General features: G+C 65.8%; 39 protein-coding genes (1 of these 39 cut by a window edge). 22 read left to right on the forward strand and 17 right to left on the reverse strand.

Annotated elements, in window-relative coordinates:
• The 3 genes in view from L2I41_RS06765 to L2I41_RS06775 are tightly spaced (at most 22 nt apart) and all read left to right on the forward strand, a layout consistent with a single transcriptional unit that may run on beyond the window.
• Positions 1-1,089 carry the 3' portion of an HlyD family type I secretion periplasmic adaptor subunit gene (locus L2I41_RS06765; RefSeq protein ID WP_237152755.1) on the forward strand. It extends 270 nt beyond the left edge of the window, so only the last 1,089 of its 1,359 coding nucleotides appear in the window; its start codon lies beyond the left edge, outside the window; the stop codon is at positions 1,087-1,089.
• Entirely contained in the window at positions 1,086-2,420 is a 1,335-nt protein-coding gene (locus L2I41_RS06770) for an SEL1-like repeat protein (protein ID WP_237152756.1), read from the forward strand. Before L2I41_RS06765 ends, L2I41_RS06770 begins: the two co-directional genes overlap by 4 nt.
• Positions 2,421-2,442: 22 nt before the next feature.
• Entirely contained in the window at positions 2,443-3,414 is a 972-nt protein-coding gene (locus L2I41_RS06775; protein WP_237152757.1) for a UDP-glucuronic acid decarboxylase family protein, read from the forward strand.
• Positions 3,415-3,427: 13 nt separating this feature from the next.
• Here the strand turns inward: L2I41_RS06775 and L2I41_RS06780 are convergent, their stop codons facing one another.
• Both L2I41_RS06780 and L2I41_RS06785 read right to left on the reverse strand, forming a co-directional pair.
• Entirely contained in the window at positions 3,428-4,330 is a 903-nt protein-coding gene (locus L2I41_RS06780; RefSeq protein WP_237152758.1) for a response regulator, read from the reverse strand.
• The gene (locus L2I41_RS06785) at positions 4,327-7,701 is read right to left on the reverse strand and encodes a hybrid sensor histidine kinase/response regulator (RefSeq protein WP_237152759.1); all 3,375 of its coding nucleotides are present in this window, start codon (positions 7,699-7,701) and stop codon (positions 4,327-4,329) included. The genes L2I41_RS06780 and L2I41_RS06785 overlap by 4 nt, the downstream gene beginning before the upstream one ends.
• A gap of 356 nt (positions 7,702-8,057) precedes the next feature.
• Between L2I41_RS06785 and urtA the strand changes: the two genes are divergently transcribed.
• From urtA to L2I41_RS06820, 7 genes are all read left to right on the forward strand, one after another.
• A complete protein-coding gene (urtA, locus tag L2I41_RS06790) occupies positions 8,058-9,278 on the forward strand; it encodes an urea ABC transporter substrate-binding protein (protein WP_237152807.1) in 1,221 nt (406 codons plus the stop codon).
• Positions 9,279-9,393: 115 nt separating this feature from the next.
• Positions 9,394-11,013, forward strand: a complete 1,620-nt coding sequence (gene urtB, locus L2I41_RS06795) for an urea ABC transporter permease subunit UrtB (RefSeq protein ID WP_237152760.1) — start codon at positions 9,394-9,396, stop codon at positions 11,011-11,013.
• Between the two features lie 103 nt (positions 11,014-11,116).
• Positions 11,117-12,259, forward strand: a complete 1,143-nt coding sequence (gene urtC, locus L2I41_RS06800) for an urea ABC transporter permease subunit UrtC (protein WP_237152761.1) — start codon at positions 11,117-11,119, stop codon at positions 12,257-12,259.
• Positions 12,256-13,008, forward strand: coding sequence for an urea ABC transporter ATP-binding protein UrtD (urtD, locus tag L2I41_RS06805; protein WP_237152762.1), 753 nt, complete (start codon positions 12,256-12,258; stop codon positions 13,006-13,008). Before urtC ends, urtD begins: the two co-directional genes overlap by 4 nt.
• A 25-nt stretch (positions 13,009-13,033) precedes the next feature.
• Positions 13,034-13,729: an urea ABC transporter ATP-binding subunit UrtE gene (urtE, locus tag L2I41_RS06810; protein ID WP_237152763.1), complete on the forward strand. Its 696-nt coding sequence runs from the start codon at positions 13,034-13,036 to the stop codon at positions 13,727-13,729.
• A gap of 499 nt (positions 13,730-14,228) precedes the next feature.
• On the forward strand, positions 14,229-14,567 hold the full coding sequence (locus tag L2I41_RS06815) for a hypothetical protein (RefSeq protein ID WP_237152764.1): 339 nt from the start codon (positions 14,229-14,231) through the stop codon (positions 14,565-14,567).
• A gap of 544 nt (positions 14,568-15,111) precedes the next feature.
• A complete protein-coding gene (locus L2I41_RS06820) occupies positions 15,112-17,505 on the forward strand; it encodes a methyl-accepting chemotaxis protein (protein ID WP_237152765.1) in 2,394 nt (797 codons plus the stop codon).
• 8 nt (positions 17,506-17,513) lie between these two features.
• Here the strand turns inward: L2I41_RS06820 and hrpB are convergent, their stop codons facing one another.
• From hrpB to L2I41_RS06835, 3 genes are all read right to left on the reverse strand, one after another.
• Positions 17,514-20,096 carry an ATP-dependent helicase HrpB gene (gene hrpB, locus L2I41_RS06825; protein ID WP_237152766.1) on the reverse strand — a complete coding sequence of 861 codons (2,583 nt, stop codon included), beginning with the start codon at positions 20,094-20,096 and terminating at the stop codon, positions 17,514-17,516.
• A gap of 12 nt (positions 20,097-20,108) precedes the next feature.
• Complete coding sequence (locus tag L2I41_RS06830) at positions 20,109-21,296, reverse strand: lytic murein transglycosylase (protein ID WP_237152767.1); 1,188 nt, start codon at positions 21,294-21,296, stop codon at positions 20,109-20,111.
• Between the two features lie 73 nt (positions 21,297-21,369).
• Positions 21,370-22,272 (reverse strand): DMT family transporter, encoded by a 903-nt coding sequence (locus tag L2I41_RS06835; RefSeq protein WP_237152769.1) that lies wholly within the window; start codon positions 22,270-22,272, stop codon positions 21,370-21,372.
• A 237-nt stretch (positions 22,273-22,509) separates the two neighbouring features.
• Here L2I41_RS06835 and L2I41_RS06840 point away from each other — a divergent pair, with 237 nt between their 5' ends.
• Positions 22,510-23,574 (forward strand): glycosyltransferase, encoded by a 1,065-nt coding sequence (locus tag L2I41_RS06840; RefSeq protein WP_237152770.1) that lies wholly within the window; start codon positions 22,510-22,512, stop codon positions 23,572-23,574.
• Here L2I41_RS06840 and L2I41_RS06845 read toward each other — a convergent pair.
• The 4 genes from L2I41_RS06845 to L2I41_RS06860 all read right to left on the reverse strand — a co-directional run bounded on the left by L2I41_RS06845 (position 23,564) and on the right by L2I41_RS06860 (position 29,579).
• A complete protein-coding gene (locus tag L2I41_RS06845) occupies positions 23,564-24,793 on the reverse strand; it encodes a glycosyltransferase (RefSeq protein WP_237152771.1) in 1,230 nt (409 codons plus the stop codon). The genes L2I41_RS06840 and L2I41_RS06845 overlap by 11 nt on opposite strands.
• 67 nt (positions 24,794-24,860) lie before the next feature.
• Positions 24,861-25,637, reverse strand: coding sequence for a WecB/TagA/CpsF family glycosyltransferase (locus L2I41_RS06850; RefSeq protein ID WP_237152772.1), 777 nt, complete (start codon positions 25,635-25,637; stop codon positions 24,861-24,863).
• Between the two features lie 639 nt (positions 25,638-26,276).
• Positions 26,277-27,329 (reverse strand): glycosyltransferase, encoded by a 1,053-nt coding sequence (locus tag L2I41_RS06855; RefSeq protein WP_237152773.1) that lies wholly within the window; start codon positions 27,327-27,329, stop codon positions 26,277-26,279.
• Positions 27,330-27,350: 21 nt separating this feature from the next.
• Entirely contained in the window at positions 27,351-29,579 is a 2,229-nt protein-coding gene (locus L2I41_RS06860) for a GumC family protein (RefSeq protein WP_237152774.1), read from the reverse strand.
• Between the two features lie 355 nt (positions 29,580-29,934).
• On the opposite strand from L2I41_RS06860, the gene L2I41_RS06865 reads away from it, so the two are divergent.
• The 3 genes from L2I41_RS06865 (at position 29,935) to L2I41_RS06875 (ending at position 32,926) form a co-directional block, all read left to right on the forward strand.
• Positions 29,935-31,383: a lipopolysaccharide biosynthesis protein gene (locus tag L2I41_RS06865; RefSeq protein ID WP_237152775.1), complete on the forward strand. Its 1,449-nt coding sequence runs from the start codon at positions 29,935-29,937 to the stop codon at positions 31,381-31,383.
• Positions 31,380-31,856, forward strand: coding sequence for a heme-degrading domain-containing protein (locus L2I41_RS06870; RefSeq protein ID WP_237152776.1), 477 nt, complete (start codon positions 31,380-31,382; stop codon positions 31,854-31,856). The genes L2I41_RS06865 and L2I41_RS06870 overlap by 4 nt, the downstream gene beginning before the upstream one ends.
• 155 nt (positions 31,857-32,011) lie before the next feature.
• The gene (locus L2I41_RS06875) at positions 32,012-32,926 is read left to right on the forward strand and encodes a LysR substrate-binding domain-containing protein (RefSeq protein ID WP_237152777.1); all 915 of its coding nucleotides are present in this window, start codon (positions 32,012-32,014) and stop codon (positions 32,924-32,926) included.
• 30 nt (positions 32,927-32,956) lie between these two features.
• On the opposite strand, the gene L2I41_RS06880 is transcribed toward L2I41_RS06875, so the two are convergent.
• A complete protein-coding gene (locus L2I41_RS06880) occupies positions 32,957-34,345 on the reverse strand; it encodes a leucyl aminopeptidase family protein (protein WP_237152778.1) in 1,389 nt (462 codons plus the stop codon).
• Positions 34,346-34,528: 183 nt separating this feature from the next.
• On the opposite strand from L2I41_RS06880, the gene L2I41_RS06885 reads away from it, so the two are divergent.
• Positions 34,529-35,326, forward strand: coding sequence for a tetratricopeptide repeat protein (locus tag L2I41_RS06885; RefSeq protein ID WP_237152779.1), 798 nt, complete (start codon positions 34,529-34,531; stop codon positions 35,324-35,326).
• Positions 35,327-35,452: 126 nt separating this feature from the next.
• Here L2I41_RS06885 and L2I41_RS06890 read toward each other — a convergent pair whose 3' ends face one another.
• From L2I41_RS06890 to L2I41_RS06900, 3 genes are all read right to left on the reverse strand, one after another.
• Entirely contained in the window at positions 35,453-36,154 is a 702-nt protein-coding gene (locus L2I41_RS06890) for a glutathione S-transferase family protein (protein WP_237152780.1), read from the reverse strand.
• A 29-nt stretch (positions 36,155-36,183) separates the two neighbouring features.
• A complete protein-coding gene (locus tag L2I41_RS06895; RefSeq protein WP_237152781.1) occupies positions 36,184-37,476 on the reverse strand; it encodes an amidohydrolase family protein in 1,293 nt (430 codons plus the stop codon).
• 84 nt (positions 37,477-37,560) lie between these two features.
• Positions 37,561-38,199 (reverse strand): TetR/AcrR family transcriptional regulator, encoded by a 639-nt coding sequence (locus L2I41_RS06900; RefSeq protein ID WP_237152782.1) that lies wholly within the window; start codon positions 38,197-38,199, stop codon positions 37,561-37,563.
• Between the two features lie 572 nt (positions 38,200-38,771).
• Between L2I41_RS06900 and L2I41_RS06905 the strand changes: the two genes are divergently transcribed.
• On the forward strand, positions 38,772-39,992 hold the full coding sequence (locus L2I41_RS06905) for an acetate/propionate family kinase (protein ID WP_304610547.1): 1,221 nt from the start codon (positions 38,772-38,774) through the stop codon (positions 39,990-39,992).
• Positions 39,993-40,008: 16 nt separating this feature from the next.
• The gene (pta, locus tag L2I41_RS06910) at positions 40,009-42,144 is read left to right on the forward strand and encodes a phosphate acetyltransferase (RefSeq protein WP_237152783.1); all 2,136 of its coding nucleotides are present in this window, start codon (positions 40,009-40,011) and stop codon (positions 42,142-42,144) included.
• A 206-nt stretch (positions 42,145-42,350) separates the two neighbouring features.
• Here pta and L2I41_RS06915 read toward each other — a convergent pair whose 3' ends face one another.
• The 4 genes from L2I41_RS06915 to L2I41_RS06930 all read right to left on the reverse strand — a co-directional run bounded on the left by L2I41_RS06915 (position 42,351) and on the right by L2I41_RS06930 (position 48,454).
• Positions 42,351-43,583: an aminopeptidase gene (locus L2I41_RS06915; RefSeq protein ID WP_237152784.1), complete on the reverse strand. Its 1,233-nt coding sequence runs from the start codon at positions 43,581-43,583 to the stop codon at positions 42,351-42,353.
• A gap of 156 nt (positions 43,584-43,739) precedes the next feature.
• Positions 43,740-44,645 carry a GGDEF domain-containing protein gene (locus L2I41_RS06920; RefSeq protein WP_237152785.1) on the reverse strand — a complete coding sequence of 302 codons (906 nt, stop codon included), beginning with the start codon at positions 44,643-44,645 and terminating at the stop codon, positions 43,740-43,742.
• Positions 44,646-45,126: 481 nt separating this feature from the next.
• A complete protein-coding gene (ilvD, locus tag L2I41_RS06925; protein ID WP_237152786.1) occupies positions 45,127-46,980 on the reverse strand; it encodes a dihydroxy-acid dehydratase in 1,854 nt (617 codons plus the stop codon).
• 106 nt (positions 46,981-47,086) lie between these two features.
• Positions 47,087-48,454, reverse strand: coding sequence for a globin-coupled sensor protein (locus L2I41_RS06930; protein ID WP_237152787.1), 1,368 nt, complete (start codon positions 48,452-48,454; stop codon positions 47,087-47,089).
• Positions 48,455-49,009: 555 nt separating this feature from the next.
• On the opposite strand from L2I41_RS06930, the gene L2I41_RS06935 reads away from it, so the two are divergent.
• The 5 genes from L2I41_RS06935 to L2I41_RS06955 form a co-directional block, all read left to right on the forward strand.
• Complete coding sequence (locus L2I41_RS06935) at positions 49,010-49,681, forward strand: hypothetical protein (protein WP_237152788.1); 672 nt, start codon at positions 49,010-49,012, stop codon at positions 49,679-49,681.
• A gap of 9 nt (positions 49,682-49,690) precedes the next feature.
• Positions 49,691-51,010: an amidohydrolase gene (locus tag L2I41_RS06940; protein WP_237152789.1), complete on the forward strand. Its 1,320-nt coding sequence runs from the start codon at positions 49,691-49,693 to the stop codon at positions 51,008-51,010.
• A 354-nt stretch (positions 51,011-51,364) separates the two neighbouring features.
• On the forward strand, positions 51,365-51,586 hold the full coding sequence (locus L2I41_RS06945) for a DUF2934 domain-containing protein (RefSeq protein ID WP_237152790.1): 222 nt from the start codon (positions 51,365-51,367) through the stop codon (positions 51,584-51,586).
• Positions 51,587-51,832: 246 nt separating this feature from the next.
• Positions 51,833-54,166: a Tex family protein gene (locus L2I41_RS06950; protein ID WP_237152791.1), complete on the forward strand. Its 2,334-nt coding sequence runs from the start codon at positions 51,833-51,835 to the stop codon at positions 54,164-54,166.
• 178 nt (positions 54,167-54,344) lie between these two features.
• A partial coding sequence (locus L2I41_RS06955; RefSeq protein ID WP_237152792.1) for a methyl-accepting chemotaxis protein occupies positions 54,345-55,853 on the forward strand: 1,509 nt, incomplete at its 3' end.

The raw sequence follows: 55,853 nt of genomic DNA on the forward strand, positions 1-55,853 counted from the left end.
GCGATCAACGTGCGGGCCGGCCAGACGGTCAAGGCCGGTGACGTGCTGGCAACGCTCGATCCGACTTTCTCGACCGCCGACGTCTCCGCCCTGAAGCGCGAAGTGGCGAGCCTGCAGGCGGAGATCGCCCGTCTGACGGCGGAAGTCGCCGGCAAGCCCTATGCGCCCACAAGCAACGACCTGTTCTCGACGCTGCAGCAGAAGATCTACAACTCGCGCGTCTCGCAGTTCCAGTCCGCCATAGCCACCTATAACGGCAAGATCGCCTCGCAACAGTCGACCATCGACAAGACCGAGCAGGAACTGGCGCTCTATCGCCAGCGCCTCGGCATCGTCAGCGAAGTCGAGGGGATGAAGAGTGAACTGGCCGGTCGCAAGATCGTGGCGCGCACCGACCTCCTCTCGGTCACCGACACGCGTGTGGAAGTGCAGCGCGGCATTGCCAGCGCCGAAGGCGTTCTCGACAGCGCACGCCATGAGCTGGAGGCTCTCAATGCCCAGCTCGACAACTTCAAGCAAAAGTGGCAGTCCGATTCCATCAGCCTGCTGGTCGACCGTCAGGGCGCGCTGGACAGCGCCCGCGAGCAACTGACCAAGGCCGACAAGCGGGCCGACCTGATCTCCATGCGCGCGCCGCAGGACGCGGTGGTGCTGCAGGTGGCCGACATCTCCATCGGCTCGGTGGTGGAATCGGCCCAGAAGATGTTCGTGCTCGTGCCCTCAGATTCGCCGCTCGAAGTGGACGCGGAGATCAGCACGCTCGACCAGGGCTTCGTGAAGGTGGGCCAGCAGGTGGAACTCAAGCTGGACGCCTGGCCTTATTCGCAGCATGGCTCGGCCTATGGCACGGTGCGCGGCATCAGCCCGGACAGCTTTGCCGTCGACCAGTCCGGCAGCGCCGGCGCCCGCTCGGTCTACATGGCCAAGATCGACATCACCTCGTCCGACCTCAAGAAAGTCCCGCACGACTTTCATCTGGTGCCCGGCATGACGCTGACCGCCGACATCGTGATCGGCGATCACACATTGTCCGAATATCTGCTCGACCGGGCGCTGCCGACCATGACGGAGGGCTTCCGCGAACCATGACCGGACTCCTGAGCGCCCTGCCTGACGCATTGCGCCGGTCGGCAGCGGACCGGCTCCTGCGGCGCGCGCGCAAGCTCAGGGAGGCCGGCGACATGGTCGCGGCCATGGCGCTCTTCGCGGACGCCGCCGGCAAGGGATCGGCGGAGGCAGCCTTCGAGATCGGTCGTCTCTACGAGACCGGCCAGGGCGTGGTGGCGGAAGTGAGCGACGCCCGACTCTGGTATCGCCGCGCGGCCGACGGCGGGCACGCCGAGGCCATGGCCCGTCTGGCCCCGCTGCTGCTCCTTGAATCCACGCCGCAGATGCGCAGCCGGCAGAAGCTCTCCACCCTGTTTCCCAATGCCGTCGATCTCAAGGCTGAGCCGGAAGCGGCGCGCGCCTATGCCATCGGTGCGGCCGAGGCCGGGGTCGAGGACGGTCTGGCGCTGGCCGGCTATTTCCACGCTGCCGGTATCGGCGGTCCCGTCGATCATGCGGCAGCCGAGCGCTACTATCGCCCCGCCGCCGACCGCGGCCACGTGGAAGCCTGCCTCGGCATGGGCACGCTGCTGGCGGGCGGACACCTCGGGGAGGCCGATTTTGTCGGCGCCCGCCGCTATTACGAGACGGCCGCCAAGGCCGGCAATCTGACGGCGAAATATTACCTCGGCCTGCAGGCCGTCCAAGGCCTGGGCGGTGTGGTGGACGATCGGCGCGCCTTCGACCTTTTCGCCGAAGCCGCCCATGGCGGCAATGTGCTTGCCATGCGGCAGCTGGGCCTGATGTATCTCACCGGCCGCGCGCCGGTGCCCGACACCGTCTCCGGTGCCGACTGGCTGCGCAAGGCCGCGCAAAAGGGCGATCGTCCCTCCTGCCGGGAGCTCGCGCGTCGCTATCGCCTCGGTGACGGCGTGCAGCGGGATCCGACCCGCGCCATGCTCTGGCTCGAAAGGGCCGCAACCGCCGGCGACCGGGACGCCCAGTTCGAACTCGGCGCTGCCTATGCCGCCGGTGGCGACGTGGCGCAGGACTTCGCTCTCGCCGCCCGCTGGTCGGAACTTGCGGCGCGCAACGGCCACAGCATCGCCAAGGTCAATCTCGGCCGCCTGCGCATGCGGGGCCTGGGCAGCAGCCGCGACCCCGGCGACGCCCTGCAATGGCTGAACGCGGCTCTGGCCGACGGCGAGACCGCCGCCCTGGCCGCCCTCGGCGAACTCTACGCCTTCTGGCAGTCGCCGCCCGATCACGCGGCGGCGCGTCAGGTTCTGGGCCGGGGCGCCGCCCTCAACGATGCGCGCTGTCGTGAAATCCTGGCCGAACTCGACCGTGTCGAGGCGGCCAGCAAGCAATAAGACACTTATCGGGAGATCATCCGTGCAGGCCACAACCTCCGTCAGCCACCCCCGTCGCATTCTGGTGACCGGCGGTGCCGGCTTCATCGGCTCCTTCCTGATCGAGCGCCTGCTGGCGCGGGGCGACGAAGTGCTCTGCGTCGACAACTACTTCACCGGCACGCGCAAGAACATCGCCCACCTGCTCGATCATCCCATGCTGGAAGTCATGCGCCATGACGTGACCTTCCCGCTCTATGTGGAAGTCGACCAGATCTTCAATCTGGCCTGCCCGGCCTCGCCGGTGCACTATCAGTTCGACCCGGTGCAGACCACCAAGACCTCGGTGCACGGCGCCATCAACATGCTTGGCCTTGCCAAGCGCACCAAGGCCAAGTTCTTCCAGGCTTCGACCTCGGAAGTCTATGGCGATCCGGTGGTGCATCCGCAGACGGAAAGCTATTGGGGCAATGTGAACCCCATCGGTCTGCGCGCCTGTTATGACGAGGGCAAGCGCTGCGCCGAGACGCTGTGCTTCGACTACCACCGTCAGCACAAGGTGCGCATCAAGGTGGCGCGCATCTTCAACACCTACGGCCCGCGCATGCATCCCAACGACGGACGCGTGGTGTCCAATTTCATCGTGCAGGCGCTGAAGGGCGACCCGATCACCCTGTTCGGCGACGGCAGCCAGACGCGCTCCTTCTGCTATGTGGACGATCTGGTGGACGCCTTCCTGATGTTCATGGAAAACACGCCGGACGAGTTCGTCGGCCCGATGAATCTGGGCAATCCTGGCGAGTTCACCATCCGTCAGCTGGCGGAACTGGTGGTGGAACTGACCGGATCGAAGTCGAAGATCGAATATCGCCCGCTGCCGCAGGACGATCCCAAGCAGCGCAAGCCCGACATTTCGCTCGCCAAGGGCATGATCGGCTGGGAGCCGAAGGTGCCGCTGCGCGACGGGCTGAGCCGCACCATCGACTATTTCCGCCACGTGGTCGCCAAGGGCTGAACCACCTGGACGATCACGGCTCCCGCAGGGCTTCCATCGCCATGACGGCGGCGGAGGCCCGGTTCTCGACGCCGAGCTTCACGTAGATCTGTTCCAGATGCTTGTTCACCGTGCGCGGGCTGAGGTCGAGGATGTCGCCGATATCCTTGTTGGCCTTGCCGTGCCCGATCCAGACCAGCACCTCGGCCTCCCGCTGGGTCAGGCCGAAGCGCAGTTTCAGGATCTCCTCGGGCGTGTCGGAGGCGGCGCGCGTCAGGCGGAACAGCAGTTCCTCCGCTCCGGCCGAGCCGAGATAGGCAAGCTTCAGCCCCTGCAGGCCGGCAGCGGCCAGATCGAGCGAGGCCGGCGTGACGGTAGTGGTGGCGCCGGCGATCAGATGCGACAGCGCCGGCGAGATCTCGACCATCGGTTGGCCGCCGGTCTCCTCGATGAGGCGCGTTGCCTGCGGCGTCAGCCAGCGCAAGGCGCCGTCGCGGCCGAAGGCGATGAGATGCCGGCCGGCGGCATCCAGCGCGATGCGGGCGCTGAGGCTGGCGCGGGCGTTGGCGAGGTGGACGCGGATGCGGGCACGCAACTCGTCGAGATTGATCGGCTTGGTGAGATAATCGACGCCGCCCGATTCCAGCCCCTTCACCACATGTTCGGTGTCCGAAAGGCCGGTCATGAAGATCACCGGCACGTGTGCCGCCGGACCGCCGGCCTTGAGGCGCCGGCAGGTTTCAAAGCCGTCAAGCCCGGGCATGACCGCGTCCATCAGGATCACGTCGGGCACCGCCCGCTCGACGATGGCGAGCGCAGCCGCGCCCGACGTGGCGACCAGCGCGGTGATGCCCGCCGCCTCCAGCGCTTCGGTGAGAAAGCCGAGAGCTTCAGGGCTGTCGTCGACGATCAGGACAACGTCGCGTGGCTGGGTCATGGCTCGCTCATCTCCGTCAGCAGGGCGGCATAGCCGGCGAAATCAAAGGCGCGGACGTGTTCGCGCAGGCGATCGACGAGCGGCTGGTTGTCCGGATCGTCGGCGAGGGCGGCGAGCTTGGCCTCGATGCCGCGCACATGGCCGATGGCGCCGAGCGACAACAGTTCGGCCACGTGAGCGGCGCCGGGACTGCGGACGGGCGCCGCCCCATCGCTCGCCGATGCATCGTCGGCGCTGTCGTCTTCATCGAAGAAGTCGATCTTGAGGTGGCTGCCGATCTTGTCGATGAGATCGACGACGGCGAAGGGCTTGGCGAGGAGATCGTCATGGCCGAGGTCGGACGAGGGCATGGCACCGTCGCCGATATTGGCCGAGAGCATGATGATCGGCTGCGTGAGCCCGCGCGCCCTGAGGGCGCTCACCAGTTCCCAGCCGTTCATGCCGGGCATGGAAATGTCGACAAAGAAGAGGTCGGGGGTGGCTGTGTCCAGGCGGTCGAGGCAGTCGGCGCCATCCGTCGCGGTCAGCACGGTGAAGTCCAGAGGCCGCAAGAGCTCGATCATCAGCTCGCGGTGGTCGGTATTGTCGTCGACGACGAGGATGGTCTTGCGCGCGCCCCGGTAGCCGGCGATGCGACGCTCGGCGGCCAGCGCACTGGCCCCTTCCACCGCACCGAGCATCAGGCGGACGCGGAAGGTGGAACCGGCGCCGGGCGCCGACTGCATGGTGAGTTCGCCGCCCATGGTCTCCGACAGGAGACGCGTGATGGTGAGGCCGAGCCCCAGACCGGGCACCGCCTGCGTCTGCCGGCCGCGTTCGAAGGGCTGGAAGATGGTCTCGTGATCCTCCGCGGCGATGCCGGGGCCGGTGTCGCGCACGGTGAAGGTGGCGACCTGGCTGCGATAGTCGACGGCAAGCGTCACCGAACCCTGACCGGTGAACTTGATGGCGTTGGACAGGAGATTGACCAGGATCTGCCGGAGCCGCTTCTCGTCGGTGCGGACCACCTGCGGCAGGTTGGCGCTGCGGGTGTGATGAAAGTCGAGGCCCTTGGCCTGCGCCTGCAGGCGGAACATGCCGACGATCTGGTCGAGAAAGTCGTGCAGCCGCACGGCGCTCATGCGGACCTGCAGCCGCCCCGCCTCGATCTTGGAAATGTCGAGAAGGCCGTCGATCAGGCCGCTGAGATGTTCGGCGGAGCGGCGGATCACCTGCACGCTGCGCTGCCGTTCCGGCGCGATGGCCTGATCGCGCTCGAGGATCTGCGCATAGCCGAGCACGGCGTTGAGCGGAGTCCTGAGTTCGTGGCTGAGACCCACCACATAACGGCTCTTGGCCAGATTGGCCGCTTCCGCCTTCTCCTTGGCCTTCTGAAGGGCGGCGTCGGTCTTGCGGTGGGCGGAGATCTCCTGCAGCAGCAGCGAGGTTTGCCGCGCGCTCTCCTCTTCAGCGACGCGGCGCGAATCGCGCGCCAGCGTGAAGAACCATACGACGATGCCGATCATCACCATGAAGATGAAGAACAGCACCGCCAATACGCGCGCCAGCGTCACCGCGTCGGTGCCACTGGCAACACTCGCCTGCCGGTAGACGAACAGCATGATCAGGCCGACACATGCCGACCAGAAGGCGAGGTCGAGGCAGTAGCGGCCGACGCGCGAGGTGACGACGGCGAGCAGACGCGACGGCAGCAGCTTCTCGGCGGCAAAGCCGATCTGCCGATCGAGCCGGGCGTGCGGCTTGCAGGTGTCGTGACAGCGGGCGTCGAGCGAGCAGCAAAGCGAGCAGATCGGTGCCGCGTAGGCCGGGCAATAGGACATGTCCTCCGGCTCGAAGTCGTGCTGGCAGACCGAACAGGTCAGCGATGGCTTGAGGCGCCAGGACGCGCGGGCCTTGCGGGCGAGATAGTAGCGCCCCCCCGTGCCCCAGGCGATCAGCGGCGCGAAGACAAAGGCCGCCGCAAGCGCCATGAAGGGCGCAAAGGCCTGGGGAATAGCGCCGATCACCCCGAAATGGGCGATGATGCCGAGCGCTGACGCCGCCGCCATGGCGCCAACCCCCACCGGGTTGACGTCATACAGATGCGCCCGCTTGAACTCGATCCCCGGCGGCGAGAAGCCGAGCGGCTTGTTGATCAGAAGATCGGCCGAGATGGTCGCCACCCAGGACACGGCGACGATGGCGAAGACCCCGAGCGTCTGCTCAAGCGCCCGGTAGATGCCAAGCTCCATCAGCAGCAGCGCAATGGCGACGTTGAAGATCAGCCAGACCACGCGGCCGGGATGGCTGTGCGTGAGGCGGGAAAAGAAGTTCGACCAAGCGAGCGACCCGGCATAGGCATTCATCACGTTGATCTTGAGCTGCGAGATCACCACGAAGGCGGCGGTCAGCAGATAGGCCATTTCGCGCGTCGGCAGCACATAGCCGAAGGCGATGCCATACATCTGCGCCGGCTCGGCGGCATGCTCGTGCGGCACCCCGGCATTGAGCGCCAGCACGGCGAGGAAGGAGCCGGCCACCATCTTCGGCGCGCCGAGCACCACCCAGCCAGGTCCGGCCAGGAACACCGCCATCAGCCAGCTGCGCCGCCGCGACGCCTTGCGCTCCGGCAGGAAGCGCAGGAAGTCCACCTGTTCGCCGATCTGGGGGATCAGCGCCAGGATTACCGCCGCCGCGGCACCGAAATGCAGGAGGTTGAAGCCCGTATCCCCCGGGCTCGACGCGGCGAACTGCTCCTGCCCGACAAAGTGAAACCAGGACTCGAACGTGCCCCAGTCGGCAAAGGCGATGAAGACGAAGGGCAGGATGTTCAGCACGATCCAGAAGGGCTGGGTCAACAGCTGGAACCGGCTGATCCAGGTGACGCCATGGGTCACCAGCGGGATGACCACCACGGTGGACACCACATAGCTCAGCCACAGGGGAATGCCGAGCGCCAGTTCCAGCGCCGTCGACATGATCGACGCCTCGATGGCGAACAGGATGAAGGTGAAGCTGGCATAGACGAGCGACGTGATCGTGGAGCCGATGTAGCCGAAGCCTGCGCCTCGGGTCAGCAGGTCGATGTCGACGCCATGGCGTGAAGCGTAGCGCGCGATCGGCCAGCCGGTCACCAGCATGATGACGCAGACCACCGCAATGGCCGCGAGCGCGTTCGGCGTGCCGTAGGACAGCGTGATGGCGCCGCCGATCGCCTCCAGTGCCAGGAAGGAAATGGCGCCGATGGCCGTCTGGGCGATGCGGTCGGTGCTCCACTTGCGCGCCGACTTGGCCGTGAAGCGCAGCGCATAGTCCTCAAGCGTCTGGTTGGCCACCCATCGATTATAGTCGCGGCGAACCGGAAGGATGCGTTGGCGGGCCGTTGCGGGCATGGATGTCGGACCGTGCCTTCATTTTGCGCGGCCTGCTCAGGAACGCGCCAATTTTCGGGATCGCCAGGCGCGCGCCGAGAGGAAATTGCGGCAAGACCATGACGGATGGATTGGTTGGCCTCTGAGTGTGCACGGTTCATGCCGCTTTCCTCGCCAGCGACTGAAGGGCGCACCGGCCGTTACGTCAATCGACGTATAGGCGATTTTCCCCCCTCGAAAGACAGTCGCGCCAAGGCGTCGCCGGGGATTTTGTACGGCGCGTCTCCAACCAAAATGGGGAACTCAACATGTCCATGACTTTCACGCGCAGGACTTTCGGCTTGCTCGCCTTCGCTGGCGCCCTCTCCGCCTCGACCATGCTGGCCCACGCAGAAGACACCATCAAGGTCGGCGTGCTTCACTCGCTGTCCGGCACCATGGCCATCTCGGAAACCACGCTGAAGGACACTGTGCTGTTCCTCATCGACGAGCAGAACAAGAAGGGCGGCGTGCTCGGCAAGAAGCTCGAGGCCGTCGTGGTCGATCCCGCCTCCAACTGGCCGCTGTTCGCCGAAAAGGCCCGCGAGCTGATCTCCAAGGACAAGGTGTCGGTGGTGTTCGGCTGCTGGACCTCGGTGTCGCGCAAGTCCGTGCTGCCGGTGTTCAAGGAACTCAACTCCATCCTCTTCTATCCTGTGCAGTATGAGGGCGAAGAGTCCGAGCGCAACGTGTTCTACACCGGCGCCGCCCCCAACCAGCAGGCCATCCCCGCCGTCGACTATCTGATGAAGGAAGAAGGCGTGAAGCGCTGGGTGCTCGAAGGCACCGACTATGTCTACCCGCGCACCACCAACAAGATCCTCGAAGCCTATCTGAAGGCCAAGGGCGTGCCGGCCGAAGACATCATCGTCAACTACACGCCGTTCGGCTTCGCCGACTGGCAGACGGAAGTCTCCAAGATCAAGGCCTTCGGCGCCGAGGGCAAGAAGACCGCCGTGGTCTCCACCATCAACGGCGACGCCAACGTGCCCTTCTACAAGGAACTCGGCAACCAGGGCATCAAGGCCGAGGACATCCCGGTCGTCGCCTTCTCGGTCGGTGAAGAAGAACTCGCCGGCATGGACACCAAGCCGCTGGTCGGCCATCTCGCCGCCTGGAACTATTTCGAGAGCGTCGACACGCCCGAGAATGCCGAGTTCATCGACGCCTGGCACAAGTATATCGGCAACGACAAGCGCACCACCAACGACCCGATGGAAGCCACCTACATCGGCTTCAATGCCTGGGTGAAGGCGGTCGAGGCGGCTGGCACCACCGACACCGATCCGGTGATTGACGCCCTGCCGGGCACCACCGTGCCGAACCTCTCGGGCGGTTACGCCACCATCATGCCGAACCACCACATCACCAAGCCGGTGCTGATCGGCGAGATCCAGGACGACGGCCAGTTCGACATCGTCAGCCAGACCGCCCCTGTGGTCGGCGACGAATGGTCCGACTATCTCGAAGGCTCCAAGGACCTGATCTCGGATTGGCGCAAGCCGATGAACTGCGGCAACTTCAACGTTGTCACCGGCAAGTGCGGTGGCGCCGGCTGATCTGCCGATGGCGCGGGGACCGGCGTTCTTCGGTCCCTGCTGCTGCGAAAGAGAGACGGGAGGCGCGGCTCGCCGCGCCTCTCCTTCGGGCTCAAGTTCTGGATCGGGGCTCCCCATGCGCATGCTTCGCTGTCTTGCGACGCTCTTCCTCCTGATGATGACCGTGCTGCCGCTGAAAGCGGCCACCGCGATCGCCGATGCCGATCTCACGGCGCTGGTCAACGCGCTGGGCGCCGGCGACTTCGACGCGACGGAGCAGGCCATTGCGGCCTTGGCGGCCTCGGGAGATGACCGCGTCGCCGGCATCCTCGACAAGCTCGGCAACGGCGAGCTGGTGACGCGCAAGGCCGACAAGGCCGTGTTCATCGGCGAGAAGGCCGACAAGGATTTCAAGCTGACCGATCCTGTAACCGGAGCCGACGCGGGCATCGTGCCCAAGGCGACCGTGGACAAGCTCAAGGTCAACAACAAGCTGCGCCGCGCCATCGCCACGGCGGTCGGCACGCTGACGCTGCGCAATGCCGATCCGAAGGTGCGCCTCGCCGCCGCCGAAGCGGTGATGAAGTCGCAGGACGCCGCCGCCATCCCGGCGCTCGACGCGGCCATCGGGGCGGAAACCGATGCAGCAGTGAAGACGGCGATGATCTCTGCGCGCGCCGCCGCTGTCCTTGCCTCGGATCTTCCCGACAGCGAGAAGGCCAAGGCCGTCGATACCATTGCCGATCTGGGCACCCGCGACGCTCTGGGCATGATCGCACCCTATGCCGGTCAGGCCGGCCCGATCGGTGATGCGGTGAAGGCGGCCACCACGGCCATCAATGCCAAGCTGGCGCTGTGGGACGCCGGTCAGAACATCTGGTACGGCCTGTCGCTCGGCTCGGTGCTGCTGCTCGCCGCCATCGGGCTCGCCATCACCTTCGGCGTGATGGGCATCATCAATATGGCCCATGGCGAAATGGTCATGCTGGGCGCCTATGCCACCTTCGGCGTGCAGGAGCTGATCCGCAACAACGCCCCGGAACTGTTCGACTATTCGCTGCTGATCGCCCTGCCGGTGGCCTTCGTCACGGCGGGCGGCGTCGGCATCCTCATCGAGCGCAGCATCATTCGCTGGCTCTACGGGCGGCCGCTCGAAACGCTGCTGGCCACCTGGGGCGTGTCGCTGATCCTGCAGCAGGCGGTGCGCACGATCTTTGGCGCCAACAACCGGGAAGTGGGCAATCCTTCGTGGATGTCGGGCGCCTTCACCATCGGCGAAATGCAGGTCACCTGGTCGCGCCTGTGGATCATCGCCTTTGCCGCCGTGGTCTTCCTGTCGCTGATCGGCGTCCTCAAGAAGACGGCGCTCGGCCTGCAGATGCGGGCGGTGACGGCCAACCGCCCCATGGCCAGCGCCATGGGCATCCGCACTCCCTTCATCGACGCGCTGACCTTCGGCCTCGGCTCGGGCATTGCCGGCCTGGCCGGCGTGGCACTGAGCCAGATCGACAATGTCTCGCCCAACCTCGGTCGCGGCTACATCATCGACAGCTTCATGGTCGTGGTGTTCGGCGGTGTCGGCAATCTGTGGGGCACGCTGGTGGGCGCCATGACGCTGGGCGTCGCCAACAAGTTCCTGGAGCCCTATGCCGGCGCCGTGCTCGGCAAGATTCTGCTGCTGGTCTTCATCATCCTGTTCATCCAGAAGCGCCCGCGCGGCCTGTTCGCCCTCAAGGGACGAGCGGTGGAAGCGTAATGGCGGCAACTGAGGCAAGAAACGTGAGCGCAGCGAACCGGCTCCAAGGGCGCCCGCGCAGCGAAAGCCAAGGCCGGAGGCCGCCGGCGACTGAGGAACAAATATGCTAACCTATTGGCTTACCAACGGTTTCGATAGAAAAGCCCAAATCGTGACGGCCGTGCTCGTGGCGCTCGCGATTGTGGTGCCGCTCGGCAGCCTCCTGCCGCCTGACGACAGCGTCCTGCACATCTCCACCTATCAGGTGACGCTGTTCGGCAAGTATCTCACCTATGCGCTGCTGGCGCTGGCGGTGGATCTGGTGTGGGGCTATTGCGGCATCCTTTCGCTCGGCCATGGCGCCTTCTTCGCCCTCGGAGGATACGCCTGCGGCATGTATCTGATGCGCCAGATCGGCACGCGCGGCGTCTATGCCGATCCGGTGCTGCCCGACTTCATGGTGTTCCTGAACTGGAAGGACCTGCCCTGGTTCTGGTACGGCTTCGACATGGCCTGGTTCGCCTTCCTGATGGTGATCCTGGTGCCCGGCCTGCTCGCCTTCGTCTTCGGCTGGTTCGCCTTCCGAAGCCGCGTCACCGGCGTCTATCTGTCCATCATCACCCAGGCCATGACCTATGCGCTGCTGCTGGCCTTCTTCCGCAATGACATGGGCTTTGGCGGCAACAACGGCCTGACCGACTTCAAGGACATCCTGGGCTATTCCATCCAGTCGCCGGGGACGCGCGCCGGCCTGTTCGCCGCCTCGGCGCTGTTCCTCGCCTTCTTCTTCGTGGTCGCCTCGGCACTCACGCGCTCCAAGCTTGGCAAGGTGCTGGTGGCGGTGCGCGACGCGGAAAGCCGCACGCGCTTCATCGGCTACCGGGTGGAACACTACAAGCTGTTCGTCTGGACGCTGAGTGCGGTGATGGCGGGCGTCGCCGGTGCGCTCTATGTGCCGCAGGTCGGTATCATCAATCCCTCCGAGTTCGATCCCGCCGCCTCGATCGAAGCGGTGATCTGGGTGGCCGTGGGCGGACGCGGCACCCTGGTCGGCGCGCTCATCGGCGCCGTGGTGGTGAACTTCGGCAAGACCTGGTTCACCGGCATGCTGCCCGAGTTGTGGCTCTTCGCCCTCGGCGGCCTGTTCGTGATCGTAACACTGTTCCTGCCGACGGGGATTGTCGGGCTGTTCGCGCGGCTGAAGAGCCTGCGCAAGCCGCCAGTCGCCCCGGTCGCGGTCGCCAACCAGAGCGGAGGCGCATCATGAGCGAGAAAGCCGAGGGCTCCATCCTCTATCTCGATGAAGTCTCTGTTTCCTTTGATGGTTTCAGGGCGATCAACAAGCTGTCGCTGGTGCTGGAACCGGGCGAGATGCGCGCGATCATCGGGCCCAACGGCGCCGGCAAGACCACGATGATGGACATCATCACCGGCAAGACCCGACCCGATTCCGGTGACGTGCTCTATGACGGCAAGGTGGATCTGACCACGCTGGACGAAGCGGGGATCGCGCGGCTGGGCATCGGCCGGAAATTCCAGAAACCGACGGTTTTTGAAAGCCATACGGTGGAGGACAATATCGAGCTGGCGCTGAAGGCCAGGCGCGGCACCTGGGCGACGCTGTTCCACCGGCGTAGCCGGTCCGAACAGGTCCGCATTGACGAACTGCTTCAAACCATTCGCCTTTCCGACAAGCGGGACCTGCTGGCGGCCAAGCTGAGCCACGGCCAGAAGCAATGGCTGGAGATCGGCATGCTGCTCGCCCAGGAGCCGCGCCTGCTGCTCGTCGACGAGCCGGCGGCCGGCATGACGGACGCGGAGACGGCCGAAACCGCCATTCTTCTCAAGGAGATAGCCAAGACGCAGAGCGTGGTGGTGGTGGAGCATGACATGACCTTCGTGAGGGATCTCGGGGTCAAGGTCACGGTTCTCCATGAAGGCAGCGTGTTGGCCGAGGGGCCGCTCGATCAGGTCTCGGCCAATCCCAAGGTCATCGAAGTCTATCTCGGGCGCTGACGCCGACATCCAAGAGGAACAGACGATGCTGAGCGTCGAAAATGTCGATCTCTACTATGGTGCGGCGCAGGCCTTGCGCAGCGTGTCGATGACCGCAGAGCCGGGCAAGGTGACCTGCGTCATGGGCCGCAACGGCGTCGGCAAGACCTCGCTGATGCGGTCCATCGTCGGGCTGCAGTCGATCGCCGCCGGCAAGATCCTGTGGGAAGGCAAGGACATAGCTGGCCTCAAGCCCTATGAACGTGCCCGCCGCGGTGTCGCCGTGGTGCCGCAGGGGCGCGAGGTGTTCCCCCTCCTGACCGTGCAGGAAAACCTCGAGACCGGTTATGCGCCGCTTGCCCGCAAGGACAAGTATATCCCGGATACCATCTTCGATCTGTTTCCGGTGCTGAAGGATATGCTGCGCCGCCGCGGCGGTGATCTCTCGGGTGGACAGCAACAGCAGCTCGCCATAGGTAGAGCTCTTGTAACGCGCCCGCGTCTCCTCGTATTGGATGAGCCGACCGAAGGTATACAGCCTTCGATCATCAAGGACATCGGTCGCGCCATCAAGTTCCTGCGTGATCAGGGTGACATGGCGATCGTTCTGGTGGAGCAGTATTTCGAATTCGCCAAGGATCTGGCCGACCTGTTCATCGTGATGGATCGCGGCGAAGTCGTGATCTCCGGCACCAAGGACTCGATGAACGAGGAGGAGGTGCGGCAGAGGATTGCAGTATAAAGCGTGAATCATGCATGTAACTACATGGCGCCTTTGTCGCAATCGCTTTGACAAAGGTCGCGCTTGCGTCGCGCCAGACCCGATGCGATGTCGCACTTAAGACACATCCGCCTCGACGGGGGCGAGCCGTCCCGGCGGGGTGTCTTGGCAGGGGGGCAAGAGAGTCTCGTACGCGTCGTACCGGCGCCCCAACGACCCCGCCGTTGCTGGTGGGCGATCATGTTGCTCAGCAGAGTCCGCAAGGACGGTCGTGATCAACGCGGCTAGTTTCGTGCTGCGGGGGTGTGCCAATAGATACTTCTATCGACGTGCCGCACATCGATGCGGAAAAATGCGCAATCAAAGACAACCATTGATATTAGTCTTGAACATGAAGCCGCTATCCCCTATCGGCACGGCTGGCGTGGGCACGCCAAGCTCGCGCCTGTAGTTGGAAGGGGTGTTTGGGATGCGTTTGTTTGCATGTGTGGCGATTTTCGCTGGCCTGGTTGCTCCGGCGATGGCCGATGAAGTTTTGCCGATCAAGCTGAAGGCCGGCCAGGGGTTTGCCGATCCGTTCTTTACCTACACGGCCTCGGGCTGTGGTTCGGCCGGTGCCTCCCGCGTGGAACTGGTCGAAGCCCCCAAGCACGGCAAGGTGACCTTCCGCTACGAAGACATCGTCAAGCAGGGCAAGCCCTGTGGTGGCCACACATTCCGCGCCAACGTGATGCACTTCAAGCCGGACGCCGGGTTCAAGGGCACCGACCGCCTGGTCTTGAAGTTCGGTCACTTCACCGATACCGACCAGATGAGCATGGTCTGGGACAAGGTGACCTATGATCTGAGCTTCCAGTAAGCCTGATCGCCGATGCCGCCCTGCGGCGGTGGCATCGGCCTATCCGGCGTCTGACCCGGCGTTGGGAGTATCCAGCGGCTCCGCCTGTTCCCGGTGGGCGGCCCTGCCTTTGGGCACGGCATTTATCCGACCGTCAAAGCAAAGGGCACGGTCAGGTGCCCCAGAGACTTCGGACTGTTGCCAGCCCGGGCAAGGGCGGGATGACCGCCTGGCATTGGCCATGAAGCGCTTCGCGACGCGACAATCTCCTTGGCGCGTCCGCGCGAAAATGGAATGCCGCGGTTGGAATATTCCGCGGGAATTTGGAATGAAAATTTCGAAATACACTCAAGCCAAGCAGATGAATGAGTGTCGGCGTAGAATACGTGCCAATATCTTCCGATTTTACCATATATTTAAACATACACTATAGCCACGAATGAGATTTCCCTGCTGGTTGGGGAGCGGCTGAGTTCAAATCGTAGCGTTCTGCGGGAAGAGGAGCCCCGGAACGGATACGCTCGCTGCCCCGGGCCGGCCGCCAAATCGACGTCGGAGGATGCGAATGGCTCGCCTGAATTTCTTTCTCGATCGACCCACGGGCTTCAAGATCGGCGCAGGTATAACCGTGATGGTGGTGCTTGCCGGCCTTATCGGAACGGCCAGCCTGCAAGGCGTCGAAGAACTGGCGCGCACGGTCGACCGCTCGTCCGGCGCGACCGGCATTCTGGTGAAGATCAACAGCGCGGTGCAGGACGTCAATCGCTTCCTGGTGGAGAATGATCCCGGCGCCATCACGTCGGCACTCTCCAACCTGAACGAGGCCGACGGCGACCTTTCGGCGACCGGCTCTGCGGATACGGCGACGGTCGAGAATCTCAAGACCACGGTGAAGGGCTTTTCCGGGGCCGTTTCCAGCCTTGACGGGGCGGCAAAGACGATTTCGGACGCTCGCACCAGCCAGGCGGACCTGTTCGCGCGGGTGATGGACGCCGCTTCGAAGAGCCAGGCGGACGCCGAACAGGCCTGGAAGGATGCTGTCGCCTCCGCATCGGCGGCGCAGACCGAAGCCGGTGCCGTTCAGAACATGATCGGCGCTGTCGGCGTGATCACCGCCAATACGGCGCGGTCCCAGCTGATGCTCGAGAACGCGGTGAAGGGGAACGCCAAGCTGATCATGCAGGCCAAGATGACGGCCTCGACGCTGAAGGGCCAGATCGCCCTGCTGCAGAAGGACGGGCCGGACACCATCAAGGCCGCCGCTGACGACATGCAGGCCACGCTCGACAAGGTGACCGCCGCTTTCGCCGCTCTGCCGGCCGATCCGCTGGCAGGCCTGGCTCCCGGCGGTCGTGTCGCCGCCCTCGACGCCATATCCGCCGATATCGAGACGATTGCCGGCAGCAATGCCAAGCTCGGCTTCTCCCTGAAAAAGGCCCTCGACGAAGCCAACCTCGCGGCCAAGCGATCCACCTTCGCCGCCGATCAGGCGCGCGAGAATGCTGCAGTTGGCCAGCAGTTGGCCGAACGCGCGCTGGAACTGAAAGGCGACGTGGCGGCCTTCGAACTCACCCGTTCCGACAAGGATGAGGCTCAGGTCCGCGCCACGCTCGACGCGGCCGGAGCCCTGGTGAAGAAGCTCACCGGCGCCGGCGCGAAGAATGTTGCCGACGATCTCGCCGCCTATCACGAGAGCTTCGCCAACATGGTCACGGCCATCAGGTCCTTCGATCAGGCTGTGGCCTCGGCACGCACCTTCGCCAGCCAGACCGCGACAGCCATCGGCAGCATGATCGCCGATCAGGCGTCGATTGCCAGCCTGCAGAAGTCCCGTTCCTGGAATGTGGTGGTGCTGGTGACGGTGGTGATCATCCTGGCGGCCGTGGGCATCGGCTTCCTGCTGACCAGGTCGATCGCCCGCCCGATCGCCTTCATCACCGACGCCATGCTGCGCCTGTCCGGCGGCGCGACCGACATCGTGTTGCAGGGCAAGACGCGCAACGACGAGATCGGCAAGATGTTCGACGCCGTCGGGGTGTTCCGCGACAATGCCGTCGAGCGCATGCGGCTCCTGGAACGAACCGGCGCGGAAGAGCGCCGGCAGACGGCGCGTGCCGAACGCGTTCAGTCGCTGATCGCCACCTTCCGCCAGCGCTCGGAAATGCTGGTGCGCACGGTCAACCGGACGGCCGATGATCTTCAGAGCACCGCGCGCCAGCTTACCGACGTTGCCGCCTCTGCGGCCGAGCAGGCCACGGCGGCCACGGCGGCCACCGACAACAGCCTGCAGGGCGTGACCACCGTTGCTTCCTCCGCCGAGGAACTGAGCGCATCCATCGGCGAGATCGGCCGGCAGGTGAGTTCGGCGTCCACCGTCGTCACCAATGCCAGCACCTCGGCCGCCACCATGAACACCCGCATCGTTGAATTGTCGCAATGCGCCGGTGAGATCGGCACCGTGGTCGGCCTCATCAAGGCAATCGCCGACCAGACCAATCTTCTCGCCCTCAACGCCACCATCGAGGCGGCCCGCGCCGGCGAGGCCGGCAAGGGCTTTGCCGTCGTGGCGGGTGAAGTGAAGTCGCTCGCCTCGCAGACGGCGCGGGCGACCGACGAGATCGCCAAGCAGATCGAGGCCATCCAGCGGGTGACCGACCAGACGGCCGACGCCGTGCGCGACATTGTCGAGCGGATGCGGTCGGCCGATCAGGCCACGGCCGCCATCGCCTCGTCGGTGGTGGAGCAGGAAGCGGCGACGGCCGAGATCTCGCGCAGCGTCCAGGTGGCGGCCCATAACTCCGAAGGCGCCAGCCGAGCCACATCGTCGCTGATGTCGGAAGTGGAAATCGCCGCGGAATCGGCCCGCGCCGTGCTTGAGGCCTCGCGGAGCGTCATCCAGGACTCGGCCCAGCTCAACGCGGCCATCGAAGAGTTCCTTACCGAAGTGGCGGCCATGTAGGCTGCCGCTCACGTCCCCCGCGGCTTGGCCCTGCGGGTGGCTTCGGCACTGACCGGATCGTCGGGCCAGGGGTGCTTGGGATAGCGCCCCTTGAGATCCTTGGCCACATCCTTCCAGGACCCGCGCCAGAAGCCGGGCAGGTCGCGCGTGGTCTGGATCGGGCGGTGCGCCGGCGACAGCAAAACGAGCGTCAAGGGCACCTTGCCGCCGGCGACCGAGGGATGCCGGTCGAGCCCGAACAGCTCCTGCACGCGGATCTCGATGGACGGGCCGGCTTCGGCGGCATAGTCGACGGGCACACGGCTGCCGGTCGGGGCCTCGAAATGGCTGGGCATCAGCCGGTCCATCTCCAGACGCTGGCCATAGGGCAACAGGCGGTCGAGTGCGTTGCCGAGCAGGGCGGCGTCGAGATCGTCGAGCCGGGTCACGCCTTGCGCAAACGGGGCCAGCCAGTCGTCGAGCGAGGCGGCCAGAGCCGCGTCGGAGAGATCCGGCCAACCGTCAGAAAATGTATGATGCAGGAATGTCGAGCGTTCGCGCAGGCGGACCTGATCCTTCGACCAGCCGAGCCGATCGACGCCGATACGGCTGACGCCGGAGAGGAGCGCGGCCACGGTCTGGGGCGTATCGGGCGCGGTCACCGGCTCCTCGGCGAGCATGAGAGCGCCGAGGCTGCGGCTGCGGCGGGCGCGCACCGAACGCGAGGCAGCGTCGAAAGTCACCAGGTCCGAGGCACGGATATGGCCGGCGAACAGCGTCTCGATCTCCTCGCGGCTGATGGCAGCGCCCAGGCGGATACGCGCCCGCTCGGCCTTGCCGGTGAGGTCGGCGACGACGATGAAGGGCGCTTTCGCAAGGCCGTCATGCGCCTCGACCAGACCGCCGCGCCCGTTGGCGAGACGGAAGGCGCCGGGCGCACCGCGCGCCTGGGCGACACGGTCGGGATAGGCGAGAGCGAGCAGGGCACCGGGGGAGAGGGAGCTGGTCGACGGCTGTGTGGCGGAAGGCGGGTTACCCCTCTCTCCAACTCTCCCCCGCAAGGGGGGAGAGGGCGGGGTAGCGATTCCGCCAACATCTGGAGACGCGTGGGGCGCGCTGACGCCGTCCGGTGAGGGCTGCCGCACCATTCTGGCCCAGCGGCTGGCCATGGCGCGGGCGTCGGTGGCGCGCTGGGAGCGGTCGGAGCGATAGCGGTCGAGGCGCGCTTCGAGGTCGGTGCTGTCGCCGCCGAGGCCCTGTTCGGTGATCAGCACGGCAATGTCGGCGGCGAGACGCTCGGCACTGAGGTCGGCGGCGCGATGCACCATGTGGGCGAGGCGCGGCGGCAGCGGCAGACGCACGAGCGCCTTGCCTTCGGCCGTGATGCGGCCGGCGTCGTCAAGGGCATCGAGCGACTTCAAGAGACCGACCGCCTCGTCCCAGGCGGGCTTGGGCGGCGGATCGAGAAAGGCGAGCGTGGCCGGATCGGTGATGCCGGAGGCGGCGAGATCCAGCACCAGCGGCGACAGGTCCGCTTCCAGGATTTCCGGCGTCGAGAAGGGCTGGAGGGCGGCGGTCTGCCCCTCGCTCCACAGGCGCCAGCAGATGCCGGGCTCGGTGCGGCCGGCGCGGCCGCGCCGCTGGTCGGCGGCGGCCCGCGAGACGCGCACGGTTTCGAGCCGGGTGAGGCCGGTGTCGGGCTCGTAGCGGGGGACGCGCGCCAGTCCGCCGTCGATGACGAGGCGCACGCCGTCGATGGTCAGCGACGTCTCGGCGATGGCAGTGGCGAGCACGAGCTTGCGGTCGGCCCCGCGACAGGGACGGATGGCGGCATCCTGCTCGGCGGGACTGAGCGTGCCGTAGAGCGGGGCGATGCGCACGCCGGGAAGGCGCCCCTCGAGGCGTTCGGCGACGCGGCGGATCTCGGCCTGCCCCGGCAGGAAGGCCAGCGCCGACCCGGCTTCCTCGCGCAGCGCGCGGGCGATGACGTCGGCCATCTGGTCCTCGAAGCGGGCGAGCGGATCGCGATCCACATGCCGCGTCTCCACCGGAAAGGCGCGGCCCTCGGAAGCGACGACCGGCGCGTCGCCCATCAGCGTGGCGACACGGGCGCCGTCGAGCGTGGCGCTCATCACGATGAGGCGGAGGTCCTCGCGCAGCGCCGCGGCGGCGTCGAGGGCCAGGGCAAGGCCGAGGTCGCCGTCGAGCGAGCGTTCGTGGAACTCGTCGAACAGCACCGCGGCGACGCCGTCGAGCGAGGGGTCGTCCACCACCATGCGGGTGAAGACGCCCTCGGTGATCACTTCGATGACGGTGCGGGCGGAGACGCGGGCATCCATGCGCACGCGATAGCCGACGGTGCCGCCCACCTCTTCACCGAGGCTCGACGCCATGCGGGCAGCGGCGGCGCGGGCGGCAATGCGGCGCGGCTCGATCAGAAGGATGCGCCCGCCGTCGCGCCAGGGCGCGTCGAGGAGCGCCAGCGGCACGCGCGTGGTCTTGCCGGCGCCGGGCGGGGCGACCAGCACGACGCGGGAACTGTCGGCGAGCGTTTGGAGAAGCTCGGGCAGCACCGCGTCGATCGGCAACCGGTCGTCGAAGGCCTTTGGCATCCGCGCTCCGGCTTAGCGAAGGGCCGACAGAAGCGCGCTGTCCGGCCAGCCGTCCGCCGGCAGGCCGGCCTTGATCTGGAAGGCGCGGACCGCGAGGCGGGTCTTCAGCCCGAGCTTGCCGTCGATCGGGCCGGGGTCCATCCCCTGGCCGGCCAGGGCCTTCTGGATGAAGGCGATGTCCGGGGCGCCCAGCGCCTCGACGACGCCATTGCCCTTGCCCACCGGCGGCGCGCCGGCGAGGCGGGTGGCGAAATAGGCGGCGGTGGTGGAATAGACGAGCGACTCGTTCCAGCCGAGATAGACGTCGAAATTGTGATAGGCGAGGAACGCGGGGCCATAGCGGCCCATGGGCAGATAGAGCGCGGCGTCGCCGGCCGGGATCGACCCGTTGGCGCCGGTGATCCCCATGTTCTGCCACTCGGAGACCGGCTTCTTGATCTCGAGATCAGCCTGGTCCCAGGGCAGTTCGCCGGGGATATTCACTTCGACGAGCCAGGGCTGGCCGGCGGCCCATCCGAGCGAATGCAGGTAATTGGCGGTGGAGGCGAGCACGTCGGCCGAGCTCTTGATCAGGTCGCGCCGACCGTCACCGTCGAAGTCGACGGCATATTTCACATAGTTGGACGGCAGGAACTGGGTCTGGCCAAGTTCGCCCGCCCAGGCGCCCTTCATCTGCTCGGGCGTCAGGTCGCCGCGCGCGACGATTTGCAGGGCGTCCACCAGCTCGTTCTGGAACATCACCGGGCGGCGGCAGTCATAGGCCAGCGTCGCCAGCGACTGGAGCGTCGGGAAGGTGCCGGTGTTGGCGCCGAAATCGCTCTCGAGGCCCCAGACGGCGACGATCACCGGCGCGGGCACGCCATATTGCTGCTCGATGCGGGCGAAGAGGTCGGCGTTCTTGGCGATCTTCTGCGCGCCCACCTGCAGGCGGTTGGAATTGACCATGCGGCCGGCGAACTGGGCGAAGGTCTGCGAGAACACGCCCTGGCCGCGGTCCTTCTTGATCACCGCCGGATCGAAGCTGACGCCGGCAAGCGCGCTGTCCACCACACTCTGGGCGACGCCGGCCTTGGTGAGGTCGCCCTTGTAGCCGGCGAGCCAGCCATCGAAGCCGTCGCCCTTGGCCGAACAGGTGGCGGCGGCAGCGGCGGAGGGCAGGAGGAGGGCGGCGATCAGCGGCAGATGCAAGGCGGATTTCATGAGCGGTCTCCGGAATATCTTCAAAGGGCAAGGCTTTGGCGGTTCAACATGGCAAAGTCGCGGCATTCTGGGCTCAGACGAGATCCTGAACGACCTCCTCGGTCGGCGCCTTGCGGCGCTCGACGATGAACAGGCCGGCGCCGATGATGATGGCGGCGCCGATCATCATCGGCAGCTTGGGGACATCGTGGAAGATCAGCCAGCCGAACAGCAAGGCCCAGAGCAGCAGCGTATACTGGATCGGCGCAATGAGTGCGGCGGGGGCGAGCTTCATCGAGCGATTGATGCACATGTGCGCCGACATGGAGATGACACCGAGCGCCGACAGCATCACCCAGTCCATGAGGCTCGGCGTCACCCAGCCGAAGGGCAACGACATCAGCCCGAGGATCAGCGCACCGATCACCTGCCAGAACACCAGTGTGGTGTCGGGCGTGGCGCGCAACTGACGGCTCTGCACGATCATCATGGCATAGCAGAGCGAGCCGCCGATGGAGATCAGCGCCGGCCAGCTGAGCGAGCCGGAGGTGGGGCGCAGCACGAAGAGCACGCCGACGAAACCGACGCCGATGGCCAGCCACTGGCGCAGGCTGACCTGTTCCTTGAGCAGGAAGGGGGAGACGGCGGCCACATAGATCGGGCCGGCCAGATAGAAGGTCATCACGTCGGCGAGCGGCAGGTAGGCCGCGGCCGTGTAGAAGAAGATGATTTCCAGCGACGACAGCACCACGCGGAACACCTGCGTGCGCGGTCGCTCCACCTGGACAAGCCGGCGCGGGCCGCTGGCCAGGACGAAGGGAAGCAGCACGGCAAGCGCGGCGATCGAGCGGGTGAGCACAACCTGGCCCGGCGAATAGGTGGCCACCAGCCATTTGCCCATCACGTCGTTGACGGCGAACATGAAGTCGCCGAACAGCATCATGAAGACACCAAGGCCGACCGTTGAAGCGGCGCGGCGTGCAGTCAAGCCAGACACGAATAACTCCATCTGCCGGACTTCATCGCACCTGCGTGGAGATACCGGCCGAACCGCCAAGTACGGTTCCTGAACGGGAAGCGCCATCCATAGCGGAAGCGAACTGATTTGACGAGCCGCGAGGCGGCAGAATCTCCGCCCTTAGCCCAATGTTCATCTTTCATGGATCAAAACTGAACAACGACAGATGGCATCATCGCGGTCCGTCTGTTCCTCTTGCCGCACTCACGAGAGACAATGTCGAGCTACCGCATCCTGCTGCACATCCGAGCCTCGGGAGGAGGGGGAGCCGAACGCGTGTTCGCCACCCTCGCCAACGGCTTCGTGCGGCGCGGCCATGCGGTGACGCTGGCGGTGGACGAACTGGTCGACGCCGACAAGCTCGACCCGCGCGTCGATCTCGTCGACCTCGGGCGCAATCATGTGAAGGGCGTGCTCAAGCTGGCGCGGCTGATCCGGCGCGGCCGCTACGACATACTCGCCGCCGGTGTCGCTGTCTCGAACGTCAAGCTGACGCTGGCCAAGCTGCTGGCGCCGTCGACGGCGCCGCTGGTGCTGTCCTATCACGGCTTCCGCGAATATCGCACGGGCAAGCTGTCGGCGGCCGCCTATTACGGCATGCCGCTGTTGCGCCTGATCGCAGCCCGGTTCATCTGCGTCTCCAACGGGCTGATGCGCGCCCTGATCGAGGAATGGCACGCTCCGGCCGATCGAACCATCCGCATCTACAATCCGGTGCCGCTGCCGGCCCACCACGTGAACGCGGAGGAGGTCAATGCGCGTCCGCCCGTGATCGGCGCCGTCGGGCGCCTCAGCGCGGAAAAGGGCATGGACGTCCTGGTCTCCGCCCTGAGGCTGATGCGGACGCCGGACGTGCGCTTGCTGATCGGCGGCGAAGGACCGGAGCGCGACAAGCTCGAAAAGCTGATCGCCGAGCTGGGCCTTCAGGACCGTGTGACCCTGGCCGGCCAGGTGGATGGACCCGGGGCGATCTATGACAAGGTCCGCGTGGCCGCGGTTCCCTCGCGCACGGAAGCCTTCGGCATGACGGCGGTGGAAGCACTGGCCCATGGCCTGCCGGTGGTCGCCAGCGATTGCGACGGACCGGCGGAGATCCTCGGCGACGGCCGTTTCGGCCTGGTGGTGCCGGTGGACGATCCGGTGTCGCTGGCCTCAGGTCTCGACCTGATGCTGTCGCGCCCGCATGATCCGGCGCTCGGCATCTGGCGCGCCGGACAGTTCTCCGATGAAATCGGCCTCGACCAGTGGGAAGCCGCCTTCGAGGCAGTGATCAGGCGCTGATTGCCAGCGATCCGCCATGGCTGCCGCGCGCGGCGCGGCCAAGGCCCTGATGCCGCTCGAACAGCTTGGGCATCTGCACCGCCACCGAATAGGGGCGCACCTTCTCCCGGATCGCGTCCGGTGCGAGACGGCTGGCGCGGATCTGCTCCCACAGGGCGGCGAAGCCGTCGGCGAGCGCATCGGCAGCCGCATCCCGGTCCTCCGGACGCTCGACCAGGAAGCCGGAGACGCCGGGCACCACGAGCGGGTCATATTGCGGCAGGCGGATACCGCCGAGCGGGCGACCGCTCGACAGCAGTTCCAGCAGATAGCAGGGCATGCCCTCGAAATAGGAGGTCAGCACACCTGCATGGCAGTTGCGCATGATCTCCGAGACACCGGCGGCGGTCTGGAAGCCGTGGCGGACGGTGAAGGGCTCGATGGCGGCAAACTCCGCGTCGCGATGCGGGTCGGACGTGCCGATATAGTGGAACTCGAACTTGCCGCCGAGGCGCGCGTGCAGGCGCGCCATGGTGGAGAACATCAGCGGCGGATCCTTGAAGGCGTCGAGACGGCCGGCGAAGACCACGCGGAACACGTCGTCGGCCGGGAAGGGCGCCGCCGGGAACTTCTCGGTGTCGACCGACACCGTCAGCATCTCCGCCTTGGCGGCGATCTTCGGCATCTCCCGCTCATAGCGAGCGATGATGTTGGGATTGACCGCGACGACGCGATCGGCAAGCCGCAAGGCCAGCTCCTCGTTGAGCCGGTGGATCCACCAGAAGCGCTTGATCAGGCTGTCCATCTTGTCGCCCTTGGAACCCTCGCCGTGCACGAGCTGCACGACCGGATGGCCAAGCGCCTTGGCGAGCATGGCGAACTCGAAGCGTTCGATTTCGGTGGAGGCCGTTTCACCCCTGGACAGGCGGCGGATGGTGAGGAAGTGGCGCAGCGCGCCGAGGGCAAAGCGCAGGGTGACCGACTGGGTCAGCTTCTTGGCGGCCGAATGGATGTTGTCGTCGGGAATGTGCACCACCGGCAGGAAGTCGATGGTGCGCCCGCCCACATCGAGCTTGATCACCTTGCCGATCTCAAGATCGCCGCGCTCGTCCATGCCGACCATCAGCACGGAGAAGTCCTCCGGATGGCGGTTCAGCATCAGGCGGACATGGGTCTCGATGCCGCCGACCTTGGCGCCGCGCGGATCGATCGGATGCAAAAGCGTAAGACGATGCGTCATGGGCGCCTCGCACAGAAAGGGAAAGGGTCTGAAATGGCCCGTGGCGCTGTGGCGCCACGGCGAGACATCAGGTCCGGTCGGCCGGCTTGGTCTGGCTCTTGCCGCCCTGCACAACCCAGCGGAAGCCGCGACGCACATGATAGCGCGCCAGATAGAGGGCCGACAGCGCATAGCGCTTGGTAAGGCGCTTGGGATTGTTGACCAGACGCCACAGCCACTCAAGGCCGGATTCCTGCATGAACTGCGGGGCACGCTTCTGCCCGCCGCCGATGAAATCCAGCGCCGCGCCGATGCAGACGAAGTTCACGCCCGGCGCCCATTGGGTGGCGAAGTTGGCGAAGGTTTCCTGCTTGGGAGCGCCCAGCGCCACCAGACAGATCTTCGCACCGGAGGCGGCAATCCGCTCAGCCGAGGCGCGGGAGTCCGAGCCGAAGGGAGCAAAGCCGAAGGGCGGCGATTCCATGGCGGCGATGTTGAGGCCCGGAAACTCTTTCGTGAGCGCCGTGGCGGCGGCTTCGAGGATCGCCATGCTGGAGCCGAAGAAATGCAGGGCCACTCCGGCCTCAGCCGCGGCCGCGCAGAGCGGGCGCACCAGATCGGCCCCGGTGACGCGGACGATGCGGGCACCCTGGGCGCGGGCCATGCGAACCACCGGTTCGCCGTCCGCCGTCACATAGGTGGCGCGGTCATAGGCGACGCGGAACGCAAGATCCCTCTCAAGCTTGACCAGATGATCGAGATTGAGGGTGAAGGTGGTGCCGCCGCGCCCGCCCAGGGCATCATCGATCAACCGGGCAACCAGGTCAGCCTGGGTGCCGATGTTGATGCGCGTGTGGTCGACCACGGCAATCGGTTCAGGCCCGGTTGCGATCCCGGATGTGATGCTCCCCTGGGGGAGAGATGACGGCAATGAGCTCACAGCTAGTCCTGACATCTTTTTGATTATACGCCCGAATTTCGAACGTTCCCTGTCGGTTGAGCAAGTGGTGTGCCATTGATCACCGTCGTTACGCCCGCCGCTCCGTGAAGCGTTAACAGGGAGTAAACGACCGAGGAGGCCTTCGTGTCTTTGCTGGAGCTTTCATAGACTTACCGCCATTCAAGTGGCGTTTATCGGTTCGCTCAAATTGTAATGAAATGCAGATTTGTTCCCGAAGCGGTGCTTCAGGCCGAGCTTCGAACAGCAAGTTAAGACAATTTTAACTGTCGGGGTGCCGGCAAGGCACACATGCTCTCTAAAGATGTGGAAGGGCCGCCCGCCGTGGCCTGCGGCCTGCATCGAGTGTGCCGTAACCGGAAAAGGCGGGCTTCCCAAGGCCTCTTTCTCTCGCCAGGGATGTCCTTCGGCGCAGTCGACGGCGAGACCTGTTTCATTCCCGGACAAGGGGCATGCGCGCGTCGGTGGTCGGCGGAAGCGTCAGCCTTCCGCCTGTCCATATGGCGTTCCGGGGTGTCTGCCGCCTTGGGCGAGACGGTCCCGCTTTCAGGCGGAGAGGCGCATCAGGCGCTCGATCAGGGCCTGGCGGTCGCCCTCGGCGGCGCTGTTCCAGCGCGCAATGTTGCGGGCTGCGGCCTGGCGGGCCTCGCTGAAGACATCGGGCTTGAGGACGAGGGCGGCAATGGCTGCTGCGGCGTCGGAAGGCGACGCCGGATCCACATGCAGGCCGGAGCCGCCGAGCACTTCGGAGAACACCGGCTTGATCGGTGCGACGATGGGCAGTCCGGCATATTGCGCTTCGAGGAGCGGCAAGCCGAGCCCCTCGTCGTGGCTGGTGGAGAGAAAGACATGCGCCTCGGTGAGCAGTTCGCGGACCCGCTCGGCCGACTGGTAGCCATGCACGACGACGCCGGGCAGGCCGGCGAGCCGCTCGGCTTCCCCGCCCCAGCCTGGCCGGCCGACCAGATTGAGCCGGGCGTCAAAGCCGTGGGTATCGCGAAGCCGGCGGACGATCTCGGCTGCGGCGGCGAGGTTCTTGCGCGGTTCGATGGTGCCGACGGCGATGAGATCGAGGCGTCCCCCCGGCGAGACCTGGCGATTGGCCCGGGCGGCGATTTCCTCGACGCCGAACACGTCGCGGACGACCGGGCGATAGAGACTGATCTCGGCGTCGGCACGGCAGAAGCGACGGAGTTCTTCGCGCGTTGCCTCCGAGTTCACCAGGAACCAGGGCAGGTGCGTCACGGCATAGCGGAAGGCCGGGGCCATGTAGTGGGCGGCGCGCCAGTTGAGGTCCTGCGGCCGCGTGATCAGGAAGCAGTCGTGGATATAGGGGATGACGCGGGCGCGACCGAACAGCGACAGCGGGATGGACGGCGGAAAGCCCGGACAGAGCACGAGGGCGCCGCGTTCGCCGAGGACACGCGCCGTCAGGCCGAACTGCTGGGCCAGCATCATCCTTGCCGTGGAGCCGCCGCGCACCGGCACCAGCGTCAGCGGCGCAAGCGAATCGGGCGAGAAGAGCTCGAGCGTGATCCGCTCAAGGCCGGTGACCGTTCGGCCGAGATGGGTATGGTCGACGTAGAGCGTGGCAGGCATGGATGCTTCCGCAAATGGAGGTCAGGCGGCCTTGGTGCGATGGGAGGCCCGGCTGTCGCGACCGCTCACCAGCACAAGGCCGGTGAACACGTCCAGCGCATCAGCCAGATCGGACACCATGGCGCCGGCCTCGGGATCGTCCTCAATGACGCGGTCGGCCACAAGGATGACCGCGTCGGCGTCCGCAGCCAGGGCTTCGATGAGGGACTGCGCCGGGCCGGTGCCGCAATGGACGATCACGCGGCCGTAGTCGGCGCCGAGATCGGCGATGAAGCGCCCAACGGCCTCCGCTTGCGCGGACTGAGAGCCGATGGCTCCCGTGCCGACCACCGTGATGTCCTGTCCCTCGGGATAGAGGGCGATGTCGGCCGCCGACGCGGTGCCGGACTGCACTTCGGCAATGCCGGGCAAGGGACGATCGCTCCAGGCGGCGGCAACGGGCAGCGCAGCGGTGGCATCGACGAGCAGAAGGCCGGCCTCGACCGGCAGGCTGGCAAGGCCATAGGCGATCGCCGTGGCGGCTTCGCCCTCTCCGATGCCGACGACCAGCAGCATGCGGGCGTGTCCGGCGGCGCGTTCGACGCGTCGGATCAGGCGGGCGCAATCGGCCAGCGCCTCGGTGCGCGGCGTGCCGTCTTCGGCCTCGACGGCGCTGACGATCAGGGCGCGATGATCTTCGCGACTGTGGCGCGCCGTCCGCATCAGCGGCGCGGCGACGGTGAACTCGGCCAGCACCGGGACGTCGGAGGGGGACGACAGGGCGGCCGCCATGGGCGGTGCCTCGCGGGACGGCAGGTCGTCGTCTTCGGGCTCGGCGGCATCGAGCTTCGGCCCCTGCGCGCGGGCCTCGGCGTCATTGACGGGTACGCGCACCAGATAGCGGCGGCCCCGATAGAGCGCCATCGACAGGGCGATGCCCAGGCCGGCCATGCCGGCCAGCGCGAGCACGATCGGCTTGCGCGGCGCATAAGGATAGAGCGGACGGCTGGCGGGGACGATCACCCGGGCGTCGGAGATCTGCGTGTGCGCCTGCAGGCCGATTTCCTCGGTGCGGGCCACGTAGTTCTTGTACATGTCATTGCGCAACGTCGCGTCATTCTGCAGCTCGTTGAGCAGGATATTGGCCTCGCCGGCGTCGGCGACCACCGCACCGGCGCGATCGACGGCCATCTTGGCGGCGGCTTCCGCCGTCTTGGCGGCTTCCACTTCGTTGGCAGCGCTGGCCGCCATGGAGCGCAGCTCGTCGGCGATCTGCGCCTCGGCGCGAGCAAGATCGGCCTTGGCGGCCAGCATGCGCGGATGGCTGGGACCGAGGGCCTGACTCAAGTCGCTGACGCTGCGCGCGGCCAGCGCCTTCTCGATCTTGAGGCGGCTAATCACTGTGGAGCTGAGGCTGTCGAGCAGGCTGTCGGAGGTGTCGCCGGCGCGAAGCGCCTTCTGGATGCTGTCGAGACGCGACTTGGCCTGCTGCGTCTTGACGGTCGCAGCCACATAGGCGTCGTTGAGCTGGCGCAGCGTGTCCTCGTCCACTGACCGGCCGTTGGCCGAGACGATGCCGTGGTCGCGCTTGTAAGCTTCCAGCTTCTCCTGCGCCGCCCGCGCCTTGGACCGGAGGTCGTCGAGCTGGGTGTTGATCAGCTTGCTCGCCTCGCGCACGGCGTTGGCCTTGGCCACGACCATGCTGTCGATGAAGGCGTCCGCAACGGCCTGGGCGATGAGCGTGGCGCGACCGGGATCGTGGGCGAAGGCGTTGATGTTGAGCACATAGGTCTGGTCGGCGCGCTCGACGCCGATGGACTCGGCAAGCTTGAGCAGCGCGCTGTCGCGCGTGCCGCCGAACTCGGGATCCTTGTCGAGATGCAGCTTCTCGACCACCGCCTCCAGCGTGGCCGAGGAGGTCACAAGATCGGCCTGCGTGCTGATCCAGACGGTGTCGATGCCCTGCACGGGCTGCACCACGTCGGCACCGGCGGTGATCTGCTTGTCGCGCGGGTCCAGCAACACGCGCGCCGTCGACTGCCAGGTCTTGGGCGTCACCAGGAGGAAGCCGACGCCGGCGGCGATGAAGAGGGCGGTGATCAGGCCGATCAGCAGCCACTGCCGCAGCAGGATGGCGAACAACATGCCGAGGTCGACGTCGCCGCTCTCCGAGACAGCCAGCGGAGCGACCGACGGCCGGGTGACCGCATCGACCGGTGCGCGCTGTGCCTCGACGCCGCGGGCGGCGCGTTTGAATAAGCCTCGGGACATGGATCTCGCCGTTTGTTTTCCGCCTGTTAACTATGATCTTCCGCGCTTAAGGAAGCGTGAACGCTGTCAGGCGAAATCCTGCCTGAAGTGCCCCGGAATCTCAGGCGGAGTTAACCCGCGCCGGTCATTCTCGCCGGAGACAGAGAGGCTGGAGCCCCCGCCGATCAGGTGAACTCACTCGATCGGAAAGCGCTCGAGGCTGAAGGCTGGATGAGGGTGACCAAACGGTGCAGCGGCAAGGCGTTTCGATGACAGGCGGTCGCTCCATCCACGGCGGCTGGATCGAAGGGGATGCGGTCTTCGGGCCGTCTGTCGACCCGCGCGCATTCCGGCCAGACGAGGACCACAAGCCCCGATGCTGATCCGCCAGACCCTGCTCTATCTGCCTGCGCAGTTTCTGTCGCCGGTGGCGCAGTTCCTGTCCATGATGGTGTGGACCTGGTGGCTGGCGCCCGAAGCCATGGCTGCCTTCGCGCTGGTGACGGCGACGCAGGAACTGGCCTACATGTTCGCCCGCTCGTGGTTCTCGTTCTACACGCTGCGCTTCCTGCCGTTGCCGGAGGATCACGAGGGCCGCCGCCGCTATCTCGGCACCGAGACGACGCTGATGCTGCTGCTGGCCCTGCCGGAAATCGGCGCCGCCGCCTTCGGCATCGGCTTCTTCAACGGTTCGTCCGACCCGCTGACGCTGTTCGGCATCGTCGCGCTCTATTACGTCTCGCGCGGCCTCAACAATCACTATGCCGAGCGCGCCCGGGCGCAGAATGCCATTCTCGCCTATACGATCTTCCAGACCTGCGGACCGCTCGGCGGCCTGTTCGGCGGCATGGTGGTGGTGCATTACTGGGGGGCAAGCGCCGAACACCTGCTGCTCGCCTATGGCCTCCTGCAGGTGCTGGGCACGCTGGTGGCCCTGCCGATGATCGGCTTCTCGCTGCATCCGCGCCGGCCCGACATGGCCATTCTGAAGGCTGCCTTCGCCAATGGCGGGCCGATGCTGGTCATCAACTGCATGGGCTGGGTGGCCGAGAACAACATCCGCTATATCGTCGACGCCATCGCCGGCGCTGCCGCCTTCGGCCTGTTGTCGGTGGGCTGGGGCATCGGCCGTCGCTGTGCTTCCGTGGCCGCCATGCTGGTGGCCGCTGCCGCCTTTCCGCTGGCCGCGCGCATGCTGAACGCCGGCGACCGGACCGGCGCCTATCGCCAGCTGACCATCAACGCCGCCCTGCTGACGGCTGTCCTGTTCCCGGCCATGGTGGGCCTCGCCCTGGTGGGCGACCGTCTCGTCGATCTCGCGGTGGCCGAGGTCTATCGCGAGGTGACCAAGTCGGTGCTGGTGCTGGCAGCCGTCGGCGGCACCGTGCGCTTCTACCATCTGCATGTGACCGACCAGGTGCTACTGCTGGAGCGCAAGTATTTCCTGATCGGCGTGATCGACGCGGTGGAAATCGTCGCCACCGTCGCACTGTCGATCCTCGGCTTTTATGAGGCCGGCCTGCCCGGCGTGGTGGCCGGATCGCTGGCTGGCTCCGTGCTGACGCTCGCCTATTCGTCCTATCTGGCGGTGAGCGGACCGGGCTTCCGCTTCCCGGTGCTCGACACGGCGAAAATTGCCTTTGCAACGGCGGTGATGGCGTTCGCGGTGCGCGCGTTGCCGGTGAGCCCCACCGCGCTCGGCCTTGGCATCTCCATCGGCATCGGCGGACTGACCTACGCACTGACGCTGGCCATCGTTTACTTTCCCATCCTCAAGCCTATGATGGTGGCCCGCTTCTCCCGCCATGCGAACGGATTGTCATGACGATCACCAACGAGTTTCTCGAAGAGCTGCTTGCGCAGGAAGAGCGCCTGCAGTTCCCCCGCTTCGACAATGAGACCGCCATTGCGCTGGGCTTTTCGCTGATCGAACTCGGTCGCCAGCGCGGCCTGTCGATCACTGTCGACATCGTGCGCGCCGGCCAGCAGCTGTTCCATGCGGCGCTGCCGGGCACGGCCGCCGACAATGACCAGTGGATCATCCGCAAGAACAACGTGGTGATGCGCTGCGGCCATTCCTCCTTCTACATGGGGCGGCGGGCAGCCTTCCGGGGCGTCTCCTTCCACGAGAGCATGCTGCTCGATCCGCTTGCCTACGCGCCGCACGGCGGCGCCTTCCCGATCCGCGTGATCGGCACCGGCCTTGTGGGCACCGTCACCGTGTCGGGTCTGCCGCAGGAGGAGGATCACAAGCTGGTGGTCGAAGCGCTGACAGCCTTCCTCGCCAGCTTCAAGTGACCGGCCGCACGGCGTCACCTGACGGTCGCAAGCGGACAAACAGACGACCAGAGGCCCGGAAAACCTATTTCCGGGCTCGACTTTGCCGCAGGTCGGGATAAATAACGGATCAACGGCCTGATGAGGCCGACCTGCCGGATAGCAAGGGACGCATCGTGGAAATCAAGTGGCTCGAGGACTTCGTCAGCCTGGCCAACACGCGCAGTTTCTCCAAATCTGCGATCGAGCGCAACGTCACGCAATCGGCCTTCAGCCGCCGCATCCAGCAGCTGGAACAATGGCTCGGCGTGCCGCTTGTCGACCGGTCCACCTATCCGACGACGCTGACCCCCGAGGGGCGGCATTTCCGCGAGACGGCCGATGAGGTGCTGCGCCTCATCTATGTGGAGCGGACCCAGCTGCGATCGGGCCGCGCCCAGGGACAGGGGGCGATCACCTTCTCCACCCTGCACACCCTGTCGATCAACTTCTTCCCCTATTGGCTGAAGGGCGTCGAGGAAGGCTATGGCGCGCTCAACGTGCGCCTGATCACCGACAACTTCCACGACACCATCCGCCTCCTGGCGGAAGGCGAATGCGACTTCCTGCTCTCCTACGAGCATCCGCGCATTCCCGTGCTGCTCGATCCCGAACGCTTCCCGGGCCTCGATCTTGGCGGCGACCGGATGATCCCGGTATCGGCCCCGGTGGAAGGCGGCAAGCCGCGCTTCCAGCTGACCGGCCCCAAGGACAAGCCGGTGCCCTTCCTGACCTATGCGCCGGAAACCTTCCTCGGCAAGCTCGTCAGCATCATCCTGACCGACCAGGGCGACGCGCTCAACCTGACGCCGATCTACGAGAACCCCATGGCCGAGGCGATCAAGACCATGGCCATCACCGGTCGTGGCGTCGCCTTCGTGCCGGAGAGCGCCGTGCGCACCGAGCTCGAAACCGGACGCCTCGTGATCATCGACCCCACCGTCTCGGTGGACATGCGCATCCGCATGTACCGCTCGATGGACAAGGTGCGACCCCGCGTCGAAAAGCTCTGGAAATATCTCAAGGAACAGCGCGCCACCGCGGCGGCGTGAGGCTGGCCCCACGCCGCAGCGTCTGGCAGGTCACGGCTTGCCGTAACGACCTTCGATCAGCGCAAACAGGGCGCGGATGGTCTGCGCCTCGCCGCCTTCGGGCTGCGCCGGCTTGGCCGAGGGCACCCAGGCGAAGATGTCGCCGTGCATCCAGGTCTTCGCTCGCTCGACAAAGCGGCCGAGGAACAGCGCGGCCGTCATCGAACCGGCAAAACCGCCGGAGGTGACGTTGTTGAGATCGGCAACCTTGGACTTCAGCCAGTCGTCATAGGGCGCCCACAGCGGCATGCGCCACAGCGGGTCGGCCACTGCCGCCGAGGCGGTGGCAAGTTCGGCGGCAAAGGCGTCGTCGCGGGTATAGACCGGCGGCAGATCGGGACCGAGCGCGACGCGTGCGGCTCCGGTCAAGGTTGCCAGATCGATGAGGAGATCGGGCGCCTCCTCGTCGGCGAAGGCCAGGGCGTCGGCGAGAATCAGCCGGCCCTCGGCGTCGGTGTCGCCGATCTCGACGGTCAGCCCCTTGCGCGAGCGGAACACGTCGCCGGGGCGATAGGAGGCGCCGGAGACGGCATTCTCGACGATCGGCAACACCACGCGCAGGCGCACAGGCAGGTGGCTTTCCATGATCAGCCGCGCAAGGCCGAGGATGTTGGCGGCCCCGCCCATGTCCTTCTTCATCAGCGTCATGTAGTTGCCGGTCTTGATGTTGAGACCGCCGGTGTCGAACACCACGCCCTTGCCGACCAGGCTGATCTTCGGGGCATCGGTAGAGCCGGACGTGCCATCCCAGACGAAGGTGATGAGGCGCGGCGCGCGCGGCGAGCCGGAGCCGACCGCATGGATCAGCGGCAGGTTGGCCGAGAGAAGGCCATCGCCCACATGCTCCTCGATCGTAGCGCCATGGGTTTCCGCCAGCGCCCGCGCAACGGAGGCGAGCTCTTCCGGGCCGAGGGCATTGGCCGGGGTGTTGACGAGATCGCGCACCATGCAGACGGTCCGGACCTGCCGCTTGATCGCCTCAAGGTCACGATCGGCCGGCAGGACGAGGCGCACGACGCTGTCCTTCGGCTTCACATAGCGCTCGAAACGATAGGCGCCGAGGCCGAAGGCGAGATAGGTGAGGTCATCGACCGCCGTTGCAAAATGATAGACGCCGGCCGGCAGCGCCGTTGCAAGCTTGCCTGCCAGCATCGGCTGCGGCGCCGCGCCCGCCTTGCCGAGGCCGAAGACCACGGCACCCAGCCGGCCATCGGGGCCGGGGACGAGCAGCAGGCTGCCGGTAGCGCCGGTGAAGGCATTGGCCCTGGCCCAGCCTTCCGCGCCGAGCGCGGCAAGGCACGCGGCGAGAGTTTCCTCGGAAACGCAATGGACGGGCACGGAGGCAAGCGACGAATCGGCGGCGATGAAACAGGCTGGCACGACGAACTCCTTGGCGGTTGAGCCACGGACTTTAGGCAGGCAATGCGGCAGGAGCAAGCCGGCGGAAGGCAGGGGCAGTTCGGAGCGGATGGGCGCATTAACCCGGCGTTAGGGTTAACAGATTATCAAAAGTACCAGTGTTGCCGGGGCAGAAGCCCGGTTCGTTCTGACAGAGGCCCAGACATGAAGTCCACGCTCTCCATTGCCCGTCCGTCTCGTCTCGGCCGGCTGGTGCTGCCGCTTCTCGCCGCTCTCGCCTTGTCCGGATGCATGACGTCGAAGCCGCCCCTCGCCACCCATGGCGACGTCTCCGTGACCGGCTCGATCGACAAGTTGAGCGACGGGCAGATCGCCAGCGCCACGCAGGCCTGGGGCCAGCGCTACGACGCCAACCCGACCGATCGAAACACGATCCTGAACTACGCTGCCGCGCTGCGGCTCAACAACCAGTCCGATCAGGCCGTGGCGGTCTTGAGCAAGGGCGTGCTGGCCAATCCCGACGACCAGGACATGTCCGCCGCCTATGGCAAGGCGCTGGCGAGCGCCGGCGATTTCGATCAGGCGCTCAGGGTGATCCGTCAGGCCCAGCGGCCAGAGCGTCCCGACTGGAAGCTCTATTCGGCGGAAGGCGCCATTCTCGACCAGACCGGCGAGACCGTGGCCGCGCGCGAGGTCTACCAGAAGGCGCTGCAGATCGCCCCGAACGAACCGTCGATCCTCAACAATCTTGGCCTCAGCCATCTGCTGGTCGGCGAAGTGGACGACGCCGAGAAGCTGTTGCGCCAGGCTGTGGTCCAGCCGACGGCGACGAGCCGCATGCGCCAGAACCTGGCGCTGGTGCTTGGCCTCAAGGGCAAGTTCCAGGAAGCCGAGGCCATCGCCCGGCAGGAGATCGATCCGGCTCAGGCCGACGCCAACGTCGCCTATCTCAAGGCCATGATGGCGCAGACCAACACCTGGAAAGAAGTCAAGAAGAGCTGAAGGCCCCGCCTGAGTCTGGCCGGGGCCGCATCGACCCCGGCTCTTTGCGCCGGCGCTAGTGGAGCGACTTTGACATTTGAGTCCCGCATGGCATCGGCCTCGCGCTCAAATGTCGGAATCGAGCCACTAGAAGCCCAGCCGCTCGCGCATCCGCTGCATGTAGGCGACCAGCGTCGGACGCGCCGCCGTGGCCCGCTGCAAGGCGGTGGGGAAGGCCGGGGACAGGGCTGCGCCGACCATGCCGAAGATCGAGGCGTCCACACCCGACGGGCGATCGCCCAAGAGGAAGGGCTTGTCGCCGAGAAGCGTCACCAGAGCGTCGAGATCGCTTTCGGCCATCATCAGCCGCGTGGCGTCGTCATGCCGCCCGACGCCCTGGGCGTGCAGGAGCTTGCGCACCTTGCGCCGGCCGAGGTCGGGCACGAAGAGATTGACCGGAGCGGGAATGACGCTCTTGAGATAGGCGCGCATCACCGGCCAGCCGGCCTCATCGATCCAGCGCGCATGGACGATCAGGAAATAGAATCGCTCCTCCAGCATCTCCTCGACCGCGTGGGCGATGGCGCGATCGCGCGCGTCATAGCCGGCATAGAAGTCGAAGCCGTGCCGCTTGGTGATATGCCGGCCGATCAGGTCGCTGTCCGATACGGTGACGCCATCGTCGACGATATATGGCATCTTGCCGGTCGGCGACTTGCGCATGACGGCAAGGCCGGTGGCCGTCTCATAAGCGAGGCCCGCGAGCCGCAGCTGCGCATGCGTCTTCACGACAAAGGGGCTGGTGTCGGGCAACTCGCCGAAGGGGCCGAAGCCGCAAAGCGTGATCATCGTGGTTCTCCGTGTCGGGGCGTGCGCGCTCAAGCGTTGAGGGGCGGCGCATAGTCGGCGGGATCGACCGTTTCAGGGCGACCGTCGAGGGTGAGGCTCGTCCGCCGCGGTGCCGTCTCGGCGATCACCTTGCCGCCACGGATCACCGTGAGGCGCGTCGGCTTCTGGCGGATTGCCTCGATGGCGTCGCGCGCCTGCAGGATGACGAGATGCGCCGCCTTGCCCACTTCAAGGCCATAGTCCTCGATGCCGATGGCGCGGGCCGAGTTGACGGTGACGCAGTCAAAGGCAGTGCGCATGGCCGAGAGCGAGGTCATCTGGCCCACATGCACCGCCATGTGGGCGACTTCGAGCATGTCGGCCGAGCCCATGGAGTACCACGGATCCATCATGCAATCCTGCCCGAAGGCGACGTTGACGCCGCCGGCGAGCAGCTCGGGCACGCGCGTCATGCCGCGCCGCTTGGGATAGGTGTCGTGGCGGCCCTGCAGGGTGATGTTGATCAGCGGGTTGGCGACGGCGTGCACACCGGCCTCGGCCATCAGGGGGATCAGCTTGGAGACATAGTAATTGTCCATGGAATGCATGGAGGTGAGATGGCTGCCGACGATGCGGCCCTGCAGCCCGAGACGGATGGCCTCGGCAGCCAGCGTCTCCACATGGCGCGACAGGGGATCATCGCTCTCGTCGCAGTGGAGATCGACCCTGAGGCCGCGCTCGGCGGCGATCTCGCAGAGGCGCCGGACGGAGAGGGCGCCGTCGGACATGGTCCGCTCGAAATGCGGAATGCCGCCGACCACGTCGACGCCCATGTCCAGCGACTTGAGGAGGTTGCGTTCGGCGTTCGGCGAGCGATAGAGCCCGTCCTGCGGGAAGGCGACCAGCTGCAGGTCGATATAGGGCGCAACGCGGCGCTTGACTTCCAATAGCGCCTCGACGGCGAGCAGGCGGTCGTCGCAGATGTCCACGTGGCTGCGGATGTGCAGCAGGCCCTGCGCCACGGCGAGATCGCAATAGCGCAAGGCGCGTTCGATCACTGCCTCCTGCGTCAGGATCGGCTTGAGCTCGCCCCAGAGCGCAATGCCCTCAAGGAGCGTGCCGGAGCGATTGAGCCGGGGCAGGCCGAGCGACAGCGTCGCGTCCATGTGGAAATGCGGGTCGACGAAGGGCGGGCTGACCAGCCGACCGGCCGCATCGATGACCTTGGCGGCGTCGGCAGCCATGGACGGAGCGATCTCCACGATCCGGCCGCCCTTGACGGCAATGTCGAGGCCGGTGCGGCCGTCGGGCAGGTTGGCATTGCGGATCAGGAGGTCGAGCATCGCGTGCGGTCCGTGATTGTTGGTATCAACAGCATCGGACCCGGAAAATCGAATTCGCGCAAGAGGCTTCGTGGGCCGCGCGCCTCAGGCGGCCGCCGGCGCACAGAGCGCGACCATGCCGGCGGTGGCAAAGGTGATCAGCGGTTCGACGATCACGTCGAGATGGCGCGCGTCCAGCCGGCCGGAAATCAGCTCGTCGATGCGCCCGACGCCGGAGTAGCATGAGGCCAGCAGCACCAGCGTGTAGCGGAACCCTTGCCGGAGCGTTGCAGGGTCGGCCTTGGGATAGGCGCGCGACATCGCCTCGACGAACAGTTTGCGCGCTTCGTCAAGATACAGTTCCACCAAGTGGCTGCGCCGGTCGGACTGGCAGAACTGCGCCATCAGGCGCGCATAGGACACCCAGCCGTCGTCGCCCAGCGTGGCCAGTTCCACATAGGGACGGATGAAGGCCGACATCAGGTCCTTGACCGAGGCGGCCGGAATTCGGCTCGACAGCGCGGAGAGCACCTCGCGCCGCCGGACGTTGATGATGCCAAGCCGACGGGCGATCACCGCATCGAGAAGGTGGTGCTTGCTGGAATAGCACTGGGCCACATCGTCGGGATTGAGACCGGCGTGGTGGGCGATGACGTGATCGGAAACCCCTTCGATCCCCAAGTCGGCAAACAGGGTTTCAGCTACATCGAGCAGCCTCTCGGTCTTGGCGGACAGCGACTCCACGGCAGTGTCTCCATCGGGGCCTTCGACCGATCTGATGGCCCAGCGTGGACGAGTTTGTGCAGGGCAAAAAGCTGAGACCGGAAGCCCGGTTTTCGAAGCATTTTCTTCTTATGGCACAAACGCTTGCGGGCCCAGATGCGTGGTCGGACCACCAAGTCAGAAAATCAATAGCGGATTCGCTACCCTCATAAAACCATGTCACTTCTCGCAATGCATACGTGTCGTTCATGGGGGGAAACGCGTAGTTCTGCGGCGCCTTGGACGCTGCGAGCTGCCATGCTTCAGATGCGAAGCTCATTTGCGACTATTGCAATGCTGACATGAGGGCATGCGAGAGTGCAAAGCGAATATGGAAGGAAAGGCCAGGCAAGCTTTTGAAAGAAAGCCGAAAAATCTTTGCTCTGCGCCGGAGTATGGTCAGGCGTACCTTGGTTTGGCTTTCACCGGCTTTCGCCGCACATACCTAATCTCCCCTACCATCGAGATCAAATCGCAGCCGGTCGAACCTCATTATTACAGCCTTGTTCATGGCCTGAAGCTTAGTATCTGGAAGCGCCCAGAAAAGAGACCCGATGATGGCATCGCACGCCCAACTCATCCTTGTGATCAATTGCGGCTCGTCGTCGCTGAAATTCGCCCTTTATTCCACAGATCAGCGCGGACCCCTGCTGTCCGGCCTTGCCGAGTGCCTCGGTCAGGCGGACGCGTCCATGCGCATCGACGCCGATGGCGCGCGGGTGAAGACATCGCTCGACGGCGCCAATCATGCTGGCGCCCTGGCGGCGCTGACGCGCGAGCTTGATGCGCGCGGCTTGCTCAAGGGCATTGCCGCCGTCGGCCATCGCGTGGTGCATGGCGGCGAACGTTTCACCGCCTCCGCCCTGATCACCCCCGACGTCATCGCTGGCATCGAAGCCTGCGTTCCCCTGGCGCCGCTGCACAATCCGGCCAATCTGATCGGCATCAAGGCCGCCATCGCTGCCCTGCCGGGCGTGCGCCAGGTGGCTGTCTTCGATACCGCCTTCCATCAGACCATGCCGAAGGCCGCCTATCTCTATGCCCTGCCGCTGGCCTATTATCGCGACCTCGGCGTGCGTCGCTACGGCTTCCACGGCACCTCCCATCGCTACGTTGCCGCCGAAGCGGTGCGTGAGCTCGGGCTCGATCCCCTCGACCATGGCATCGTCATTGCCCATCTCGGCAATGGCGCCTCGGCGACCGCCGTGCTCAACGGCCGCTCGGTCGACACCACCATGGGCCTGACCCCGCTTGAAGGTCTGGTGATGGGGACCCGCGCCGGCGACGTGGATTTCGGCGCACTGCTTTACATCGCCCGCCGCACCGGCGTCGATCTCGACGGCCTCGATACGCTGCTCAACCGAAAGAGCGGCCTGCTCGGCCTGTCGGAACTCTCCAACGACTGCCGCACGCTCGTTGCCGCCGCTGAGGAAGGCAACCAGCAGGCTGCAGACGCGCTCGACGTCTTCGTGCACCGTCTGGCCCGCCACATCGGCGGTCTCGCCACGTCGCTTCCCCGCCTTGATGCGGTGATATTCACCGGCGGCATCGGCGAGAACTCGGCGCCGATCCGCGCCAAGACGCTCGGACGGCTGAAGAGCCTGGGCATTGAACTCGACGCTGACGCCAACGCCGGCATCTTCGGCGGCAAGCGCGGCCTAATCAGCACCGGCCGCACCCCGGCCGCCCTGGTGGTTCCCACCGACGAGGAATGGATGATTGCGGAAGACACCGCGGACCTCGCCGGCCTGAAGGCCGAAATGGCCGCACAGTGACAGGATCGACCGTGTCATGACTCCAAAGCCTGAATATCGCACCATTTTCCTGGCTCCGACCTCAAGCCAGCTCGGCATTTCGTCCGTGGCCCTCGGCCTTGTGCGGGCCTTCCAGCGGGAAGGCTATGACGTGGGCTTCGCCAAGCCCGTTGCCGACCCCGAAGCCTATCCGGACGGTCTCGACCGTTCGGTGCATTTCGCCCGGACCTTGCTCGGCCTCGACACGCCCGATCCGATCCCGGCCGCTCGGGCCGAGGAACTGATCCGCTCCGGCAACCTGTTCACGCTGCTTGAAGAAGTGGTGGCGCTGGTGGAGCAGGCGCGCGGTGACCGTTCGATCGTGGTGGTCGAAGGGCTGCTGCCGTCGACCACCCATCCGCTTGCCGCCGACATCGACATCGCCATCGGTCGCTCCCTGTCGGCAGAGATCGTTGCGGTGGTGCCCGGTCTCGACGCCACCGTGCAGAGCGTGGCCGACTCGGTCGCCGATGCGGCCCATCGCTTCGGCGGCCCCGACGCCCGCCCCTTTGCCGGTGTGGTGGTGGCGCGCGTGCGCGGCCTGCTCAAGGTCGCGGAAATGCTGCGCGAACTGAGCGCGGCCAAGCTCGGCATTCCCGTCCTTGCCGTGACGCCGGATGATCCGGCCCTGAACGCCCCGCGTCTCGTGGATGTGGCCGACGACCTCGGGTTCTCCATCGTCCGCCGCGGCGACATTGAGAAGGCGCGCGTGCGCGACATCGTCATCGCCGCCGGCGCGCCGGAACGGCTGGTGACGGCCCTCAAGCCCGGTTCGCTGGTGGTCGCCCCTGGCGACCGTTCCGACCAGATCATCACCACGACGCTGGCGCGAGCCGGCGGCATGCCGATCGCCGGCCTGCTGCTCACCTGCGATGCCCCGATGGCCCCGACCATCGAGGAGTTCCTGGCGCCGCGCTTCGGCGATCTGCCGGTGCTGCGCACCCAGCTGCAGACCTATGACGTCGCCATCCGCCTGCACGCCATGGATCGCCGCGTGCGCCACGAGGACCGCGACCGCATGGAGCGCCTCGTCGACCACGTGGCCGATCATCTCGACGTCAACGGCATCATCTCCGGCTCGCTCCGGCCCAACAACGGGCTGATGACGCCGCCCATGTTCCGCCATCGCCTGATCCAGGAAGCCCGGCGCGCCAACCGCCGCATCGTGCTGCCCGAGGGCGACGAGCCGCGTACGCTGCGCGCCGCAGCGATCTGCATGGAAAAGGGCATCGCCCATTGCATCCTGCTCGCCTCGCCCGAGCGCGTGGCAGAAGTGGCGACCACCCATGGCATCGACTTGCCGGATGGCCTGACCATCGTCGATCCCGCCTCGATCCGCGACAAGTATGTCGACCGCATGGTCGAGCTCAGGAAGTCCAAGGGGCTGACCAAGCCCCAGGCCGAACAGCAGCTCGAGGACACCGTGGTGCTCGGCACCATGATGCTGGCGGTCGGCGATGTGGATGGCCTCGTGTCGGGTGCCGTGCATACCACCGCGTCGACCGTGCGCCCGGCGCTGCAGCTGATCCGCACGGCCGAGGGCTCGTCCATCGTCTCCTCGGTGTTCTTCATGCTGATGCCGGATCAGGTGCTGGTCTACGGCGACTGCGCCATCAATCCCGACCCGACGGCGACGGAGCTTGCCGAGATCGCCATCCAGTCGGCGGAGAGCGCGCGGTCCTTCGGCATGGAGCCCTGCGTTGCCATGATCTCCTACTCGACCGGCTCGTCCGGTACGGGCAATGACGTGGACAAGGTGCGCGAGGCCACCCGGCTCGTGCGCGAACGCCGGCCGGACATCCTGGTCGACGGCCCGATCCAGTATGACGCGGCCAGCGTCGAGAGCGTCGGCCAGCAGAAGGCGCCGGGCTCGCCCGTGGCCGGTCACGCCAACGTCTTCGTCTTCCCCGACCTCAACACCGGCAACACCACCTACAAGGCGGTGCAGCGTTCGGCCAACGTGGTGTCGGTCGGTCCGATGCTGCAGGGCCTGCGCAAGCCGGTCAACGACCTCTCGCGCGGCGCGCTGGTGGACGACATCGTCTACACCATCGCCCTGACCGCCATCCAGGCGGCCGCCGAAGGCGCGTCGCCGGTCATCGAAGGCGTATCGCTCGCGGCCGTGTCGGCCTGACAGCCCGCTGAACAGACAAGAACCCCGCCGTCCTCACGGGCGGCGGGGTTCCTTTTTCCAAAGGCAGGTGCGGCGAGGCCGCAACCCAATGCGCCAGGATGCTGACGCATCGGCTCACTGAAGACATTTCGAATGTCTCATCTGCATCAACGGCATGAGACATTCGAAAGCGGGATGCCGAGAGTCACTTTCAATGACACTCGGCATCAGGCCCATTCGCCCTTGCGCATGACCGCTTCGGTGGAGCCATCGGCGTTGACGCCGTCGACGTCCACTTCGCCCGAACCGATCATCCAGTCGATGTGGATGATCGAGTTGTTGGCGCCGCGCGCGGCGAGATCGTCGGGCGAAAGCCCCTTGCCGCCGTCCCGGAAGCACTTGGAGTAGGCCTGGCCGAGCGCGATGTGGCTGGAGGCATTCTCGTCATAGAGCGTGTTGTAGAAAAGGAGGCCCGAGGCGGAGATGGGCGAGCCATGCGGCACCAGGGCCACCTCGCCGAGCCGGCGGGCGCCCTCGTCGCTGTCCAGCACCTTGTTGAGCACATCGAGCCCCTTGGTGGCCGACGCTTCGACGATGCGGCCACCGTCGAACTTCACGGCGATGTCGGTGATCAGCGTGCCGTTGTAGCTGAGCGGCTTGGTGGAGCGCACGAAGCCATCCACCCGCAGCTTGTGCGGCGTGGTGAACACTTCCTCGGTGGGAATGTTGGCGTTGCAGGTGATGCCGTTGTTGGCCGTGCCCGAGCCGCCGCACCATTCGTGATCGTCGGCAAGACCGACGGTGAGGTCGGTGCCCGGCCCGGTGAAGCGCAGGGCCGAGAAGCGCTTGCCGTTGAGGAAGCCCATGCGGGCGTGCAGCTCGGCATTATGGGCGGCCCAGGCGGCGATCGGGTCGGGCGTGTCGATGCGCGAGGCGGCGAAGATGGCATCCCAGAGGCGCGTGACGGCCTTTTCCGCGGAAATGTCGGGGAACATCAGCTGGGCCCAGTCGGGCGTTGCGGCAGAGACGATCGACCAGTTGATGTCGAAGTTGACGATCGGCATCATCGCCGGCTTGTAGGCGGCCGATTGCGCCTTGTTGGCGCGCGACACCTTCTCGGGATCCTGCGACGACAGCAGCATGGGATTGGCGCCGGAAATGGCGAGGCGGGCGGCGCCGGCATTGTAGGCCTTGGCCATGCCCTCGTAGAGCCAGCCGGCGGCCTTGTCGAAGCTGTCGTCAGGCGCATGGGCGAAGCGGGCGAGCGTCATGGCGTCGTCCGACAGGATCGTCGTGACGAGGCTCGCGCCGGCCTTGTAGGCATGCGCGGTGATCAGGCGGGCGAGCGGCAGCGCATCGGTCGGCGAGGTCATCACAAGCTCCTGGCCTGGCGTGAGACCAAGTCCGACCTTCACGGCCACTTCGGCCAGCTTGTCGAGACGGGTGCTGAAATCGGTCATTGCGGGGGCTCCGGACACTTGAGAAGGATTCGCAGGCGATCGTAGCCGGGAATGCGGGCGTGCGGCAATGCTTGCCGGACCACCTCCGGGGGCGGTTCGGTCGACAATGGCCGGCGAGCACGCGATCTTGATGGGCGGGAGGGCGAAGCCGCTGCGTCAGGCCGCGCCGGAACGGTGGCTGTCCGACATCTGCGGCAGGCCCATGCGTACGCAGTTGCGGCCGTCGCCCTTGGCGCGATAGAGCGCCGCGTCGGCCTGGGCGATCAGGTCCGACAGGCTGGTCAGGCCGCGGGCCGGCTCGCAGCTGGCGACGCCGATGCTGATGGTCAGCTGGGTATTGCCATCGAAGCCGAAGCTGCTGACGGCAAGACGCATGTGTTCCGCCATGGCAACCGACTGGACGAGCGAGCTTTCGGGCAGCAGCACGACAAACTCCTCGCCGCCCCAGCGCGAGGCAAAGTCGACGTCGCGCAGATGGTCGGAGAGGATGCCGGCAACGGCGATCAGCATCTTGTCGCCGGTGATGTGCCCCAAGGTGTCGTTGATGCGCTTGAAATGATCGATGTCGATCATCAGGACGGACAGTGTCGCCCCCTTCTGCTGGGCGGCGCGATATTCGTTGTGGGCGATGGTCTCGAAGTGCCGGCGGTTCCACAGGCCGGTCAATCCGTCCGTCTGGCTCAGACGGCGCAGGTCCGTTTCCAGGCGATGCCGGGCGGTGATGTTCGAGGCGACCCAGAGAACGGCGTCCTCGCCGCCGACCTGGAAGGGGAGCGCCTTGATGCGCGCCTCGAACCAGAGCGTCTCGGCCGGGCCGACACCATTCAACCTGTTGATGTCATGGCTGGAAAGCGGATACTCGATGATATGCAGATGCCCGACCGCAAGCGTATGCTCGACTTCGGAAATCAGCCACACGGCCTGATCGTGCGGCATGAACTCGCGAACATTGAGGCCGATCAGCGCCGAACCGTCGTGATAGTAGCGGCTGTCGCGGCCGCCATAGACAGCCGCGTAGAGACCCGAGCGCGTGATCACGAACGCGGGGTCCGGCAAAGACATCAAAATGGTCTCGAGATCCCCAGAATCGAACATTTGCAGGGCCCCGGTACCAACGCTGGGCAAGCTGGACAAGCCTGCTCCAGGGGTGGCAGCTCAAGTTAACGAATCTGGGGCCTTCACCTGCCAAATCTTGCAACGTGGCCTGCGAAGGACCTTGTCGACACTGCCCGCTATGATAGTTCCATTCGCCTAAGCAACGATTAACTTTTCTGCGCCGCGGGCGAACATCTCGGGCTGATCATGTCTGGGCTTCAGTCCTTGTTGAGGCGATGGTGTCAGGCGATCCCTGGTCAGGCAACAATATGCAGGTTGCAGCGCATGGCGGGAACTCTGTAGCGTTGGTTGTATCCTTGATTGAAGTTGTTAGCGAATACGCAATAACTTCATCAACCCCTGTTTGTTTTGACGAGGGTCAAGAAGAAGGGCCTCGCCCCGTTGCCGGGGGAGGCCCTTCGTTAACCTTTGAAGCTCAGCTAGACGCTTACTTCTCGATCAGGCTCACGTCGCGCACCGCACCCTTGGCGGCCGAGGTGGCCATGGCGGCATAGGCGCGAAGCGCCGCCGAGACCTTGCGGGGACGCGGCTTGGCCGGCTTCCAGCCGTCGCGGCCCTTGGCTTCCATGGCCTTGCGGCGTTCGGCGAAGACGCTGTCGGGCAGGTCGACGCGGATGACGCGGTTGGGGATGTCGATGACGACCGGATCGCCTTCCTCGACGAGACCGATCAGGCCGCCTTCGGCCGCTTCCGGCGAGACGTGACCGATCGAGAGCCCCGACGTGCCGCCCGAGAAGCGGCCGTCGGTGATCAGGGCGCAGGCCTTGCCGAGGCCCTTCGACTTCAGATAGCTGGTCGGATAGAGCATTTCCTGCATGCCCGGACCGCCGCGCGGGCCCTCATAGCGGATCAGCACCACGTCGCCGGCCTTGATCTCGCCCGAGAGGATCGCCTTCACCGAGGCGTCCTGGCTCTCGAAGATGCGGGCGGGACCGGAGAACTTCAGGATGCTGTCGTCGACGCCGGCGGTCTTGACGATGCAGCCGTCGACCGCAAGGTTGCCGAACAGCACGGCGAGACCGCCGTCCTTGGAGAAGGCGTGCTCGGCCGAGCGGATCACGCCCGTCTCGCGATCGGTGTCGAGGCTGTCCCAACGGCGGTTCTGGCTGAAGGCCACTTCCGTGCGCACGCCACCGGGGGCGGCCATGTAGAACTCGCGCACGCTGTCGGAGTTGCTGCGCGAGACATCCCAATGGTCGATGGCCGCGCGCATGGAGGCGGCGTGGACGCAATTGGTGGTGCCGTCGAACAGGCCGGCCCGCTCGAGCTGGCCGAGGATGGCCATGATGCCGCCGGCGCGGTGCACGTCTTCCATGTGAACGGTGGACACCGACGGCGCCACCTTGCACAGCACCGGCACGCGGCGGCTCAGACGGTCGATGTCGGCCATGGTGAAGTCTACGCCCGCCTCGTGGGCGGCGGCCAGCAGGTGCAGCACGGTGTTGGTCGACCCGCCCATGGCGATGTCGAGCGTCATGGCGTTCTCGAAGGCCGTCAACGTGGCGATCGAGCGCGGCAGCACGCTTTCGTCATTCTGCTCGTAATAGCGACGGGCGAGGTCGACGATCAGGTGGCCGGCCTCGACGAACAGGCGCTGACGGTCGGCATGGGTGGCGAGCATGGAGCCGTTGCCGGGCAGGCTGAGGCCGAGCGCTTCGGTCAGGCAGTTCATGGAATTGGCGGTGAACATGCCCGAGCAGGAGCCGCAGGTCGGGCAGGCGTTCTGCTCGATCGACTGCACGTCGGCGTCGGAGATCTTGTCATCGGCTGCGGCGACCATGGCATCGACCAGGTCGAGCTTGCGGGCACCGGTCGACAGGATCACCTTGCCCGCTTCCATCGGCCCGCCGGAGACGAAGACGGCGGGGATGTTGAGGCGCAGGGCGGCGTTGAGCATGCCCGGGGTGATCTTGTCGCAATTGGAGATGCAGACCATGGCGTCGGCGCAATGGGCGTTGACCATGTATTCGACGCTGTCGGCGATCAGGTCGCGCGAAGGCAGCGAATAGAGCATGCCGTCGTGGCCCATGGCGATGCCGTCGTCGACGGCGATCGTGTTGAACTCCTTGGCGACGCCACCGGCCTTCTCGATCTCACGGGCCACCAGCTGGCCGAGATCCTTCAGATGCACATGGCCGGGCACGAACTGGGTGAAGGAGTTGACGACGGCAATGATCGGCTTGCCGAAATCGCCGTCCTTCATGCCGGTGGCGCGCCAGAGGCCGCGCGCGCCGGCCATGTTGCGGCCGTGGGTGGAGGTGCGGGAACGATAGGCAGGCATGGGCTCGTCCGTCCGTGTCGAGAGTAAGGACGCTTGATATACGTCCGCGGACGGCCAAGGAAAAGCGGATTTGCAGGACTTGCGGTACGCCTGAACGCGGTTTTGATCAGGCGGCCCGCACCGAATTCAGGAAATTGGCCACCTCTGACTTCAGCGTGCGGCAAATCTCGTTGAGCGAGCCGGCTGAAGCCGAGAGATCGGCGGTCGCGGTGGCGGCGCTCTCATTGGCCTCGGTCACCTCGACGATGTCGCGCGCGACAAGGCTGGTTCCCTGGGCGGCAAGCTGCACGTTGGCAGAGATTTCGCGCGTTGCCGTGCCTTGCTGGTCCACCGAGAAGGAAATGGTGCCGGCAATCTCGGTGAGGTTTTCGATGACCTTCGAGATTTCGTTGACCGCCTGCACCGACCCCTGGGTCGAGTTCTGGATGTCCGAAATCTGCTGGCCGATGGTGGACGTCGCCTTGGCGGTCTGGTCGGCCAGCTGCTTGACCTCGGCGGCGACGACGGCAAAGCCCTTGCCGGCTTCCCCGGCACGCGCGGCTTCGATCGTGGCATTGAGGGCGAGAAGGTTGGTCTGGCCGGCGATGTTGTTGATGAGTTCCACCACGTCGCCGATCTTCTGGGCGGCATGCGACAGCTCGCCGATCCGGGCAGCCGTCTTGCGGACGTCGGCGGCGGCAGAACCGGCCGCTTGGGCCGCACTGGCAGCCTGGCGGGAGATCTCGCCGATGGAGCTGGTCAGCTCCTCAGTCGCTGCTGCAACGGCCTGCACGTTGCTGGAGGCTTCCTCCGAGCCGTGGGTCACGCTGTCGGCCTTCTCGTGCGCCGTCCGGTTTGCAACCGAAAGGTCCGCCGCCAGACGCGTCATCACCCCCGCCGAAGACACCACGCGTTCGGTGATCACGCCGATGCTGGCCTCGAACGTCTGGGCAAGCTCGTTCCGCGCCTGCTGGCCGGCCCGTCGGCTGGCTTCGAAATAGACGCCGATGGCAAAGTTCATGTCGAGCAGGATCGCCTGCGATAGGGCCTGCATCAGTGTGGTGCGCTTGTCCGCCGCGCCGGACCGGTCGAAGAGCGAGCCGGCGAAATCCTTGTTGATCCGCCCGATCAGTGCCGAGAGCAGGAAGCTGTAGCCCCCGATGTACCAGCTCGGCTCCAGGCCGATGCGATTGTGCGCCTCGCCGATTCGGGTGACCGAAGCAATGTAGCTCTCATCGAACTTGCCGTCGGTGATGACGCCCCAATGCTTGAGCTGGGCGGCCTTGGCGTGGGCGATATGCTCGGCCGAGTGGAAGAAGCGGCGCGTCTGCTCCACGCCGGCCACATGGGCGTAGAAGGCTTCCAGAGCCTCCGGAAGCACGCCCATGATGTAGGCCTTGTTTTCCCTCAGCGTGGCCGTAACGGCAGGGCCGATCTGAAAGAAGGCAAGCTCATTCGCCGTGGAAGCGTAGAACCGTTGGGGTGTGGCGGCCATGAAGGTCTCCTGCAGGTCGAGGCAGACGCGGATTTATTGTGGCATTCGTATATAATCGAAGGTTTCCAACTCGTTAAAATTGCCTATTTCCTTCGCCCTTACGCGTTAAAATTAGTGATCTGTGCATGGAATGAGCGATTTTACACCCGGTAGCGAAAAGTGCGTAGGCGTTGTCTCGTTTCTATACCTGTGTTCCTGTCAATAATCCTGATGACGTGTCCTTTGTGTTTGAATATTTATGCGGAATGATGCTTTGCCATCTTTCTTTTATGTAAGAAGTCTGGTGCTTCCCGGAGAACTCCGGGGTGGCGCGGCAAGAAATGCCGCTCGGCAAAAGTGTAGGAGTGAGGGTTGACCTGATTCGCGCTTGCAGCCAGGTCCCGGCGAAGTGGCTTGCTTTGACTGCGGCCAGGAAATTTCGGCTGCTTGTGCCGATACTTGTGGCCAATAACCTGCCGCTTGGCGCGCATTTTCGGGTGGGAAGGCATGGAGATTGCATGTTCTGCCGATGTCTTGTGTCTTGTCAGTCGGCACTGAACCTGCGACCCGCGCTGCGTGAAAGGCTTCGTCGGCGATCGCCGGGAGGGAGGCCACCTGCAAGGCGTTGCCATGGGGGAGAGAGGCATGTCCCTGACCGTTTCGCCGCTGAATACCCCGGTCATCTCGCCGGACGCCAAAGACGGAGCGGCTGACACCGCGGGCGATGCCCTGGCCTTCCTCACCGAACTTGATCTTGCCGAGCTCACCGAGGCGACGGGCGCTCATCTGGCGGGTGGACGTGTGTTGACGCACAGCGGCCGTCCGGCCGACGCGGCAACCACCGCTCTGTTCCAGGGGATTGCCGCCGTCCGGCAGGCGGAGGCACTGACCGGGACTTCGACCGGGGTTCTCAGCGAATACAGCCTGTTGCAGGTGAAAAAGGGCGCCTATGGCGATCTGCCCGACATCGATCCTGATCAGGTTGATCGCCTCCTCGGCGAAATCCGCAGGGACACGCAGCTGGAGCACCAGAGCGTCGGCAAGGACGAGTTCCTGAAGTGGATGAAGCAATCGCCGGAAGAGCGGGCGCTGGAGGCCTGGCTGGCCCGTCACAAGCTCACGCTCGACCAGTTCAAGGCCTTGCCGAAGGAAGAGCAGCAGGCACTGCTGGACAAATTCAAGGATGACATGAAGAAAGAGCAAGAAGCCAAGTATGGTGTCGGCATGACGATCGATGCCTTGACCTGAGAGACACCAATGCCTGCCTTGCATGACCTGATCATTCGCGCTGCCCATGTGGTGACCGTTGACGCCGGGATGTCCGTGATTGCCGACGGCGCCATCGCCGTGGACGGCGGACGCATCACGGCCGTCGGGTCGGCCGGAGACATCGGCAGCAACGCCCACGAAGTGATCGACGCGCCGGACCGCATCCTGATGCCCGGCCTCATCAACATGCATTGCCACGCCGCCGACGGCCTGTTCCGCGGCCTCGTCGAGGATCTGCCGCTGGAGCCCTGGCTGCAGACGGTGTGGAAGGCGGAAGGCGCCATTCTGAACCGCACGACCTGCCGGCTTGGCTCGGAGCTTGGGCTGGCCGAGTTGCTGCTCTCTGGCGTCACGTCCGTGATGGACATGTTCTGGTTTCCCGAGGAAACCGTGGCGGCGGCGCGGTCGCTCGGCATGCGGATCGCCGCCGGCGGCATCTTCTTCGACTATCCGGGCATGGACGGCAAGCTGGTCGATCGCCGGAAAGCCGACGCGGAAGCCTTCTTCGCAAGCCACCCCGCCGACGGCTTCGTCTTCTCCGGCACGCTGCCGCACGGCACCTATACTGTCGGCCCCGAGCAACTGACGGTCGCCGGAGCCCTTGCCCGTGCCAATGAAGGCTTCTTCTGCACCCATGCCGCCGAAACGCTTGCGGAGCAGGCGACGGTGACCGAGCGCTACGGCCGGCGCGTCATCGAGCACCTTGATGCGCTGGACCTTCTGGGACCGCGCAGCGTGCTCGCCCATTGCGTTCATCTCTCCGACGGGGAGATCGATCTGCTCGCAAAGAGCGGCACCCATGTGGTGCACAATCCCACGAGCAACCTCAAGCTTGCCTCGGGCTTTGCGCGCATTCCCGACATGCTCAAGGTCGGCATCAACCTGACGCTCGGCACCGATGGCGCCATTTCCGGCAATGATCTCGACATGTGGCTGGCCATGCGCCTCGCGGCGACCTTGCACAAGGCGACCAGCGGCGACGCGGCGGCGGTGTCCACTGCCGAGACGCTGCGCATGGCGACGATCAACGGCGCCAGGGCCCTCGGTGCTGCCGATCGACTTGGCTCGCTCGAAGTCGGCAAGGAGGCCGATTTCCTGCTGCTCGCCATGGACAGGCTGCACGCGGTGCCGCTGTTCGATCCGATGACGCACGTGGTCTATTCCGCCAACCGCTCCGACGTCACCGACGTGTTCGTTGCCGGAAGACAGGTGGTCCGGGACGGGCGCCTCGTCACCTGCGACGTCGACAGGTTGGTGGCCGACGTGCGGGCGCTGGCTCCGGCCATCGCCGCGAGTATTCGCAGCTGATCCTGCCCTTGATCCGCTCTTCGTGCGCCAGAGCAGCGCCAAAGCCTTCGGCATTTTGCGAAAATCAGGTGCAACTGGTTAGCCGCAAAAAAATCCTGCTGCTCAAATGATGATCAATGTATCGTGTTATCGGTCTCAATGTCATTTTTTCCTATTGTCACACAGACTTGATAGATGAAGTCTGTGAATGTGAGCCGATTCGCTTGACGATATGTGCCAGTATACAGATCGGGTGCTTCGGCTGGATTTGCTGAGATAAGTATAAGAACGGAGATTGTGGCCTGACGCGGCCATGTGCCGACGAAGTCAGCAAGCCGGTGTTCAAGACACGCCAATTGGACGAGGAGTGAAAACATGTCAGATCTCGAAGACAAGATCCGTGCCCGCGCCCATGAAATCTGGGTGTCGGAAGGTTGCCCCGATGGCTGCGCCGAGCAGCATTGGCTGTCGGCCCAGGCCATGATCATGGAAGAAATGGCCGAGGCCGTCGTCGCCCGCAAGCCGGCCAAGACCCGTGCTCCGCGCGCCAAGAAGACGCCGACCCTCAAGGTGGTGTCGAGCCAGGACGCGGCCTGACCGTCCGGATCGGCTTCGGCTGATCGCAGACGAACGGGTGACCCGGGATGCATGGAACCGTGACGCAAGCGTCGCGGGCCGTGATGGTTGTCTCGCCTCAAGCGTCCAGGGACTTGCGAAAGTGGCCCTGATATCGAGCTTCCGGTGTCAGGCCTTATCCACCGGCTCGCCGCGCGGGGTGTTGCGTGGCAGGACTTCGGTCCCTATGGTCGCCACCCGATTCAACCCGGACCGACCGGAGCCAGCATGACCGACGCAGCCGACGTTCGCACCCGCATTTCCGCCCGGATCGCCGCCGAGATCGGCTGTCGCCCGGCCCAGGTCGACGCGGCCGTCGGCCTGCTGGACGAGGGCGCCACGGTGCCCTTCGTGGCACGTTACCGCAAGGAAGTCACCGGCGGCCTCGATGACACCCAGCTGCGCAAGCTCGACGAGCGTCTGAGCTATCTGCGCGAGCTGGAAGCCCGCCGCGCCGCTGTGCTGACGTCCATCGACGGGCAGGGCAAGCTGACGCCGGAGCTGGCCGCCAAGATCGCCGGCGCCGATACCAAGGCCGAGATCGAGGATCTCTACGCACCCTACAAGCCCAAGCGCCGCACCAAGGGCGAGATCGCCAAGGAAAAGGGTCTGGAGCCGCTGGCCGACGCGCTGTTCACCAGCCGTCACCTCAGCCCGCAGGAAGCCGCGGCCGCCTATATCAACGAGCAGGTGCCGGACATCAAGGCCGCGCTCGACGGCGCCCGCGACATCCTGACCGAACGCTTCGCCGAGCATGCCGAACTGGTCGGCCGCCTGCGCCATTACATGCAGGACCGCGCCCAGCTGAAGGCCACCGTGGTGGCCGGCAAGGAAGCGGCCGGCGAGAAGTTCGCCGACTATTTCGATCATCGCGAACGCTGGACCAATGTCCCGAGCCACCGCGCGCTCGCCATGCTGCGCGGTCGCAATGAGGACGTGCTGTCGCTGGAGCTCGAGCTTGACGCCGACGATCCGGCACCGGTCAAGCCGGTGGAGCGGATGATCGCCGAGACCTTCTCCATCAACATCCCCGCCAAGCTGTCGGCGGAAGGCTTCCTGTTCGACGTCTGCCGCTGGACCTGGCGGGTGAAGCTGCAGCTGTCGCTGTCGCTCGACCTCATGAACTCCATGCGCGAGCGGGCCGAGGAAGAGGCCATCCGCGTCTTCGCCGACAATCTGAAGGACCTGCTGCTGGCCGCTCCCGCCGGCTCGCGCGCCACCATGGGCCTCGATCCCGGCATCCGCACCGGCGTCAAGGTGGCGGTGGTCGACGGCACCGGCAAGCTGCTGGCGACGTCCACGGTCTATCCCTTCCAGCCGCGCAACGACATCCAGGGCGCAATGGCGGAGATCGCCTCGCTGATCCGCAAGCACAAGGTGGAGCTGATCGCCATCGGCAACGGTACCGCCAGCCGCGAGACCGACCGCATGGTGGCCGCGCTGCTCGGCGACCTGCCGCCGCCCAAGCCCATCAAGGTTGTGGTGAGCGAAGCGGGCGCCTCGGTCTATTCGGCCTCCGAACTGGCGGCGCTGGAGTTCCCCGGTCTCGACGTGTCCCTGCGTGGCGCCGTGTCGATCGCCCGCCGCCTGCAGGACCCGCTGGCCGAACTCGTCAAGATCGAGCCGAAGTCCATCGGCGTCGGCCAGTATCAGCATGACGTCGACCAGTCGCGATTGGCCAAGGCGCTGGACGCGGTGGTGGAAGACGCGGTGAACGCCGTCGGTGTCGACCTCAACACCGCCTCCGCCTCGCTGCTGGCACGCGTCTCCGGTCTCGGGGCCTCGCTGGCCGAGGCCATCGTTGCCCACCGCGACGCCAACGGCCCGTTCCGCAATCGCAAGGACATCACCAAGGTGCCGCGCCTCGGTGCCAAGACCTTCGAGCTTGCGGCCGGCTTCCTGCGCATCCGCGACGGCGACGAGCCGCTCGATGCCTCTTCGGTACATCCGGAAGCCTATGGTCTTGCCAAGAAGATCATCGCCGCCTGCGGGCGCGACATCCGCTCGTTGATGGGCGATACTGTGACGCTGAAGGGCCTGTCGCCGGCCGCCTTCGTCGACGACCGCTTCGGCCTTCCGACCGTACGCGACATTCTGGGCGAACTGGAAAAGCCCGGCCGCGACCCGCGGCCCGAGTTCAAGACCGCCAGCTTTGCCGAGGGCGTCGAGGAAATCTCCGACCTGAAACCCGGCATGGTGCTCGAAGGCACGGTGACCAATGTGGCCGCCTTCGGCGCCTTCGTCGACATCGGCGTGCACCAGGACGGCCTCGTTCACGTGAGCCAGCTTGCCGATCGCTTCGTCAAGGACCCGCGCGACGTGGTCAAGGCCGGCGACGTGGTGAAGGTGCGCGTGGTCGAGGTGGACGCCAAGCGCAAGCGCATCGCGCTCTCCATGCGCAAGGACGACGGCCAGGGCGCGCAAGGCGGTCGCCCCGCCGGTGGCGGCAGGACCGCCGGTGATAATCGCGATGGCCAGAACAATCGCCGGTCGTCGCCGCCGCCGCAAGCCGGCGGTGGCGCCATGGCAGCCGCTCTGGCCGCCGCGCTCAAGCGCAAGTGAACCGAGGCGGCGAGGACCGCAGGGCGGGGCCGGTTGCTTGAACCGGCCCTGATTTGAATACGCGTTGCTTCGCATTGCGTAACTGATTGCTTGATCAGTGTTTTTAGGACGCGTTAACCACATTGGTATAAACCGTCGGCACCGTGCCACGCACGAATGCTGATTCCGGTGGTTCCCGATGAAGTTCCGTCATCTTCGCCTTCCCACGGTCTTTGCCGTCAGTGTTTCGCTTCTTTTCATGGTTGTCGTCGGGCTGTTCACCACGGTGGTCGCCTTTGCCCTGCGGGGTGAAGCCGAGCGCAACGCGGTCAGCCGTGCAGAGGTGGCCGGCAATGCCACCTCCGCTGCTGTCCGGGGCTTCTTTGCCGACTCGCTCGCCCGTGCCGAAAGCCTGGCTCACGCTGTCGAAGCACAGAACGGAACCAGCAACGACCGCGCCGCCATCGACCGGGCGGTGGCCCGCGTGGTGGAGACGGCACCAGCGAGCTATTTTGGCGGCTGGGTGGTGCTGAGGCCGGGGGAAATGGGCGGCGCGTCGTCGCCCAAGTCTGTCGACGGCACCGATAGCGTCGGCATCTTCTCGCCTTACTGGGTGCGCGAGAGTGGCAAGGCCAAGCGCAACAACGACCTGACCACCTATGATACATCGGGCGAGTATACCCAGGACTATTATGCGCGCGCCGAGAAGGCCGGAAAGCCGACGGTGATCCCGCCCTATGTGGACACCAGCAACGGCGTGTTGATGGCCTCGACGGCTGCGCCCGTCCTGCGCGACGGCAAGGTGGTCGGTGTTGCGGGCTTCGATCTGTCGCTGGCGGAATTCTCCAAGATCGTCACAAGCTTCAATCCTTTTGCTTCCGGTGAGATCTCCGTGGTTGCCGACGGCACCGTGGTGGGCTCCAACAAGGCCGAACTGGTGGGCAAGCCCACGGACCTCGGATCGGCCGGGGCGAGCGCCCGTGCGGAAATGCTGGCCGACACGCTCGATCTCAAGCTGCCGGTGGCACTCGATCCCGCCGGCACGGTGTGGACGCTGCACCTCGCTGTCCCGCGCGCCGAACTGATGGCCGAAGCCGACGCCACCATCCGCTGGCTGGCCTTCGGCGGCATCGTCGCCTGCCTGATCGGCATCGGAGCCGGCTGGTGGATCGGCCGGGCGGTCGCCCGCCCGGTGGTGCGTGTCGCCGCCGGCATGGAGGCGCTGGCCGAGGGCACGCTGTCCAATGCCCCCGCTGTTGCAAGCTCCTTCGAGGAGATCCAGCGCATGAGTGCCTGCCTGCAGCGCTTCCGTGCCGATGCCGACCGCCGTGCCCAGCTCGAAGACGAATCCGAGCGTGAGCAGGCGGCCAAGCTGGCGCTGAACGCGCGGCTGGACGAGATGCTGCGTCGCTTCCATGGCAATGCCACCGACGCCTTTGCACGGACGACCCAGTCCATGGATGCCATGCTGGGAGCGTCAGGGGATCTGGACGCTGCGGCCCGCACCGCCGACGGCGAGGCGCGCCGCGTCACCGAGACCACCGGCGAGACGGCCGCCATCGTCCGCTCCCTGGCCGAGGCGGCCGCACGGCTTGAGCATTCGATCCGCGAGATCCGTGACGAAGTGGTCGCCACCTCGGGCGTGGTCGAGCATTCCAAGACGGAGGCCGACAGCTCGGCCCGCGAGATCAAGGACTTGAACGACGCG

The organism is Oryzibacter oryziterrae (assembly GCF_021864535.1).
GTDB lineage: Bacteria > Pseudomonadota > Alphaproteobacteria > Rhizobiales > Pleomorphomonadaceae > Pleomorphomonas > Pleomorphomonas oryziterrae.

What these genes read in the sequence shown, in the direction of transcription:
- L2I41_RS06930 (WP_237152787.1), bottom strand. Translation starts at nt 48,454, where the DNA reads ATGGCCGCCACACCCCAACGGTTCTACGCTTCCACGGCGAATGAGCTT.
- L2I41_RS06865 (WP_237152775.1), top strand. Translation starts at nt 29,935, where the DNA reads ATGCTGATCCGCCAGACCCTGCTCTATCTGCCTGCGCAGTTTCTGTCG.
- L2I41_RS06940 (WP_237152789.1), top strand. Translation starts at nt 49,691, where the DNA reads ATGCCTGCCTTGCATGACCTGATCATTCGCGCTGCCCATGTGGTGACC.
- L2I41_RS06950 (WP_237152791.1), top strand. Translation starts at nt 51,833, where the DNA reads ATGACCGACGCAGCCGACGTTCGCACCCGCATTTCCGCCCGGATCGCC.
- urtD (WP_237152762.1), top strand. Translation starts at nt 12,256, where the DNA reads ATGAGCGAGAAAGCCGAGGGCTCCATCCTCTATCTCGATGAAGTCTCT.
- L2I41_RS06915 (WP_237152784.1), bottom strand. Translation starts at nt 43,583, where the DNA reads ATGACCGATTTCAGCACCCGTCTCGACAAGCTGGCCGAAGTGGCCGTG.
- L2I41_RS06815 (WP_237152764.1), top strand. Translation starts at nt 14,229, where the DNA reads ATGGCCGATGAAGTTTTGCCGATCAAGCTGAAGGCCGGCCAGGGGTTT.
- L2I41_RS06840 (WP_237152770.1), top strand. Translation starts at nt 22,510, where the DNA reads ATGTCGAGCTACCGCATCCTGCTGCACATCCGAGCCTCGGGAGGAGGG.
- L2I41_RS06830 (WP_237152767.1), bottom strand. Translation starts at nt 21,296, where the DNA reads ATGAAATCCGCCTTGCATCTGCCGCTGATCGCCGCCCTCCTCCTGCCC.
- L2I41_RS06820 (WP_237152765.1), top strand. Translation starts at nt 15,112, where the DNA reads ATGGCTCGCCTGAATTTCTTTCTCGATCGACCCACGGGCTTCAAGATC.
- L2I41_RS06920 (WP_237152785.1), bottom strand. Translation starts at nt 44,645, where the DNA reads ATGTCTTTGCCGGACCCCGCGTTCGTGATCACGCGCTCGGGTCTCTAC.
- urtA (WP_237152807.1), top strand. Translation starts at nt 8,058, where the DNA reads ATGCTGGCCCACGCAGAAGACACCATCAAGGTCGGCGTGCTTCACTCG.
- L2I41_RS06885 (WP_237152779.1), top strand. Translation starts at nt 34,529, where the DNA reads ATGAAGTCCACGCTCTCCATTGCCCGTCCGTCTCGTCTCGGCCGGCTG.
- L2I41_RS06855 (WP_237152773.1), bottom strand. Translation starts at nt 27,329, where the DNA reads ATGCCTGCCACGCTCTACGTCGACCATACCCATCTCGGCCGAACGGTC.
- pta (WP_237152783.1), top strand. Translation starts at nt 40,009, where the DNA reads ATGACTCCAAAGCCTGAATATCGCACCATTTTCCTGGCTCCGACCTCA.
- L2I41_RS06895 (WP_237152781.1), bottom strand. Translation starts at nt 37,476, where the DNA reads ATGCTCGACCTCCTGATCCGCAATGCCAACCTGCCCGACGGCCGCACC.
- L2I41_RS06905 (WP_304610547.1), top strand. Translation starts at nt 38,772, where the DNA reads ATGATGGCATCGCACGCCCAACTCATCCTTGTGATCAATTGCGGCTCG.
- L2I41_RS06945 (WP_237152790.1), top strand. Translation starts at nt 51,365, where the DNA reads ATGTCAGATCTCGAAGACAAGATCCGTGCCCGCGCCCATGAAATCTGG.
- L2I41_RS06845 (WP_237152771.1), bottom strand. Translation starts at nt 24,793, where the DNA reads ATGACGCATCGTCTTACGCTTTTGCATCCGATCGATCCGCGCGGCGCC.
- L2I41_RS06890 (WP_237152780.1), bottom strand. Translation starts at nt 36,154, where the DNA reads ATGATCACGCTTTGCGGCTTCGGCCCCTTCGGCGAGTTGCCCGACACC.
- urtC (WP_237152761.1), top strand. Translation starts at nt 11,117, where the DNA reads ATGCTAACCTATTGGCTTACCAACGGTTTCGATAGAAAAGCCCAAATC.
- L2I41_RS06870 (WP_237152776.1), top strand. Translation starts at nt 31,380, where the DNA reads ATGACGATCACCAACGAGTTTCTCGAAGAGCTGCTTGCGCAGGAAGAG.
- L2I41_RS06785 (WP_237152759.1), bottom strand. Translation starts at nt 7,701, where the DNA reads ATGCCCGCAACGGCCCGCCAACGCATCCTTCCGGTTCGCCGCGACTAT.
- L2I41_RS06860 (WP_237152774.1), bottom strand. Translation starts at nt 29,579, where the DNA reads ATGTCCCGAGGCTTATTCAAACGCGCCGCCCGCGGCGTCGAGGCACAG.
- L2I41_RS06770 (WP_237152756.1), top strand. Translation starts at nt 1,086, where the DNA reads ATGACCGGACTCCTGAGCGCCCTGCCTGACGCATTGCGCCGGTCGGCA.
- urtE (WP_237152763.1), top strand. Translation starts at nt 13,034, where the DNA reads ATGCTGAGCGTCGAAAATGTCGATCTCTACTATGGTGCGGCGCAGGCC.
- L2I41_RS06780 (WP_237152758.1), bottom strand. Translation starts at nt 4,330, where the DNA reads ATGACCCAGCCACGCGACGTTGTCCTGATCGTCGACGACAGCCCTGAA.
- hrpB (WP_237152766.1), bottom strand. Translation starts at nt 20,096, where the DNA reads ATGCCAAAGGCCTTCGACGACCGGTTGCCGATCGACGCGGTGCTGCCC.
- urtB (WP_237152760.1), top strand. Translation starts at nt 9,394, where the DNA reads ATGCGCATGCTTCGCTGTCTTGCGACGCTCTTCCTCCTGATGATGACC.
- ilvD (WP_237152786.1), bottom strand. Translation starts at nt 46,980, where the DNA reads ATGCCTGCCTATCGTTCCCGCACCTCCACCCACGGCCGCAACATGGCC.